The following is a 56579-nucleotide window of genomic DNA, read 5'->3' as shown; positions in this document are numbered from 1 at the left end:
GACCGGCTCGTCGGCGACGATGAATTCGGGTTCGAGCGTAAGCGCCCGGGCGATGCCGATGCGCTGGCGCTGCCCGCCCGAAAATTCGTGGGCGTAGCGATCATAGGCATCGGCCGGCAGCTCGACCGCAGCAAGCGCCTTCTCAGCCTTCGCCCGCCGCTCGCGCCTGCTGCCGATGCCCTGAATATCGAGGCCTTCGGTCAGGATCTGACCGATGGTCATGCGCGGCGACAGGCTGGCGAACGGATCCTGGAAAATATACTGCATCTTGCGGCGCTGGCGAGCCAGAGGCCCGGCGCTCAGCTTGGTGATATCGACGCCGTCAAACCTTATTTCGCCGGACGTCGGCTCGATGAGACGCAGCACCGAGCGGCCGATCGTGGTCTTGCCCGACCCGGATTCGCCGACGAGGCCGACCACTTGGCCGCGCGCGATGTCGAAGGAAATATCGTCCAGCGCCCTGACGACAGGACCGCGCGAGAACGCCGTCGGCGCAAAATGCTTGGTCAGGTTCCTGACTGAAAGGAAGGGAGCGCCCACTGTCAGAGATCCTCCCAGCGCAAACAGCGGCTTTGCTGGGTCGACGTCGCCGCGAACAATGGCGGTACAGCAGTGCGGCAGGCATCGACAGCCAGGGCGCAACGCGGCGCGAAAGAGCAGCCCTTGGGCAGCAAGGCAAGCGATGGAACATTGCCGGCGATGGTCGGCAGTGGCGTTCCTGCTGCTTTCAGCGTGGTGGCCTGGCCAAGCCGCGGCACCGAACGCATCAGCCCGGCGGTGTAGGGATGACGCGGATGGGTGAACACCTCGCTCACCGGACCCGATTCCACGATTCGACCGGCATACATCACCGCGACCCGGTCGGCGATCTCTGCAACGACGCCGAGATTGTGCGTGACGAACAGAATGCCCATGCCGCGTTGCGCCTGCAGCGCGGCCAGCAGATCGAGAATCTGGGCCTGGATGGTGACGTCGAGGGCGGTGGTCGGCTCGTCGGCGATCAACAAGGTCGGATCGCACGACAAGGCCATGGCGATGGTGGCGCGCTGGCGCATCCCTCCCGACAGCTCATGCGGGTATTGCCGCGCCCGCCGATCAGGGTCGGGAATTCCGACCTGAGCCAGCAGCCGCACGGCATCAGTGGCCGCATCGCGGTGCGATCTGCCGAGATGGATGCGGATCGGCTCGGCGATCTGTTCGCCGATGCTGTAGACCGGATTGAGGCTGGTCATCGGCTCCTGGAACACCATGCCGATGTCGTCGCCGCGCACCTTGCGCAGCGACTCGGGATCGAGGCCGGTCAGTTCGGTGACCGTGCCGTCCCTGCGCCGCAGCGCGATCGAGCCCTCGGCAATGCGTCCGACCTTCTTCGGCAGCAGGCCGATGATCGACAGGCTGGTGACCGACTTGCCCGATCCCGACTCGCCGACCAGCGCAACCGTCTCGCCCGAACCTATCACCAGGTCGACGTCCTGCACGGCGGCGATGTCGCGTCCGGCGATACGGAACACCGCCCGCAGACCGGAAATCGAGAGGATCGGAGCGTCCACGGTCAGCGCAGCAAGCCGACGTCGCGAAGGATGATGTCGACCTTTGCGGCTTCCTCGTCGTTCAGGCTGCGTTGCGGCCGCGCCATGGTGTTGGAGGCGATGATGCCGAGGCTCGTCATCGCGGTCTTGAAGGCACCGACGCCGGCCGAGCCGGCGCTCGTCCTGCCGAGCGAGATCCAGACGATCTCGAACAGCTTCAACAGCCGCTCCTGCTCCACGCGGGCCTCGGCGTGCTGACCCGCCTGCATCAGGTTCCACAGCCTGACGTAGCCGTGCGGGTCGACATTGGCGAGGCCCGGCACGACCCCATGCGCGCCCATGGCAAGCACGCTGTCGACCAGGATCTCGGACCCGGTCATGCCGAAAAAAATCGGGTCGTTGGCCATGTCCTTGAGCACATAACGCAGATTGCCGTCGTCACCGCTGGAATCCTTGATGCCGGCGATAACGCCCTCGCTGGCAAGGCCGACGGTGGTCTGGCGCTCCAGCTTGACATGGACGCAGACCGGGATGTCGTAGGCGATGATCGGGATGTCGACTGCGTCCTTGATGTAGCGGAAGTGATCGCCGATCTCAGGCTGGCTGGTGCGGGCATAGAACGGCGCGGTGACCACGACTGCGTCAGCGCCGGCCGATCTGGCTGTCAGGGCGTGGTTGATGACGCGATCGGTTGTCGGGTCGATGACCCCGGCGAAGATCGGAACGCGGCCATTGTTGACCTTGACCGCGTGCTCGATGATGGCCCGGCGGCCGGCCTCGTCATGGAAGACCACCTCGCTGGTCGAGCCGAGCACGAACAGGCCGTGAACGCCGCCGTCGAGCAGGTTTTCGATGGTCCGCGTGAACGACGCAAAATCGACACTGAGATCGGAATGGAGTGGGGTGACGACGGGTGGCACGACACCGGTAAACAGGGGCATTTTTTCAAAAACCTTCAGGTCAGCTGAGATCGGAACGAGGGTCGAATGCATCGCGCAGGCCATCGCCGATGAAGTTGATGGCCAGCACGGTGAGCACGAGTACGGCGCCGGGAAACATCCATTGCCAGGGGTATTGCTCGAGCACCACGGTGGAGCGGGCGAGATTGAGCATGTTGCCCCAACTGGCTTCGGGCGGTGCGATGCCGAGGCCGAGGAAGGAAAGGCCGGCTTCGAGCAGAATGGCATTGGCGATCTGCAGCGTGGCGTAGACGACAAGAATGTCGATGCAGTTCGGCAGGCCGTGGCGGAACAGGAGATGCGGCAGCCCCGCCCCCATGCCACGGGCGGCGACGACGAAGTCACGCTCGCGCAGCTCGAGCAGCCGGGCGCGCACCATGCGCGACAGCACCGGCCAGGAGAGCAGCGAGATCACCAGGATCGTCGGCGCGATGCCGGTGCCGGCGATCGAAGCGAGCACGAGCAGGAAGATCACCGGCGGCAGCGTCATTGCGAGGTCGACGAAGCGCATCACCGCGCCGTCGACAAGGCGCCCGCCGAAGCTGGCGACAGCGCCGACCAGGAAGCCGATGACGATCGAGATGGCGACCGAGCAGACGGCGACCAGCAGCGAGATCCGTCCGCCTTGCAGCAGCCGGGCCATGACGTCGCGGCCGACGCCGTCGCTGCCGAGCCAATGGATGGCGGACGGCCCCTTGTTGATCGCCCTGAGATCGATGGCGTTGGGGCTGAACGGCCACCACAGGGAATAGGTCGAGACCGCCAGCAGAATGGGGACGACGATAAGCAGACCGGCGCGCGCCGCACGATTTTCAAAGAACCGGCCGAGCGCGCGGCGAAGCGGTCCCTTGGTTTGCGGCCCGGCTGTCGGGTCGATTGTCGGAGCTGGTGCGGTGATCGTCATCACGACACCTGGATGCGCGGGTCGACGACGGCATAGACGATATCGGTCAGGAGATTGACCAGAATGACGCAGATGCCGATTACCAGAGTGGCGCCCATGATCACCGGGTAGTCCCTTGTGCCGACGGCGTTGACCAGCAGCAGGCCCATGCCCGGCCAGTTGAACACGCTTTCGAGGAAGATGGCGCCGCCGATCGCTATGCCGACCGTCGACCCGATCAGGGTGATGACCGGTAAAAGCGCATTGCGGGTTGCATGCTTGATGATCACCCAGAATTCGCGCACGCCCTTGGCACGTGCGGTCCGCACATAGTCCTGGTTGAGCACTTCCAGCAGCGACGCGCGCATGTAGCGCATGATCAGCGCGGCGTGTCCGATGGACAGCAGGCAGGCGGGCAGGACCAGGTGCGCGAGCACGTCCGCTATGGAAAAAGGCGCGCCGGCGGTCTGCATGCCGCCTGATGGCGCCCAGCGCAGCAGCACCGAGAAAAAGTACAGTCCCAGAAGTGCCGTCAGAAACGCCGGGCTGGAGATGCCGACGAAGGAAACCACCGACAGCGCGATGTCGGGCAGCGTGTTACGGCGGACGGCGCTGAAGATGCCGGCGGAAATGCCTAGCACGATGGCGATGGCCAGGCCGGTGCCCATCAACAGCGCGGTCGGGCCGATGCGCTCCATGACCAGCGGCAGCACGCCAACGCCGCTGCGCTGGATCGAATAGCCGAAGTCGCCGCCGAGCGCAGCGCGAAGCCAGGCGAGGTATTGCACGGGAAGCGGCTGGTCGAGCCCAAGCCGGTCGCGCAGGACTTCGAGGTCGGAAGCCGACATCGGGCTGGACGGATTGATATAGGCATCGATCGGATCGCCGGGCGCCAACCGCAGAAGGATGAAGATGAGGACGCTCAGGGCGACCAGCATCAACAGTCCTGTAGCGCTGCGGCGGGCAATGAAACTCAGCATTGGCTGTCCGTGGCGATGGTGAGCGGAGCCGGCATCGTGCCGGCCCGTATCATTGGCGGGCCGGAATGGCCCGCCAGCCGTTTTACTGGATGTCCCAGCGTTCCGGGTGAGCCGCATAAGGACCGCCGCCCGGCGCCGGCGTCCAGACAAAGTCACGCAGCTTGTTGGAGGCTACGCCATAGCGGTTGGCCACCCATAATGTCGCCCAGGGCAGATCCTTGTTCATCACCTTGCAGACTTGCTGCCAGGATTGATCGATCTTGGCCGGATCGGTCTGGGCGAGCGCAGCGTCCAACGCGGCGCTGAGATCATCGAACTCGATGCGCATGGTGTTGAAGCCTGCCGGCGGAATCTGAGACTTGTTGAGACCCGGGCTGATGCCGGCCGGATTGGGACCGTTCTGCAGGCCGGCATAGACCATCGCAAACGCGTTCCAGTCCGGCGTGCCTTCCTTGTAGACGATGCCGTTATAAGTCGGCGTATCGACGACGCGCGGCACCACATTGATCCCGACCTCGGCCAGCATCGACTGGATGGCAGCCATCACGTTGGCAGCTTGCGGCGAGCCGTAATAGGTCAGCAAGGTGATCGGCTTGTCGCCGTTGATCTTGTCCCAGCCCGCCTCGGCAAGCAGAGCCTTGGCCTTGGCCGGATCATAGGCATAGGGTTCGAGACCTTCGGGAAGCAGGTGCGGCGCGACGTAGCCGCAATTCGCCGGTTTGGCCGCACCGCCATAGAGGCTCTCGATGATGGCATTGCGATCGATCGCGTACATGATCGCCTGGCGCACGCGAACATCCTTAAAGAGCTCGACCTTCTGGTTCAGGCCGATGTAGTTGACCACATAGGAGGCGCCCTCGATCACCTTGAAATTGCTGTCGCTCTTGAAGGTTACCGCGTCGTCGGGCTCGACATAGGTGAACCGGATTTCGCCGGCGCGCAGCGCCGCAACGGCCGCCGCCGGGCTCTCGAAATACCTGTTGATGAGCACGTCGACCTTCGGCTTGCCGCCGCGATAGTCGTCATCCGCGGCCAGTTCGACATATTGATCGCTGACATAGCGCTTGAACTTGAAGGGGCCAGTGCCGACCGGCGTGGTGGACCACCAGGTGCTCGTGGCCAGCGTTTCCGGCGGCATCGCGGCTAAGGCATGCTCCGGCAGGATCATCACCTGCGAGAGAATCGACAGGAAGGAGCCGTTGGGCTTCGACAATTTGACGACCACGGTGCGATCGTCCGGCGCGTCGACCGACGCGATGTCGCCAAGGCGCGCGGCAAACAGGCTGCCGGACGCCTTGTTCCTGGCGAGCTCAAGCGTGAATTTGACGTCCTTGGACGTGAACGGCTTGCCGTCGTGCCAGCTCTCCTGGGCAAGGTTGAACGTGTAGGTCAGCTTGTCGTCGCTGACCTTGTAGTCCTTGGCCAGATCGCCTTCGAGCTCGGTCAGTTCGGCGTTGTAGATGACCAGCGGTTCAAAATAGGTGCTGAGCCAGGTAAAGCCGCCGGTCGCAGCCAGCGGATTGAAGTTCTTGGGAAAGCCGCCGGGGCCGACATCGAAGCCTCCGGTGATGGTCTTGGCGCCCTGTGCCTGGACGCTGGTGGCAAGGCTAATGCCGCCGAGCAGCAGCCCGGTGATGGCCAGATGATGAGCTATGGTCTTGATGCGCATGGTTTTCCTCCCTTGGCATTGTCAGGTAGTTCGGCGTTGGGTCAGGTAATCCGGTTTTTGGCGATCACTTGCTGAATACCCCTGTAGTGGTCGTCGAGGCGCTCGCGCGCCCGCTCGACGTCCTTGGCGGCGACCGCCTCGACGATCTCGTGATGGTCGCGCCAGGTCGCCAGCGGCGTCGGATTGTCGAGGCTGGTGAAATTCGAGGCCTTGTTGAACGCCACCCAGAAGATGTCGATCAGCGCGCTCAACATGTGATTGTTCTGGCAGCGGAACAGCAACTGATGGAATTGCTGGTCCTCTTCGGCAAAGCTCTCCTGGCGCTCGGCGCGCCGCCGCATGCTTTCGGTCAGCTGGCGCAGCGCGGCGATGTCTTCGGCGCTGATCATCTCGATGGTTTTTGCGATCAGGCCGGTTTCAAGGACACGGCGGATCTCGCGCAGTTCCTCGACGTCGCGCAGCGAATCCTGCAGGCCGTATGCCAGATTATCCAGCAACGGCTTGAACGAGAATTCCTTGACGAACACGCCAATGCCGCGACGCGTCTCCAGAATGCCGATCGACTCCAGTGCCTTGATCGCTTCGCGCACCGAGTTGCGGCCGACGCCGAGCCGCTGCGCCAGGAAGGTCTCCGGAGGCAAGGGGTCCCCCGCCTTGAGCTGGTTGCTCTGGATATATTTCCTCAGGCTCTCCTGCACGCTGACGTGAAGCAGCGGCGGTCGGGCCAGCGGTTCGATCGATTTTTGGTCCGGGTTCAACTTGGGTTCCGAGCTTAACTTGGGTTCCGGCATTTTTCTTCCAGCGCCGCTGCAATTGCGGCCGATGGCGCGTCGCAAAGCGGTCGAAGCTTGTAGCATAGCGACTTGTAGGATATCCTGCAAGCAAGAGGATTACACGCTGAATGAAGATCGTCCTGGCCGGCTCAAGCCATTGGCACGCCGAAATGCATCTCGACGCTGCACGTTTTTGCGGCGCCGAGATTGCCGGCATTTGGGATGAGGACGCGCAGCATGCGCGCGCCTTCGCGACGCGCCATCATTTGCCGTTCATCGCCGATTTTGCGAAAATCCTCTCCGGCCCGCCGGACGCGATCCTGCTGATGGGACACCCTTCGACGGTGCCGGCGCGGGCCCGTGCCGTGATCGAAGCCGGCATACCGCTGATCCTGGAAAAGCCGGCGGCCAGCAGCACCGCAGCGTTGGCCGCGCTCAGCGAGCTGGCGAGGCAGCACCAGGCCTTTGTCAGCGTTCCCCTGCCCAACCGCTTTGGGCCGGCCGCCACTGCCTTTGAACGGCTGCGCAGCCAAGGCCGTGCCGGTGCGGTTGCGCATTGCCAATTCCGGCTGGTTAATGGCCCGCCGCAGCGCTATGCGGCCGACGGCGTCGCCTGGGTGGTGGATCCGGCGATCGTTGGCGGCGGCGCGCTGAGGAACCTCGGCATACACGGCGTCAATGCCGCGCTCGGCCTGGCAACCGGCGCGCTCAGGCTAAAAACCGTTTCGATCGAGAACCGCATTCACCGCGCCCCGGTCGAGGACCATGCGCTGCTTGTGCTGCAAGACGCTGCCGGAGCGTTGTTCGTCGTCGAGGCCGGATACACTTTTGCTTCGATGCGCCCCGGCGGCGATTTCGAATGGCGTATCGTCAGTGAGAATGCGACCCTCATCGACTATGGCGAGCGAGCCTTCTGTGCGACGCTCGACGATGGCGCTATCATCGAATTGCCGATCGAATTGCCGGCGACGCGCTACCGCCTGTGCATGAGCGACACGCTCGACCGGCTGGCTCGAAAAGCGCCGCCGGCGACTTCGATCGATGACTATGTTGCGGCGATGTCGCTGATCGACGCCGCGTATGAAAAGGCAGGACGATGATTGGAATAGGTATTATCGGAGCGGGCGATTTCGGCGCCGCCCATGCAAGGGCAATCAAGCAGTTGCAGGGCCTGCATCTCGTCGCATCGTGCCGCGGGAACAACGATGCCCTGGCCGCCTTCACCAGCGAACATGGTGGTCGCGGCTACACCGACTGGCGCAAGCTGCTCGACGACAAGGAAGTCGAGGCAGTCCTCATCGCCAGTCCCCACCATCTTCATGCTGAAATGGCCATCGGCGCGGCAAACGCCGGCAAGCACGTCATGCTGGAAAAACCGATGGCGCCGACGGCGGCGGCCTGCGATGCGATCAACGCCGCCGTGGCCGCCGCTGGCGTCAAGCTGATGGTCGCCCATCTCATGCATTTCGCGCTGCCTTGCATGGCGGCCAGGCAAATGGTTGAGCAAGGAACGCTCGGCCGGCCGCTCGTCGGGTCGAGCTGGATCATCAAGCTGTGGATGGAGCACAATCGCAGCGACTGGCATCTGCGCAAGGTCACCGGCGGCGGCATGCTGTTGACGGCCGGCATCCATGCGCTCGACCGCCTGGTCTGGCTCATGGATGACGATGTCGTGTCGGTGAGCGCCATGCTTGGCGCCATGTCCCATGACCAGGAAGCCGACGACACCGCCCTGCTCGGACTGCGCTTCGCCGGCGGCGGGCTCGGCCAGGTGCAGAGCGTCGGCTATCGCAATGGGGCGGCCGGCTACGCCATGGACCTGGTCTGCGAGCAGGCAACGCTGCGCATCGACATGGACCGCGGCACGATGCTTGGCCGCGACACGGCCTGGACCGACCTGCCCGGCTCGTTCGAGCCGAACTGGATGCATGCCGCGCTGGTGCGCGAATGGAGCGCGATGCGCGATGCCATTGCCGACGACAAGCCGGTGCCGGTCGACGGCGCCTATGGCCGCAAGATCATCGGCATCATCGAGGCCGCCTTTGCGTCGAACGAAACGCGCCGCGAGCACGAGATCGCCGGTGCGCCCTGAGCTCGACGATCACCCGAGCCACTTGCCCGCAGACGCGCCGCGCGGCGTCTGGGGCGCGGTGATGCTGGCCATCGACGATCGCGGGGCAATCGACTGGGAAGCGACGGAGGAAACGATCGCCCGGCTCTGCGCATCAGGCGTCGACGGCATCTATTCCAACGGCACGGCCTGCGAATTCCACTGCCAGACCGAGCCCGAGTTCGACCGGCTTTGCGCCCTGGTGGCCGCGATTGCCGGCCGCGCGCGCCTGCCCTTCCAGATCGGCATCAGCCAGTCCAATCCGCGCGTCGCACGCGAGCGGCTGATGCGGGTGTCGGCGATTCGTCCGGCCGCGGTGCAATTCACCTTGCCCGACTGGTGGCCGCCCAGCGACGGCGAGGTCATGCGCTTCGTCGGCGGCCTGTGCGAGACCGCGCCCGACATGCCGCTGGTGCTCTACAATCCACCGCATGCCAAGCGCCGCCTGACGCTCGAAGGCATCGCCAGGCTGCGTGCAGCGGTGCCGTCGCTGGTCGGCGCCAAATTGCCGGGCGGCGACGCCGGTTGGTACGCCGACATGCGCCGCGAACTGCCGGGATTTTCGGTCTTCGTGCCCGGCCATACGCTGGCGACGGGATTTGCCCAGGGAGCGCATGGCAGCTACTCCAACGTCGCCTGTCTTAGCCCCAAGGGCGCGGTAATGTGGTGGCAGACGATCCGCACCGACGTGGCGGCCGCTGCCGAGGTCGAGACGCGCATCCAGGCCTTTCTCGCCACCCACGTACTGCCCTTTCGCGCTCGCTATGACGTCAGCGATGCGGCGCTCGACAAAGCGATGGCGGCGGCCGGCGGCTGGGCGCCGCTTGGCCCGCGACTGCTCTGGCCTTACAGCTCGGTCCCCGACGAGGCGATCGCGACGCTGGCCGAGGCCGCACGCATGACCTTTCCCGAATGGTGGCAGTGACCTCGGCTATCGCATGTGCCTGCCCCCTGATCCAAGGGGAACAACCATGGCCTGTTCCGGATTTGACGCCTGACAGACTCGTGGTCATGCTGGACCGATGACAAGAGGTGTACTGCTGGACCTCGCAGGCGTCATCTATGATGGCGAGACCGCCATACCAGGCGGGATCGACGCCGTCACGCGTTTGCGCCAGGCCGGCTTGGCCATACGCTTCATAAGCAATACCACGCGCTCGTCGAAACAGAGCGTTCTCGAACGTCTGCAGGCGATGGGACTCACCGTTACCAGGGCAGATGTTTTCACCCCGGCGCACGCTGCACGCGATTGGCTGCTTCGCAATGGCCGAGCGCCATATTTGCTGATTCACCCCGGCCTTGCGCCGGACTTTTGCGAACTGCCGGATCGCGACAAGCGCGCCGTCATCGTCGGCGATGCCGGAGACGCCTTCACCTATGCGGCGTTGAATGACGCGTTCCGCGAGCTGAGCGCCGGGGCCGAATTGCTGGCCCTTGCCACCAACCGGACGTTTCGGGATGCCGACGGCGAGCTCAGCCTCGATGCCGGGCCATTCGTCGCGGCATTGGAATTTGCCTCGCTGAAACGCGCAACCGTTCTCGGCAAGCCGTCGTCGGAATTCTTTCTGTCGGCGCTGGCAAGCATGGACTGTCCGCCAGACCAGGCGATCATGGTCGGCGACGACGCCGAGGCCGACATAGCTGGCGCGCTAAGCGCCGGACTGTCGGGCGCATTGCTGGTGAGGACCGGCAAATACCGGCACGGCGACGAGAAACGGTTTGATCCGCGCCCGACCGCAACCGTCGCCGATCTCGCGGCGGCGACCGACTGGATCCTTGCGCGCCGGGAGTGAACCGGCCGCACAGCGTGCGCTTCGCTCGAGATATCCGGGCTAGGTCGTCTGGCGCTCCATTTCCACCTCGGCCCCCAGACTTTCGATGTCGCGGAAGATCGAAGCGACAGCCAGCGTGCGCCCTTCGCGCTTGAAGCGGAGCAGGCAATCCCTGGCAACGATGTCGCCATCGATCGCGATCTCGTCCCATTGCACGGCATGGCCGACATAGTTGATGGGAACATGGTAGTGCTGGCTCCAGAAGAACGGCACGGCGACGAATTTCTGGCGATGGCCGAGCATGTTGAGGGCCGCGGTTTGCCCCTGCCGCTCGGCAACCACCCAATGCTCGACCCGAATGTTCTCGCCACTGTGAGGATCCGGCCACCGCGCAATGTCGCCGGCCGCGAAGATGCCTGGTGCGCTCGTCTCCAAAAAGGCGTTTACGACGACACCGCGGTCAAGGGTGAGCCCCGCCGTTTCGGCAAGCCCTGTCCGCGGTCGCACGCCGATGCCGGCGACGACGAGATCCGCCGCCAAAATATCGCCACCGCTGAGTTTCACCTCGCTGGCGTCGATGCTGCTCGCAGTGTCCTCGAGATGGAATACGACACCATTCTCCTCATGCAGGGCGCGGATGAAGTCGGCCATTTGCGGACCCATGATCCGTTCCATGGGCCGTTTTTCCGGCGCCACAACATGAACTTCGATCGAGCGCGACCGCAGCGCCGCGGCAACCTCCAGGCCAATGAAACTGGCGCCAAGCACGACGGCGCGGCGCGCAGTCGTGGCTCGCTCGATGATCGCCTTGCAGTCTGCGAACGAGCGCAGCGTGTGAACATGTGGCTGGTCGGCGCCTTGTATGGTCAGGCGAACCGGTTCAGCTCCGGTCGCCAGGAGTAGCCTGTCGTAGGCAGTCCGGGCCCCGTCCGCGAGCACAACCTCGCCAGAACGCGTATCGATGCTGGCGACATCCGCATTGAGGCGCAGGTCGATGCCGTTCTTCGAATAGAAGCTTTCTCGGCGCAGCGGAATCCAATCCTCCGGTGCTTTGCCGGCGAGGTAGTCCTTGGAAAGATTGGGCCGATCAACCGGCGGCGCTTCGTCGTTGCTGAGCATGACAATGCTGCCTTGATAATGTTCGCGCCGCAGTGTTTCTGCCGCCGCGAAACTTGCGGCGCCGCCACCGACAATGACAATTTTTTCGGGAGCCTGGCTGGAGCCGCCAGGGCGCGGCTTGGACACCGTCCGCTTGCGCTTCTCGCCCACGACTATCCGATCATCGCGTTGTTCCACCGACCAGCACACGAGTGGACTGAAAGCAGGGGCGCGCAAGGCCTCGCCTGTACGCAAATCAAAACACGCGTGATGCCAGGGACACCGGACGGTGTCTTCCGCCACAAGACCGTCGACGAGCGGCCCGCCATAATGTGTGCATGTCGCGCCGATGGCGAAGATCTCGGCCCCGCGGCGCACCAGCAGCACCGGCTCATGGCCGCAATGGCCGAGGAGCTTTCCGCCATCGGCAAGGTCGGATAACGCGATACCCTCGACCAGATCCGGCCCGGTTGGTTTGGCATGATCTTCAGCCATTTTCCTCTCCCTTGGCGCGATCCAGAAAATCGCCTGTACGGCCGAGAAGCGGGAAATCGTCAGGTCACCAGCCTCGGAATACCTTCTGCTTGGCCAGCGCGCGCCTTCAGGTTCTCGGACACCGCTTGTGCCCAAACGTCCGGCCGCGTCATTCGTTGCCAGTTGCGCAATACATGCCGTCGATTTCCTGGCGTTTGGATTCGTTGCCGAAGGAATGACGCCGTCGCGTAAACTTTTTCGCCGGACATGCGTTGTCCCTTCTCCAAGCCAAGGAGGCAGCCATGCATATGAAATCGGAAATCGCCGGCGAGGCCGCCAAGCAACGCCACATCCAGCGCGGCATCGACGCCAAGGACAAAGCGAAGGGCAACGGCAAGCAACAACGCGCCATGCAGGCCGGGGCACGCAAATATCCCGAGCCGCCCTTTCCCGAGCAGCACCAGCCGAAGCCGGGGCACGAATGGGCGATTGAGCCGGCGCCGCTTTACGACGCGCCATTCTATATCGGATCAAAAAAGCTGGACGGCAAAGTGGCCGTCATCACCGGCGGCGATTCCGGCATCGGCCGAGCCGTGGCCGTGCTCTATGCGCGCGAAGGCGCCGATGTGGCGATCGTCTATCTGTGCGAGGACAAGGATGCTGAAGAAACGAAGAGGGCCGTCGAAGCCGAGGGCCGGCGCTGCACGCTGGTCAAGGCCGACGTCAGCGAACGCGACCACTGCCACAAGGCTGTGACTAAGGTGGTGAAGGAATTTGGCCGGATCGACGTGCTGGTCAACAACGCCGCTTTCCAGGTCCATTCCAGCGACTTCAGTGAGCTGACCGAGGAGCATTTCGACACGACGCTGAAGACCAACCTCTACGGCTATTTCCACATGGCGCAGGAGGCCGTTCCGCATATGAAGCCTGGTTCGGCGATCATCAACAGCGGCTCCATAACCGGCATCGAGGGCTCGAAGCAGCTGGTCGACTATTCGATGACCAAGGGCGGCATTCATGCCTTCACGCGCGCACTGTCCGGCAACCTCATCGAAAAGGGAATTCGGGTGAACTGCGTGGCGCCAGGCCCGGTGTGGACGCCGCTCAACCCGTCGGACAAGCAAGCCGGCGCGACGTTTCGAGATTTGGCGCAGACACACCGATGAAACGGCCGGCGCAACCGGAGGAGATTGCGCCCGCCTATGTGTTCCTCGCCTCGCCGCATTGTTCAAGCTACATCACCGGCGAGATATTGCCGATCATCGGCGGCTACTGAGAACGTGTCGCCCGCCCTGCCTCGATCGTCGTGGACCTCTCGCCTGTGGCGGTGGTAGCGGCGGTCTCAGATATGAAATGGTCGATAGATGTATTTCATTGCCTTGGCGACGGACTATGACGGCACGCTGGCGCACGATGGGATCGTAGTCGAAAAGACGCTTGCAGCCCTCGAACGGTTCAAGAAAAGTGGCCGCAAGCTCATCCTCGTCACTGGCCGCGAACTGCCCGACCTCAAGCGGGTTTTTCCCGAACTCGGCGTGTTCGACAAGGTCGTCGCCGAAAATGGGGCGTTGATCTACACGCCTGCCAGCGAGGAAGAACGTGCGATCTCACCGGCGCCGGCGCCGAAATTTGTCGCCAGTTTGAAGAAACGCGGCGTCAAGCCGCTTTCAGTTGGACGGTCGATCGTCGCGACCTGGGAACCACACCAGGCAACAATTCTTGAGGTCATCAAGGAACTCGGGCTGGAGCTGGAAATCATCTTCAACAAGGGCGCGGTGATGGTGCTGCCCACCGGCATCAACAAGGCAGCCGGGCTGGCAGCCGCACTTGAGGACCTCAAGCTGTCGCCACACAATGTGGTCGGTATTGGCGATGCTGAAAACGATCATGCGTTCCTGCGGGCCTGCGGCTGCAGCGTCGCTGTCGAGAACGCTCTTGCGGCGGTCAAGGATACAGCGGATCTTGTAACGCGCGGCGCACGTGGAAAGGGCGTCGAGGAACTGATCGAAAAGCTGGTAAAGCGTGATCGGGAATTTGTCCGGAAAGGCCGTGACGGCATCCTTCTCGGTTCGGTCGGCGGCGACGAAGTCTATCTGACGCCGACCGACACGGTCCTGATCGCCGGAAGCTCCGGCATCGGCAAATCCACCTTGGCCACCGCGCTGACGGAACGCTTCGTCGAGAACGGATTTCAATTCTGCGTTTTCGATCCGGAAGGCGACTATGATGGCCTCGAAGGCGCCGTCCGGGTAGGCGATGCCTCAAGCGAACCGACAAAGGCACAAGTGCTCGACCTGATCGAAAAGCCCGACACCAATGTGGTCGTCAACGGGCTGGCGTTGCGGGTCAATGAGCGGCCAGGCTTCTTTGCCGAGCTGCTCCCCGGTCTTGGCAATTTCCGCTACCGCACGGCGAGGCCGCATTGGCTGGTCATCGACGAGGCGCATCATCTTCTGCCCAAGAGGCGCGACGACACGCGCGCCATCCTATCGTTGGAATTGCCGGGCACTGTCCTGATCACCGTTCATCCGGAAGCGATCTCGACCGACGCCCTGCGTCTGGTCACTGCCGTCATTGCGCTCGGTCCCAAGGCCAAGAATGTCATCAAGGCCTTTTGTCAGGAGACGGACACCAAGCCGCCAAAGGATATTCCCTCGCCAAAAGGCGAGCGCGTGCTGTTCTGGCGGCCGCAAGCCCGCAAGAAAATTGCCATGGTCAAAGCGATCGAGCCGCGCCAGTCGCTCAAGCGTCACAGCCGCAAATATGCAGAAGGTCAACTCGACGAGGCCGGCAGCTTCTATTTCAGAGGTCCCGACAACGCGATGAACCTCCGGGCCCACAACCTGATGATCTTCGCTCAGATTGCCGAGGGCATCGACGACAGAACCTGGGAGCATCACCTGCGCGCCGGCGACTATTCCGAATGGTTTCGCCGACAGATCAGGGACAAGGATCTGGCGCGCGAGACCGCCGAGGCGGAAAAGGACGAAATGCTCTCGGCGCAGGAAAGCCGCAAGCACGTTCTGGATGCGGTGCGTCGCCGTTATACGGCTCCTGCCACCGCCCCGGAGGAATAGAGAGGAATAGGGTGCGAAAGGATCGCCCACGCACATCATTCTCGGAGGCACCGGCCGTGTTGGTTCTCTGCAGCTATGTCGCTTTTACAGCAGGGCGAAGCAGTGGCCGGTTGACCGCGTCATCCACGCCGAGTTCCCTTTCATCCATGGCGTTTTGACTGGTCAGGGTTCACTATATCCAATGGCAAAGAGGCGCAGGTCATAGGCCTCGGGATCGCGACGAAAGATCAACGCGCCCTTCCGTTGGGAATTCTGTGGGACATAGTCGAGCGTAGCGCTGCTATCCTCGACGACCTCATCGCCGTTGCGGAGCTCACCTTTGATCTCGACAGCAGCAACTGATTTCCCCGCCCTGTTTGCAGCGGCGAACTCGACCACGTAGCCCCCCTCGGTGACCGCGACCGCGAGCGGCACCACAACGATCCGGGCGGTCCCATCGCGCGTGCTCACGCCATCGACGACAAGATAACCGAGCACGGCAAGCAGGACTACGGAGCTTATGCCCGCCACGACCCACTCCGTGACCGAAGTCCCGGGTTTGCGTGTCTTTGCTTTGTTATCGGACTGCTGTTGCTTGTCGCCTTTTGCGGGGTTCCTTGTCACAGAATGAGCCTCGCAACCGCCGCCCCGAGCGCGCCAGGAAACGATAGAACCACGACTGCACTGAGTGTCTCCGAAAAGCCGGCGCCATCGGTCCTGCCGAAGGTCCACAAGATGTAGAGGTTCACAAGCATCACCAGGACATAGCCGACGATCGCATAGCGAAAGAAGATGCTGACGAATCCAGCGCCTGGCTCGGGACTGTGCGAGCCGCGGAATTCGAACTCATAGACGAAGGCGTGCATGAGAGCGAGGGTGACCACCACCAGGGCGATTTCCTGCCAGGGCTCCATCTTGTAGGCGATGAGGACGACCTCTTCCGTTGGTGCGATGTTCACCGATAGAAACAGCGCTCCGACCACCATCAGGAACAGCTCTCCGGTGTAGCCGGGCTCGGGAATGTCCTCCTCCTCCAACAAACTCGGGCCGAGCTGAGCGCGTGCCAAGGATGCCCCGAGACTGCCTGGGACAACCTGCACCGCAATTTTGCCAATCACCTCCCGCAGCGGCATTTCGGCGGTCACGATGCCGAAAATAAACAACACCGCCGTAGCCGCCACAGCGGCCACAAGTATCGCCACAAAAGCATCGGCGATGCGGTCGCGCAGCGCCACCGTGTGGCGAAAGCCTCCGTACTTGTGCAGCAGCACCAGCATTGGCAAAGTGACAGCGAGGAACAGGGCGAGCCGCAGTGGGTGAAGGTGAAAGCCCAGCGCCCAGGCCTCCATGGTCATCAGCACCGGGGCGGCGAAGATCAACGCTCCGGCAAAGGCACGGCCAAGACCAATCCAGAACTCACGCGGCGTTAGCGCATGCCTGACGATGATCTCGGTTGGCGCCACGTCCGCTCCTCAGAGATAGCCTGCGGGGAACAATGTTTCCTGGACAATCTTGTTCCGCACCGCTGCATCTTCGCCACAGCCGACGGCGCTGCGATGTTCAAAGCCAAGCCGAACCTGTTGGGAACTCGCGAGCCAGCTTTCCGTTCAACCTCTCAATCGAATGACAACCCAAAGCCGACACAGCGTCTGGAGTGAAATCATGAAATCGCAGCTCGTCGCCGAAAGCGCCGGACAAAGGACGTTCGTTGTGGTGCTTGATCCCGGCGAGGAAGCGTTCGCGGCGCTCACATCTTTCGCTGTTGATAACGATATTGGCGGCGCCTCGCTGACCGCGCTCGGCGCCTTCGAAAAGGCGACTGTCGGCTGGTTCGACATCGAGGAAAAAACTTATCGGAAAATCCCGGTGCTGGAACAGTGCGAGGTGCTCAGCGCGATCGGCGACGTTGCGATCGGCGACGACGGCAAGCCCAGCCTTCACGTCCATGCGGTGCTCGGATTGCGCGACGGCAGCACGAAGGGCGGACATCTGCTCGATGGCATTGTTCGGCCTACACTCGAAGTCACTTTGGTGGAAACGCCTGGTCATCTGCGCCGCAGAAAACGTCCGGAACTCGGCATCGCCTTGATTGATCTGGATGCCTGAACACGGATCAGGCCAGGTCCGCTGAACTGCGTTCCGGTCCGATCATCCCTTTTGTTTGATTTGTTTAGCATCCGCGGGCGGCTCGGGTGCGGCCTCCCAGCCGAACACGCTGCGGCCGCCGAGCTGATGCGACCGATCGAACTCTCCGGCGACGATTTCCCTCAGGCTCGGGCCGGTGACATAGCGTTCGACCTGCCGCGACTGCTCGTCCAGCCGCTTCAAGGCGCCGAGTTCTTCGTCGCGACCGAGCCTGGCCTTGTGGACGGCCGACTTTAGCACGCCGATCGTTTCGTCATAGACTTTCAGCGGCACGGGGAACGGATGCCTGTCCTTGCCGCCATGTGCCAGCGAGAAGCGCCCGGGATCGGAAAAACGGCATGGCGCGCCATGCAAAACCTCGGCCACCAGCGCCAGCGCCCGCACCGTGCGCGCACCGACGCCGGGTACCAGGAGAAGTTCGGAGAAATCGGCGGGGCCACGCTCGGCAGCCGCAGCCATGTTGCCATGAAGACGACGCATGACGACATCGCTTTCGCGAACGTCGTGGTGCGCCGGCATGACCAGGTGCGGCAGCATTGGCTGATCGGGCTCCGGTGCGACAGCCACATCACGTTCGAGCGCGGCGAACTCCCTCAGAATGCGATCCGGTCCGAGATCCTGCAGGAGATTCAACTGGCCCTTGCGCGAGGCGTCGGCGCGGCGGTCGGTCAGGTTGACGATCTCGCCCTGGTTGGCGCCTTCGATGGCGGCATGCGGCTGCTCGACGAAACTCTTCAGGCCTTCGGACAGCCAGTGATAGCGGCGCGCGACCTTGCTGTCGCCGTTCATGCCCTGCTGCACCACGACCCAGTCGCCGTCATCGGTGACGATAAAGCCATGCAGATAAAGGTCGAAGCCGTCCTGGACCGCGGCGCTGTCAACCTTGGCGACGAGCCGGCTTGCCGTCGCCAGGCCTGTTCCGTCGAAGCCAACGCGCTCGCCGATGACGGCAAGCTCATGCGGGGTCTTGCGCGAATGCGCGCCGCGGCCGCCGCACACGTGAATACCGAGTTCGCCGGAGAGCGGAGCCAAACCACGTTTGAGGGCGCCGATGACGCTGGTTGTGATGCCGGAGGAATGCCAGTCCATTCCCATGACGGCGCCAAACGACTGGAACCAGAAGGGATGCGCCAGCCGGCGCAGCAGCTCTTCGCGACCGTAATGGTGAATGATCGCCTCGCACATGACGGCTCCAAGGCGCGTCATCCGGTCGCCGAGCCATTTCGGCACGCGTCCGCCATGAAGTGGAAGGTCTGCGCTTCCCGATCGTTGTGCCAAATTTTTCTGCCTGTTCCGACCTATGCCTTGCGCTCAACAGATAGTATAGAAAGCGGCGTGAAGAAGCGATGATGCCGTTTGGATTACAAACTGATCGCAATTCAATTCAGCTGGGCCATTCGGGTCCCATCGGCGGCGTTGCCGGTTACCGGTCGGCCGGATTTCCGACCGCCGGATCGCGCCGCCTTGAATATCTTCCCACACGCGGCAGATGGTCGCCAAATTCCACCCACGGCAGCTTCATGTCCCAATAGGCATGAGCCTGCGGCGCAAAGCGCTCGGGGTGGTCGAAGAAGCCGATCGTCAGATAAAGTTCCTCGGGAAGCCCCTGGTCGAAGTAGGCTATGGATGTCCCGCAATCGGCGCAGAAGGTGCGGAGCACGCCTCGGGTCCTTGAGAATTTTTTTGGCGCGCCGGTGAGCAATCTGAATTGGGCCGGCCGATAGCCGACCCAGAAAGTCAGCGGGCTGCCTATCGCCTTGCGACAATCGTCATCGTGATCGGAGCAAATCCAGAACGGGTCACCATGCATCTCAGCACTTATCGAACCGCAAAAACAGGAGCCGGTCTCGATTCTGGTCATCGAACTATCGCTTCTGATCGAGGCGACCGTTGCGGGTGCAGCGTCCGCAGGGTGATGGAGTAGCGGTGCGCGGCAACCGGCGGGATGCTGTGCTCCCATTCGGTGCGCGCCGGGCCCGTCATCAGGTAAGCCGATCTTGGCTCGAGGGTGACGGTCTCGCGAGCCCATCTCGTGCCGTTCTTCCGGCGGAGCCGAAAGCTGCATGGCGCAAGAAGAGAAACGCCGGCCACGGCATCGAACTGCGGCTTGTCGCGATGCCAGCCGATACCGTTTCTTACGGCCTTCCAATCCATTCCGCCGATCCTCTTTCTCTCGATCGATACCGATCGAAGCCCAGTCATGTTCAGGACAGGGGATCGGCGGCGCCTCGACCACCTTGCGTTGGTCAAAATCGTAGCGCAGGCCAAAACCGGCGACGCGCCGGTTTGCGAGATGGCCATGAAAGTCGAAAGGCTGGAAGGCGAGACTTTCGAGCTGCCGCACCAGTTCGGCCTCTTCCGCCGCCGTGATCAGCTCCGGCTGGTAGCGAAATCCCTCCGGCAGGTCGTCACGTGCGTGAAAGTCGGGCGCACGAAACAGGTCGCCTTGCCCGGCGAATTCCGGCTGCCTGGTTTTGAGCGATGGCATCAGCCCTAATTGGTGAAGCCGGCCGGCGGCGGCAAGGCCTTGGAGGCGACGAGCCGGCCGATCATCGCCCCCATCTCGGGCGAGACGGAACCTGGCTTGCCGGGGTGGGTTATTGTCCAGAAGCGGCGAGTATTGGGGCCGAGTGTTGGGAAATGCCCTCAGCTGCTATTCAACGTATGAATTACGATCCGGCGACGAGGATCCTCTCCGTATGGTTTGTCCCAAGCGGAATCGCTACGATTACCACAACGTGCCGCCGCAAACCTACGCCGCATTCCGCAACGCCTCGTCAAAAGGCCGGTTCTTCAACGCTTTCATTCGAGACCGGTATAGCTATCATCTGGTCGAGCAGAGCCAGTCGGGCTGAGATCTTTTGCCCTTGTCGCGCGTAATGCATCCGGGAGAATCCGGTCGGTCGGCCGATCCCTCATTGCGCGGGCGGCGTTCCGGGTTGATCGCCGCCCGTGGTCGTCTTCGGCGTCGGGTCCTTGTCGACTTCGGGATTTTGATCGACGGTGTTGGTGTTACTCTGGGTCGGCTCAGTGCTGCTGGTGCTGCCCTGCGTCGGCTCGGCCTCGTTGCTGCAACCTGCCAGAGCCAGAGCCGCCACCAGCGCCGACAAAAACGACAGGCTCGTCAGTGATAATCCAGTCATGGCCAACCGCTCCCTTGCTGCTCGACAACGGCGGGTGGTGAATTTGGTTGCAGCGGAATGGCTTGTCTGCTGGCCAGGCCCTTCTGATCATCGCCGCGCAGGCGCCAAAGGAACAAATCTCGGCGCCGCCACGTTGCATTTCCTGTGCAATGCTTGTGACAGTGAGGCTATCGTCTTGGCGCCGAGAGCAAATTGGAAGGGTTTTCTGAAAATCGGAGAACTCAGCTGTCCGGTGGCGCTCTATACGGCTGCCTCAACCTCCGAGCGGATCGCCTTCCACACGATAAACCGCGCCACCGCTCATAGGGTGCATCGCGCCTTCGTCGACAGCGATAGCGGCAAGCCGGTCGAGAAGGACGACCAGGTAAAAGGCTATGAGATCGGCTCGGGTGAGTACGTCATGCTCGAACCCGATGAGGTCGCAGCCGCTGTTCCCGAGAGCGACAAGACGCTGTCGGTCTCGGCCTTCATCGGCTGTTCCGATGTCGACGACGTGTATTTCGACAAGCCTTATTACCTGGCCCCGTCGGACAAACACGCGGAGGAAGCGTTTGGGCTGATCCGCGAAGGCATGCGCAGGAAGAAAGTCGCCGCCATCGCTCAGACCGTCCTGTTTCGGCGCGTCCGGACCCTGCTCGTCCGCGCCTATGACGAAGGCCTGGTCGCAACGACGCTGAATTTCGATTACGAGGTGCGCTCGGCGGAGGAGGCTTTCGACAACATCCCCGACTTGAAGATCGAGGGCGAGATGCTCGAACTGGCCGAACACATCATCAAGACCAAGAAAGGCAAATTCGATCCGACCAAATTCGACGACCGTTATGAGGCGGCGCTGGCCGAGCTTGTGAAGGCAAAGCTCGAGGGCAAGAAGATCGCCGTTCCGAAGCCGGCCAAGCGTGAGAGGGTCGTCGACCTTATCGATGCGCTGCGCCAGAGTGCCGGCGTTGGCGGGAAGCAGCCCTCGACAAGAAAGCCCGCGGCAAAGTCAAAGCCAGCGCGCCATGCCAAGGCGAAGCAGACAGCGCCGCGTCGGAAGGCCGGCTGACCGATGGCGCTCGAGACCTACCGCAAGAAGCGCAATTTTTCCGTTACCCCGGAGCCGCAGGGCCGCAGGGCGCCGAGGACCGGCAACAGCTTCGTCATACAGAAGCACGATGCCACCCGGCTCCATTATGATTTTCGTCTCGAAATGGACGGCGTCCTGAAGAGCTGGGCCGTCACAAAAGGGCCGAGCCTGATCCCCGGCGAGAAGCGTCTTGCCGTCCACGTCGAGGACCATCCTCTGGAATATGGCGACTTCGAAGGCACAATCCCGAAGGGCGAGTATGGCGGCGGCACCGTCCTCCTTTGGGACAGAGGCACTTGGACGCCGATCGGCGACGCGCATCGCGGCTATGCGAAAGGCCATCTCGACTTCGAACTTCACGGCGAGAAGCTTGGCGGCCGCTGGCATCTTGTGCGGATGGCCGGAAAGCCCCGGGAGAAGCGCGAGAACTGGCTGCTGATCAAAGGCGACGATGACGCCGCGCGCACCGAACGTGATCCCGACATTCTGGACGAGCGGCCGGAATCCGTCGCGACCGGCCGCAAGATCGAGGACGTCGCCGGCGAAGAGCCCGGCTGGTCGTCCAAGACAGGGCGCATTCGCAGGCGCCGCGGCGGCAGCACCAGGCCAGCTCCAGCGGAAGAGGCCCCCGCCACTGTCAGCGTTCCCGAACCGTCAAAGATCAAGGGCGCCAGGAAGGCGGCGCTTCCCGATTTCGTCGAACCGACGCTGGCGACCCTGGTCTCGTCAGCGCCGTCGGGCGAGCGCTGGCTGCACGAGATCAAATTCGACGGCTACCGGCTGCAGGCCAGGATCGAAGCCGGCCGCGTCAAACTGTTGACGCGGAGCGGTCTCGACTGGACGAAGAAATTCGGCAAGGCGGTCGTTTCGGCGCTGGCCGATATCCCTGTCGGGACGGCGCTGATCGACGGTGAACTCGTGGTCGAGACGTCAGCCGGCGCATCGGATTTTTCCGCGCTGCAAGCCGATCTCAGCGAGGGCCGCAGTGATCGCTTTCACTTCTACGTCTTCGACCTGCTTCATCTCGACGGCTACGATCTGCGCGACGGTGCGTTAATCAAGCGCAAGGAATTGCTGGAAAAAATCATCGGCAGTAACAGCGGCATCATCAGCTACAGCGGCCATTTTGAGGAGGATGGCGCCCTGGTGCTGCGACATGCCTGTCGGCTGAGCCTGGAAGGCATTGTCTCCAAGCTTCGCGATGCGCCCTACCGCGCCGGCCGCAGCAAGAACTGGGTGAAGTCGAAATGCTCGGCGCGGCAGGAATTTGTCGTGGCCGGCTATGTCCCCTCGACAACGTCGCGCAAGGCGATCGGTTCGCTTGTCCTGGGTGTCTATGACCACGGCAAGCTGCATCATGTCGGGCGCGTCGGCACCGGCTACACGGCAGCGGTCGCCGAGAGCCTGTTCAAGAAGCTCGAGCGGTTACGCATTCCGTCAAGCCCGTTCGAAAAACGGCTGAGCGCCGACGAGGCTCGGCAAGTCCGCTATGTCAGGCCGGACCTCGTCGCCGAAGTCGAGTTCCGGGCGTGGACCGCCGACGGCCATCTGCGCCACGCCTCGTTCCGCGGGTTGCGCGAAGACAAGCCGGCGAAAGAAATCACGCGCGAGACGCCGAAGACGAGCAAGGAGGTGGCCAGACCTCAGCGCCGGACCGTCAAGCTCACCCATCCCGACCGTCTTTACTGGCCGGACGAGGGCGTGACCAAGGAAGGCCTCGCCGACTATTATGCCGAGGTCTGGCGTTATGTGTCGCCCTACATCGTCGGCCGCGCGCTGGCGCTGGTGCGCTGTCCCAACGGGATTTCGGGCGAGCAATTCTTCCAGAAGCATGCCTGGAAGGGGCTCAACCCCAACATCGTACTGGTCCACGACCCCAAGGATCCGCCCGACGAGCGGCTGATCAGCATCAATGATCTCGACGGGCTGATCGGTCTCGTCCAGTCGGCGTCGCTGGAGATCCACCCCTGGGGCTCGACGGTGAGCGATTGGGAGCGTCCGGACACGATCATCATGGATCTCGACCCCGGCGAAGGCGTGAGCTGGGAGGCGGTGATCGAAGCCGCCGTCGAGACCCGCGACCGGCTGAAGGATGCGGGGCTTGTCCCCTTCATCAAGACCTCCGGCGGCAAGGGTCTGCACGTCGTGGCGCCATTGAAGCCGAAAGCCGAATGGCCAGCTGTAAAAGCCTTCACCAAGGCGATTGCCGACTCCATGGCCGCCGACAGTCCCAACCGCTACGTCTCGACCATCACAAAATCGAAACGGCGCGGGAAAATCCTGGTCGATTATCTGCGCAACCAGCGTGGTGCGACCGCGGTCGCACCCTATTCGACAAGAGCACGACCGGGTGCGGCGGTGTCGATGCCGCTTGCCTGGGACGAGCTCGGCCCCGGCATCGGACCGGCCTATTTTACCGTCGAGAACACACCGACCCGGCTTGCCTCGCTGTCGTCGGACCCCTGGCAGGATTTCCGCGCGGCCGCAGCGCCAATCGAAGACCGTGCAAACCGGCGCAAGAGAGCGGCTTGAGGACGGCACTGCGAGTGCATGCATCGGAATAATCAGGCGATCTGCTCGAGCGTGCATTGCTCGGGCGCCTTGTCTGGTCGCCAGCGCAGGAACTTGGTGCCGTGCCGGAAACGGTCGCCGGTGACGTGATCGAAGCGCACTTCGACCACCAGTTCGGGCCGCACCGGCTCCCATTCGCCGCTGCGCTCGGTGCTCCAGCGGCTCGGCCCGCCCGGCGCCTTTCCGGTAAAGCCCGGTGGCTCGCGCATGGCTTCGAGCTTGCGGGTAAGCTCGGCCCTGTCCTCCTTGGCAATGGTCGAGGTGAAACCGACGTGGTCGAGCTTGCCGGCCTCGTTGTACAGACCCAGCAGCAATGATCCGACCTGACGACTGCTGCTGAGATAGCGAAAGCCGCCGACCACACAATCGGCCGACCGCAGCCGCTTCACCTTCACCATCGCGCGCACCCCCGGTTGGTACGGACCGTCCAGCCGCTTGGCAACGACGCCGTCTGTCGCCCCATGTCCGGCATCCCCTAGCCAGGAGCGGGCTTCCTTCACATCGCGCGTGCAGTGCGAAAGCACGATGTTCCTGCGGTTTGCCGAAGCGACGAAAGCCTCAAGGATCGCTCGCCGTTTTTTCAGGGTCCGCGCCAACCAGACGGTTCCGTGCTGATCGCAGAGCATGTCGAACAGGACGATGCTAGCCGGGGTTTCGGCGGACAGCTTGCGGATCCTGCTCTCGGCGGGATGAAGCCGCATCTGGAGCGCGTCGAACGAAAACTTGCCGTCGACCGAGATGACGATTTCCCCGTCGACGACAAAACGGCGCGACGGCAGTCCCTTCAATGTCGCGAGGAGTTCGGGAAAATAGCGTCCTAGCGGCTTGCCTGACTTTGCGCGCAACTCCACCGCATCATCCTGGCGAAATGCCAGGCAGCGAAAACCATCCCATTTGCGTTCGTATTGCCATCCATCTCCTTCGGGAATCGCATCGGCCGCCTTTGCCTCCATTGGAGGCGTATCGAGCGGCAGGAGGAAATCGCTGGATCGGCGGGTGCTGTCGAAAGCAGGATCGCGGGGTATGACCTTCATTGTGCTGCCTTTGTCTCCCAGCCCAGCCTGCTCCCAGGCGCTTATTTCCGCTTTCCGGGCTCCGAGCCGATGCTCTTGCGCAGCGCATCCATGATGTTGATCACGTTGCTGGCCGGTTGCTCGGCCTTGGCCTTCGCCTTGGCCGGACCCTTCTTGCCCTTCTTCTTCGAGGCAATGATCTCCAGCAGCCGCGCCTGGACCGGATCTCCGGTCATGGCGGGATCCCACTGCCTGGTTCGCTCATCGATCAGGGTCGAGACCATATCCATCAGTTTCGGATCGGGTTTGACGTCGTCGATCTTGCCAAAATAATCCTCGGGATCGCGAACCTCATCGCCATAGCGCAGTGTCCACAGCACGATGCCCTTGCCTCGTGGTTCAAGCATGACGGCGCGCTCGCGGCGGTACATGACCAGTCGCGATATTCCGACCGTCCCCGTCGATTTCATTGCGCCGCGAATGACCGAGAATGCCTCCTCCCCTACCGGGTCGTCAGGGGTGAGATAGTGCGGCTTGTCGTACCAGATCCAGCCGATGCTGTCGGCATCGACAAACATGTCGATATCGATGGTACGCGTGCTCTCGAGCGCAACCGCTTCGATCTCGTCGTCCTCGAGCAGGACGTATTCGTCCTCGCCGCGCTGGTAGCCCTTCACCTCGTCGTCTTCAGCAACGGGCTTGCCGCTGACGGCATCGACATATTGGCTGACCACCCGATGCCCGCTCTTGCGATTGAGCGTATGGAACCGGACCTTCTCGCTCTCGGTGGTAGCGGGCGTCATCGCCACCGGACAGGTCACCAGCGAAAGCTTCAGATAGCCTTTCCAGAAAGGACGTGGCGCCATCGAGCACCCCCGGCAGGAGTAAAACAGTCGAACGCAGCAGGGCGATCGATTGTTCCAGCAGCGTTTTTTTCGCGCGCCAAGGCCACGGCATTAGCCCATTGCCTGAGACGCCCTCCGGGCCAGCAGCAGAACCGGGGCCAATCGCATGGTTCGGCAAATTTTTACCAAGGTGAGACGAAACAATTGCCTCCTATCGTCGTTTCGCCAGTAAGGAATTTTGGTCGAGGAGCGCGACCGGCCGGGGTGTTTTCGACAATCCGGGCCTGAGCAGCGCGATGCCAGGGTCAAAAGGGTGAAGACCATGCGCTTTGACGCCTTGGGATTCAAAGATCGAACGGATGCGGGGCGCCAGCTTGCCGCCGCTTTGGCCAGGTTCGCGGCAACCGATCCAATGGTGCTGGCGCTGCCGCGCGGCGGCGTGCCGGTTGGCTTCGAAGTGGCGAAGGCACTCCGTGCCCGGCTCGACGTGCTGCTTGTGCGCAAGATCGGCGCGCCGGGCCATTCCGAATATGGCATCGGCGCGGTCGTCGACGGGGAAAATCCGCAGCTCGTCCTCAACGAGGAGGCGATGGCTTTGGTCCGGCCGTCAGACGAATACGTCGAAGCAGAGAAGCGGCGGCAACTGCTCGAAATCGAACGTCGCAGAAACCTTTATCTCGGAAGCCGGCCTGCGGCTTCGGTCCTGGGCCGGACCGTCATCGTCGTCGATGACGGCATTGCGACCGGAGGCACGGTCAGAGTGGCGCTCAAGGCGCTAAGGAAGGATCGCGCCGCGCATGTCGTGTTGGCCGTCCCGGTCGCACCTCGGGACACGCTGGACCTGATCAAAGCCGATGCGGACGAAGTGGTCTGTCTCGCCACGCCTGAGCCGTTTGTTGCGGTGAGCCGGTATTATGAGGACTTCGAACAGACCACGGACGCGGAAGTGATCCGGCTGCTGCGTGAGGCAGAGCAGTTTGAGAGCAGGTCGTCGACGCGATCTGCCGAAGGAGCACGCCATGGCTAGCAAGGACCGACAACCGATGGCGATCGTCGAGCGCGGCGATATTTCTGCGCGAACTCAAAATGACCAAATCGCGCCATCCGATAGAACCGCTCTTCAGTGGCGAATAGGCCTGGCCTGAGCCAAACGGCCCCTCCCCTTGCGCTCGCAGCCGACCTGAAGCGCGGCCCCGGTCAGGGCCGCGCCACCGCGCGCCAGCGGCGGTTGAGCCGTCAATCGCGCAAACGATTGGCAGCGTGATCCTGGCGCTGCTCAGTCGCGATCTGCCTGGAATCCAGACCGCGTTGCTTCGTGTGCTGGGCCTTGTCGCGGTTGGACAGGACTTTGTTTTCCTCGAGCTTGTCCTTTGGGGTGGTGGTCATGGCGCCTGCACCGGAACCCTTTCCCCGCGCACCCGCTCCGATGTGCTTCTTGCTACCTTTTGCCATGGGCTTGCTCCAATTCTTAGTCGTCGGGACGGTTCTTGTGATGAACGCTCTGCTGATTTTCTCCGCGAAGGATGTTGCGATCGTCAGGGTCAACGAGGTCGGGTGTCTTGGACCTGATTTCCGACCCCTTGCGCAGCGCTTCACGTTCCGCTGCTGATCGCTTCAGGTCAGCCTCTGCGTCGAAATCCTTGCCGGCGCCCTTCGTGTTCTCCCGCTTTTCAATGATGCGCAATTGCTGCTCATGGGTTCTGCGTCCAGCCATTGGTTTCCTCCAAGGTGCCTTGCGTTCGATTTTTTGAGGCCCAGATAGCTGGCGGAACCGTCCACTTCCGGTGATTGCAGTTGGCCACGGTCCTTGCCGAACCGGACCAATCGTGCGCCACCACGATCTGAGCCTGTCCTTATGGCGATAATGGCAGGGCGGCGGGATCGTTCCGAGATGGCGGCCGAATAAACCGTCTATTCGCTCATCTGCTCCGGGCTGCTATCCGCATTTGCCATGATCCGTCAGTTTTTCTCCCCGCGGTGTTCCGATGGAACATCAGAGCATCTCCGTCGTTCGGCGACTGATCGCCTATGTCCACGTCTGACGCCCCGCCGCAGCGAGCGCGTAAAGCTGCAAGAGGATGGACCGCACGATCAAGGACGCCACGGTCAAACGCTTCTACTACGAGAGCCACGATCAGCTCAGGTAACACCTCGCCGACTTCGTTGCTGCCAACAACTTCGCTCGCAGGCTCAAGACCCTCAAGCGCGATCCAACGGACTCGCGAGCAGGTTACGCCGCCCTGCGCCGAACTGGAACTCGGTCGGGCTTGAGCAGCTCGTATCGATCAAGGGATCAAAAACCCGCACATCTGGCGAAGTCCTGGATGATTTCGGCACATTCTTTCGAGCGCACGATGCGATGATGGGCTGATCGGAACTTTGCTTCCGCATTCTTGGCAGCCGAGGTTGGTTGGAACATGTCGCCCCGAGTCGAACGCATTCACAGCGATGAGCGTCTCCCGGCCGAGGTCGACGTCGTCATCGTCGGCGGCGGCATCCTCGGCTCTACGGCCGCCTATTTCCTGGCGAAGCGTGGCCTCTCTGTGGCTCTGCTCGAGAAGGGCCACGTCGCCTGTGAACAATCGAGCCGAAACTGGGGTTGGTGCCGCCAGCAGAACCGCGATCGGCGCGAACTGCCGCTCTCGGTGATCTCCATGCGACTGTGGGACGAGCTGACGCGCGATATCAATCGGGACCTTGGATTTCGACGCTGCGGTCTCGTCTATGCCACTCACGACGAGGCTGTGCTCGCCGGCTGGGAAAGGTGGCGCGAGGTCGCCAGGGAGTACGAGGTCGACACCCGCATGCTGAGCCGGGCGGAGGTGGCCGAGCGCGTCCCCGAAGCGCGCGACAAATGGGTCGGCGGGACCTATTCGGACCGGGATGGTAAGGCCGAACCTGCGCTCGCCGCGCCGGCTATCGCCGATGGGGCCAGAGCTCTGGGCGCCACCATCCACCAGGAATGCGCCGCGCGGGCGCTCGACTTGGCCAATGGCAAGATTGCGGGCGTGCACACGGAGAAGGGCTACATCAGAACCAGCGCGGTGCTGTGCGCCGCTGGCGCCTGGTCCTCGCGCTTCCTTAGGCCGCTCGGGATCAGTTTCCCCCAAGCGAGCATCCGGCAGACCGCGCTGCGTTCCACCCCGACAATCAACATAGGCGAGGCGGTCTCCACACCCTACTGCACGATCACGCGCCGACTGGACGGCAGCTATACGCTTGCGATCAGCGGCAAGGCGAACCTCGAAATCACGCCCCAGGCTATCCGGTATAGCCGGGAATTCATGCCGCAATTCTTGCGTCGCCTGAAGAACGTCAGGCTCGGCATCGGCCAATCGTTCCTTTCGGGGCCGGATTCAATGCCGGCGCTGCTGACCAGCGACGATCGGATCTTCGAACAGAATCGGGTGCTGGATCCTCCACCCTTAAAATGGCTGGTAAGCCAAGTGGTGGAGAGTGTCCGGAAGACCTTCCCCCAACTCGGCGATATAGAGATCGATAGTGCCTGGGGCGGCTTCGTCGATTGCACGCCGGACGCAGTGCCTGTGGTGTCGCAGGTGGACGGGGTGAAAGGCCTCGTCCTCGCGGCGGGCTGCTCGGGCCACGGCTTCGGTTTGGGCCCGGGGCTTGGCTATCTGGCCGCAGAGCTTGTCGTAAACGACACGCCATGCGTCGATCCTACACCGTTCCGCCTGTCGCGTCTGGTCGACGGCTCGAAGCTGGACATCGCCGCTATCTGAAGATCAGCCGGAAGTCAGGCCTGACGCGCACCAAGCGAAGTCAAAGTGTCAGCAGACGGGTGAGCGGAATCCCCACGTTCCCTCGCAGTCAAGTCTCCGGGTGCATGAGCGCAACGTGGTAGGAGTTGCACCAGAATCCGCTCGGGAGAGCGCCGCGCTCATCGCGCTCGTCTTTGGCGCAGTTGGAACCGTCGCAGGAGTTCATTCTAGCGTTTTCTGCTTCTGCCGGTAAGGCGAATTGCTCGGCCCATACGCCGCGCCAGCGGCCGGGATGTTTGCCGCAACCTACACACGTGGCAGCGCAAACTCAACGCCGTGGCCCTGCACTACGGCATCATGCGGGAGACCGGTTTGTACGGCGCTGGGGTGTCGTCGACAACGTCTTAACCAACCTGTGGATGCTCGCCCCCTGCGCGGGGCACGCACGGCTTTATCTCACCCAGCTCTTCCACAGGCGGAGCGGCCCCGCACCTCGTCCACGCCGGAGGCGTCAATCTCAGCGCCGCTTCTTACAAGCGCCCTCGCCCTGCTTCTCCCGGTTGTCCTTGGCCTGGGGCGGTCATTGGCCCGGGACAACACACTGGAGGCAACCATGCCCAACACCGCCGAGATCCTTGTCGACACATTTCGACGGCCGTGCGTTACAGGATTTCCGCTCAAGCTTCTGGTGATCAAGAACAACATGCTCAACCAGATCGCCTGGGAGCAAATGATGTTCCTTGGCAACCCGCAATTTGCCTGCGAACTCCAGCCGATCGATTTCGCCCTGGCCGCGGAAGCCATGGGGGGCATCGGCTACAGCGTCACCCGGCCTGAGGACGTCAATGGGGTTCTTGATGCTGCATTTGCCGCGGAAGGTCCGGTGATCATAGAGGCGGTCGTCGACGCATATGAACCTATGCTGCCGCCGCGCATGCCGAACGAATATCGCAAGAACATGCGCACAGCCCTGCGGGAAACGCCGGGCCGCAAGGAGATCGAAGCAAACCTCGCTAGGGAGCCGCTGAAGACGATGATGGGCTGAGCTCCCTGGCCGGTCAGTCCTTGGTGTAGGCGCCTGGCTGGCGGCCGCTCTTCGGAGCCTTGGCGTCCTTGGAACGCTCGGCGATCGACGGACCGGCGCCGGATGTCTTTTCGGTCGCTGCGCTGGGCGTGGACCGCCTGGGCGGGTCCTGCCCTTCGGATTGATGGGTTTTGTCCTCCACCTCGTCCCTTGACCGGGTCAGGCCCATGCCGCCGGCAGGCTTCTTGTTGCCGGCTGCCTCCTGGGAAAATTGATCCGACGCGTCGGCATCTTTCTTGGCCGGGTACTTGGTCGCGCCATGTTCGTAACGGGTCTCGTTTTTGTTCATAGCATTTCTCCGGTTTCACGGATTGTGGCTAAACACTCCTGTTGCGGTACCGCCGCCAGCGCTCCCGACGGCGGCATATGCGATGCGTGCAGCGCCCGGCCGGCGCGGCTGCCGATATTCGGCACGCTCAGGCGTCCTCAGTCAGGCGTCCTGCCATGGCGCGTGCAGGATGTCGGCGCCCGGCTGCTCGTCGAACAGAACCGCGCAGCCGCGCGCCCACGCCACCGGCGACAGTGCGTTGGCCACGATTTCGTCCGGCGAGATGAAATCACCGGTCAGCACCCGCAACTCTTCGACGGCTTTGGCCATCGACACCAATCGCCCTGCGGCGCGGTCGGTGGTGCAGGCGTCGATGACGGAAACGAGATCGATCATTTGGAACTGGCCCATCATAGGCCTCCGCAAACAGCATCCCTTCGCAGCTATGAACGTCGCAACGATCTACAATGTTCCCGGCCGGCCGAACGCATCGGCACTAAGCCTGGTCTATCGCGTCCTTGAGCTTGCTCAGGAACGCCACCAGAGCATCCTCCGGCCGATCGGCCTCGTCGGTCAGCATGTCGATACCCCAGCGTCCGAGGACCGCTTCCTGGACGACGCTCGGTTGCGGCATGAAGACGAACGATTTCGGACGATTCCTTTCATAACCGGACCGGCGCCAGGTTTCCCAAAGCCGATACAGCAACAGACGGATGTTCATGTCTGACATGCTGTAGCCGATGAACAGGACGGTGCGCCCGAGTGCGTCGGCGCGAAACTTCACGTCCAACGGCGACTCGAACGACAGCCGCTCGAAATAGTCGGACTCCGCCAGGACCAGCGATGCGTCGTCGTCGAAATCGCCGTGATATTTGATGATCTGGGTAACCTCGCCGTTCACCTTGGCGATATCCTTGGCATTGGCCACTTTTACGAACGCGCGGTCGTGGACTTCGAACGCAACCTCAAGGTTTCGATCATAGTTGGTTGTGTAGATGATCGGGAAATCGAGTGACACGATCAGCTTGTGGATCGCCGATCCCTTGACTTTTTCCCGCGAGACGCTCCATTCGCGATCCATCCAACTGCGCAAGGGGCCGAGACTGCCATGCTTTAGCCGGTAATATTCGGCAAGAGCCTGGTAACTGGACTCTGGCCTGTCGACCACGTCTCGATCGAGGCCGAGTTCATCCACCATATGCTCGATGAGCGTCTCCCAGGATGGCAGGCCGACGCTCATCGACACACCCGCCCCAACGAACAAGATCGCTCGTCGCTCTTTCACGGATTGAGCCAGTTGCTCAAGTGCAGACGGCATGGCCAACTCACCAGGCAATGATCCAAACACAACTGCGAAAGCCGCCCTCTGTTCCGCAGAAGCCGGATCAGCGCCAAGTCTGTTCAGAAACCGGGTCTGTTCGGAAAATCGGGTGTGTTCAGCAAATGCGGCGCAGACTGGAACCGCTGAGCCAGATCGAAGTTTGGTGTCAGGGGAGAGACCATGATGGCCGTCCGACGAGATCAGACCAAAGCGAGAGGCGATATTCAGGCCGGGGCGACACAGGACAAGACCCCGGGGTTCGACCCTGCCGCGGCACCTGAAAAGACCGACGCCGAAGCGGCCGGTATGCCAAATCCTGTCGCCGAGGCTCGTCCACGGCGACAGCCTGAGTTCACGAATGAAGCAAGCTTCGGCGATGCGATGCGGCCGGCAGCAAGCGAGCCTGGTCTTCAGCCTGGCAAGAACTGGCCGGTGCTGGTGATTGCCGCAGTCGTTCTCGTAGCGGCCGCGGCCTTCGTGCTGGCAGCCATGCTGCGCTAGCGAGGTAGGTTTCGAGAGCTTATCGGCCCCCGGACATGAAACGGGCACAGATATACGTGAGCCATCCCCCGTAACTTCCGTAAGGATCTGGCCGCGCCGCCATGTCACGCCCAAAAGCATAGTTCAGTTCGGTGAGGCCGTGATGAACCTGGCCGATCTGCCGAAGATCGAGCCGATGATGCCGCATGACGACAGGTAGATGCCGGACAGCGCCGAGACCATCACGTCGATGGCACCAAAGTAAATCGACTCACCAATTCACAAGCCACTCATGATCATTTTCCCGACTGCCAAAAGGCTCGGGTAATAGCCGCTGTACTTGGGCAGGCTGCCGGGCATGTCCAGCACACGACGGTGATAGAATATATCCATCCGAACCGGCGGCAGCCGGGCCCCGGGCTCGAAATTGCTGGCCGGGATGAACATCGTCTTGAACGGCCCAAAGCCCGCAACCTCCACAACCGGCTTGCCGCAGGTCCGGCAGGCCCCGCGATTGAAGTTCGGCGGCGGACGGTATTTCTTGAATGAAATATTGCCGGCGTTTTTCAGCACGACACCCTTGGCGCGAACGGCAGCCACGTCCGCAAACGGTTTGCCGTTGAACGCCTGGCAAATCAGGCAGTGGCACCGGAATCTACCCTTCGGGGCAGTACGCACCTCGAACGAGCAAGCGCCGCATTCGCAGGAGCCGTGCAGTGGCAACAATGGGTCGGTCGTCATGTGCTGATGCTCCTGAACTCGATTTGATGACGGCATGCTGGTCACCGGAGCATCATGTTGAAGATGGTATCGATTGGCTGTCTGAAGGGCGCGCGCAGAAGGTTGGAGAGGTTCCAACGGCCCCGCTCATAAATCCCTTTGATTTTTGCGATTGCGTTCATGGTCCACTCCGATGTAGACAGAAGAAACTTACGCCCTGATGTAGCCCCTTAAGTAGCCAGTGTCAACAATGTATTCACAAGAAACTTAGAGGTACCATGCAGGACGCACCCAGCCGCCCCTATCACCACGGTGATCTCCGCCGTGCGGTTATCGAGACGGCGTTGGATATGCTTCGGGAGGAGAAGGGCTGGCAGTTCACCCTGCGGGAAGTCGCCCGCCGGGCTGGCGTAAGCCACGCGGCACCCTACAAGCACTTTTCCGATAAGGCCGCGCTGCTTGCGGAGATCGCTATGATTGGGTTCGACCGGCTGCGCGAGTCCCTATCGGCAGCGAAGTCTGAAGCGCCGAAAACTCTGCGCGACGAAATTACTCCGCTAGCTCGAGCCTACGTCGCGTTCGGAACGGACAATCCGGCTCTCTACCGCCTGATGTTTAGCGCGGAGGAGGGAAAAGCGGTGGGAATGCATCTCAATGAGCGGGCGCTGGCGGTATTCGACGTTCTCGTCGAAATCCTCCGGCGGGGCCAGGCCGCGGGGAGCATTCGCAAGCGGCCTATAGAAGGTCAGGCGGCAGCCGGCTGGGGGCTCATCCACGGCATGACCATGCTTGCGATCGATGGACTCCTGGTGCCCGAGAAGGTGGGATCGGCCCCCTTGGATGCGGCCTTGAGCACACTGTTGGAGGGGCTGGGAAACCCAGCACCACAACAATAGCTGGTGCCAACCCGCTCGCCCCGCCTACCGTATATCTGTGCCCTTTAATGTTCAGGGCCTTATTCGTAGCCGAGGGCCAGGTCATTGTGAACATCTGTCGCAGCGATCGCAGCCTGGCCGAAGGCGACTGCGATCTGGTTCAGAGCCTTGACCAGGTCGCCGATGGCATACACCCCCTCGACCGAAGTCCGCTGATGCTTGTCGACGATGACATAGCCCTCGTCGCAGCATTTGACGCCCATTGCCAGCGCAAGGTCGGAACGCACCTGGCATCCCATCGCCGGATAGATGACGTCGAAATGGCGCACCTCGCCGTCCTTGAGGATGGCCTGGTAGCCGCTGTCGGTGGGAACAAACTTTTTGAATGCGTCGCAAATAGCAATGTTCTCTTCCGTGGCCACGCGTCGTGTGCTGGCGGAAAAATCTGGAAGATAGCGTGCGATCATTGTGACGTGCTGCGTATACTGCTTGAGGAACAAGGCCTCTCGCAGCACCTGCGCCTCGTGACCGATGACCGCGACCTGACGATCTATGACTTCGTAGCCGTCACAAACCGGGCAAAGGCGTACGCTGCCTTTGGCGATGGCCTCGCGCAGACGCGGAATTGCAGGCACGACATCGACGATACCTGTCGCCAGGAATACCTTTCGGGCGACGATCCGCCCGCCGTTGGTTTCGGCGCCGAACCCGCCTACGGTCGGCTCGACCGATGACGCGTGATCCTGGATCAGTGTCGCTCCGAACTTGGCGGCCTGGGAACGAAGCCGCTGCAGAAGATCGGGGCCGCTGATCCCTTCCGGAAATCCCGGACAGTTGCGGCTTTCCGCAATCAGCCTCGCGCGCGGTTCACCCGCGTCGACCGCGACGACCCGATGACGGAACCTGGCGAGATAGATAGCCGCCGCCAGCCCCGCAGGTCCACCGCCAACGATGAGAACATCCGCTTCAGTCGCGGACGAGGCTGAATGTCGGCGTTTGCGCGCGGGTTGATCCATCCGCGCCGAACGCATTCATGGGAAAGATGTTCCAGCGCCGAAATCAAGCCACGGCATCCAAAGCGCGTCGCAATTTGAACGGATTCATGTGACGCGCTATAAGTTGTTGTTTATGCATGTCGTTGTCGCAAAACCGCTGCGCACCCTCGGTTCAAGCCCGAGGGCATGCTTTCCCGACATGCATTATCGCGGCAAGGCGTCACCACTCGATCGTTGGCCGCGCGATCATCAGCCAGAAAATCCCGAGGACGGCAGCAAAGGCGGGAAAGCCGAAGGCGAACCACAGCCGGAAGAGCCTGGTATACCGGGCCGGCAGCGGGGTCCCCGTTTTGGCGGCTGCAGACGCCAGATTGCGCATTTCCATCTGCATCCATACCACCGGCAGCCAGAACACACCGGTGACGATATAGAGCGCGATGGACAGCACGATCCAGCCTTCGGAGAGCGAGTAGCCCGCCAGCCAGGCGAGCGCGACGCCGGTTATCGGCTGCGCCACGACGGCAGTTGCCGTGAAGAGAAAGTCGGCGACCACTACGATGCGCGCCACTGCCGCAATTGTTGCCGCATTGCCGGTCCTGTGGGCGAGAAGCATGAAGAACGCGATGCCGACGCCGGTGCCAAGCAGCACGCTGGCACCGATGACATGCAGGAACTTCAGCACGAAATAAAGCATCAGCGCTCCTCCAGGATCGCCAAGGCAACAAAGTGAAGGACGATGATCGGCAAGACCTTCAGGAATGGCCCAAGTGGTTCGTTCCACAGGTCCGGGCGCAGGAAAGTGCCCACGACCAGATAGAACAGCGAGAGCGCGATGCCGGCGTAGAGGCCTTTTCGCGCCGATGGCCGCCAGGCTATCAGTGCGCCGACGACGATGTCGGCAACAGCGCCGGCGATCACGGCAGGCGCCGACAACATGCCAGCCCCCGTGCTTTGCATGAGGCCGATGCCGTTGCCGTAGCCCGTGGTCAGCGAAACAATCCCTGTCATGATCCAGAAGAACGGCAGCACGACGAAAATTGTAGGCTTTGTGAAATAAAGCCAGGCAAACCATTTCTCCTGCACCGTCGCAGGATTGAGCGCGAGGAACTGCGCCAGGCTTTGTGGCCGCATGCCGGTCAGGGAAATCCAGTCCGACGGATCTCCGAGCGCCCCCCGTGCGATCTCCCTGGCGGCATTGGTGCGCATTGGGGGCCGCCAGCCGAGCATCGCGGCAAAATCGCCGAGGCGATAGAGAAGCCGCGCACCCCAGCCCGGCAAGACCAGCCTGGCTGCAGGAGCCCAGCCGAGCCAGCGGCGGAAAGTACCGACAATCTCATCCATGGTCAGCTGTTCGGGACCGGCGAGTTCCAGCGCCAGACGAGACGGACTGCCGGGATTGAGAAAGAAGAGCACCGTCGAGACCACATCCTCGAGCTGCACGACCTGCAGCCGGCCGGTATCTGGCATTGACGGCAGGATCGGCAGCGAGGCCAGACCGCGAAACAATGCACTGGCTCCAAACACAGGCCGGCCGAGCACCACGGAAGGGCGAAGGATTATCCAGTCCAGGTCAAGCGCCATCAGCGCCTGATCCCCGGCATATTTCGTCGCCGAGAACGACGAAGGCTGTGCCCGATCCACTCCCATTGCCGAGAAGTGGATCACCTTGGCAACGCCGGCCCCCGCGCAGGCGAGAAAAAGAGCCGCCGCCGCATCGCGATGGACTTGCCCGGTCTTTTCGCGCGGGCTGTCCTGCAGAACGCCGGCGCAGTTCACCACGGCATCGACGCCAGTCAGATGCGGCAGCCAATCTTCAGGGCGTAGCGCGGCTGCCATATCCAGCACCAATGTCTGGTAATCACGGGCGGCATTTGCCCGCGGGCTACGCGCGATGCCGACCACCTCATGTCCTTCGGAAACGAGGCGGGCGCAGATCGAAGCGCCGATCAAGCCGGTGGCTCCAACAACGAGAATTCTCATCGGACCCCGATCTCCGGCAGCCACTAGATCGTCGCCGTTCTATTCGGCGCGTATCTCCTCCACATCGTCGATGTTTTTCCGGCGCTGCGAAAGCACACGTCTTTCGGCCAGCTGCTCAGGGTTGATGATGACCATAGGCATTCAAGTCGAAGGCGGCGACGTTTACTGCTGTTTATGGTGCGCGCTTGCAGCGTTGCTCCCACACGATTGTCCTCCCGGCGCCGCATGACCACGGTCTCTAACGCGATGGGGCGGAATCCTCATTCATGTACTCATGAATGAGACCAAGGATTTGCGAGCGGACCAACTCGCGAGCCTCGGGCTGAACGAACGGCATCAACAGTTCGACCCGTTCCTCGACGCTCTCGGGAAGATCCGCAGCAGGATCGACGAGGTCGTTGCCGTGCGCGTAGAGATTTTCCGTCAATTTCTTATCAGGGTCGGAAAAAATGCCCATTGATCTGCTCCAAACCAGCTTCTCTGCTTAATAGAAGATTGACGAAAATGTTCCCCGGATGATCGATCACAACAGCTGCTTCTCCGGCCGAAGCGCTGGGACTGGTCCAGCTCCACTTGTACGGGCGGCAAGGAATTCAGGCAGTATCTTAATGTGGGAGAATTAGAGAGACATTTGCGCGAGGTGCGAAAAAGCAACGCCAATACAGCTGATTAGTGACGACGTAGGTACTCTCGCAGATGTGGTATTGGCCGTCCGGCGATTCCTGCACACGGTCCCGTGGGATGTTGAAATTATGCGGCAAGTAGGTGTAACCACCGTCTATCCTGGACCGTACCGACGACCGAGGTATGGCGCGGCAATCAGAGCCACCGCAACACTTGAATTTCGTCATTGGGTCAATCCTGTCCTCGTACCAATCATGGGCGCTGGCGGCAGTTGCGGTGGCGATACACATCGTGAAGACGAGGCTTCGCATGGCGTTCCCCCAGGTATTTGGCAGGCGCTGCTCGTTCGAGCGTCCATTGTATATTAGCGTTCCATTAGAAACACCATTGGCCTCCGACCGACCAACGCAGTTCCAGCAAGCGACGCTCGCGCGATAGGCGATTGCTGCAGGTCCGTTTGCAGCCCCACATTGAAATCCCGTCACACTTGTAACTCTCACCTCTCCGGCTGCCCGAGATAGCGTCTTTTTATCGAAACCGTGGAAACGGCGAATTCTACCGCAGGACCGGAAATGACGATGTTTGCAGCAAAAGAGAAAGCCACTTCGTTGCTCGGGCAGGCGGTCGGTTTTGCCCGCTGGCTCGGGCTCGCCGCCGCACCGACCTTTGCACTGATGGCCTGGATTTCTACTGTCGGCTCGAGCATGACCATGTGCTCTGCCGCCTCGCCTTTCATGTCGATCAACGACATGGCCCTGATGTACCTGCTGATGAGCCTCTTTCACGTATCGCCGTGGCTGAAGCTCTTTTCCGCCCGTTCGCAGCACTGCAACACTTCCGTCGCCCAAACCCAAGGAGACTGACAATGCAACACGCTGTTGTTTCACGCGATAACTGGCTGACCGCCCGCCGGGACCTCCTGCGAGCGGAGAAGGAACTCACGCAGCTTCGCGACAAGGTCGCACGCGAGCGGCTCGCCTTGCCTTGGGTGCGTATCGACAAGGAATACGTGTTTGACACGCCGGATGGTCCGCGTGCGCTCGTCGATCTCTTCGACGGCCGCTCGCAACTTCTCGTGCAACATTTCATGTTCGCACCGGGATGGAAGGAAGGCTGCCCGAGTTGCTCGTTCATGGCTGATCACACCGACGGCATGAACAAGCATCTGGCGCATCACGATGTAACCATGATCGCCGTCTCGCGCGCGCCGCTGGCCGATATTGAGCGCTACCGCAGACGTATGGGCTGGCAGTTCCGATGGGTGTCCTCGAACGGCAGTCCGTTCAACTACGATTTCCGGGTCAGTTTCACGCCCGAAGAGGTCGCCACCGGGCACATCGACTACAACTACGGCGAATGGCGGGAAACCGGCGAGGAATGGCCTGGCCTGAGCGCCTTCTACAAGGATGAGGCTGGCACCGTCTTTCACACGTACTCCACCTTCGGCCGCGGTGTAGAGGTGATGATGGGCACCTACGCCATGCTCGACCTCATGCCAAGGGGGCGCAACGAAGCTGAGGGAATGGACTGGGTGCGCCGCCACGACCGCTACGCGTAGGCCTGCGAGGACGGTGGAATGATGCCGGACGGTAAAACGAGAAATATCCGTCGCACCTGCAAGCTGTTGCTTCCCTATTCGTAACAGTGTTGGGATTCGTCCTTGGCCTTGCCAATGGCTTCGAGCAATGGGGCCAGTGGTGGAGGTAATTCTGGATCAACCGCCAGCCCCAACAGCGTGTGTACGTGACGACGATTGTCTTCGGCGCCGATCAATTCGCGAACGGCGTCGGCAGGGGTCTTATGGCCCGTTCTCTCACGCGTCACCTACGGTCACCGGAATGAGTGCTGTGACTTCAGGGTGATGGAGGGTTCTCGTCAGCCAGTTCTTGCTCTCGCCGGTCAAGCTCCTTCTGAAGCTTCAGAGCTAATGCGAGAAGCCTCGGCGACAGGGTTGGATCGCCTTCCAGTCCCAATCGCTTGCGTAGGCTCCGACGATTGTCTGCCGAACGGACCAGTTCTCGGAAGCCACGATCGCTCTCTCTGGTTGCCATGACGGTCACCTTCAGCTTTGAACGCAACTCGTCGATTGCCAAAGGGTTCCATGAGGGGCCGGATTATCTCGCTAAAGCGCGTCTCGGCTGAATGGATTCATGTGACGCTAAGTTCTTGTTTTATGCATGTCGTTATCGCAAAACCGCTTACGCGACATGCATTAGATCTTTCGAGCGGCGATCGGATAACTAAGCGGGATTGAGCGGATACTGCTCGTGCTCATCGAAAGCCACCAACAGGCCCAAAGCAGCAGCGACTTCGAGGATGGCTTCGGTCAGATCGTCATTGGATGCGACCAAACCAGGTGCAGCCTGCCGAACCTGGTTTAATGCCGCTTTGACCGAAACGGTGTCGCCATAGCCGGCCCTGTTGAGGACTGCGGCAATCGCCTGATCTAGAACTGGACCGACCCTATGGACGATGCTCATCCACCTTCCCCCCCGGGAACGCGAGAGGGTATAGTAGCGTGTCTGGGGCCAGGATGCAACCGAGGCGCGAAACCACGCCAAATTGGCTCTGGTGCTCGGGCGCAAAATGCGGCGGATCAACCCTGAGCGGTGCTACGGCTCCGGTTAACCACAGATTGCTGCTCAGTTATTCGAAGGAATAGGTGAAACCTCCTTCGGAGGCTCCAACCGTCACCTTCGTCATCTTTTCGCCCTCGAGCGACCGGTTCAGCACGCCACGGCTCAATTCGGGCAGAAGCGTGTTTGTCAAAATGGCGTCGATCATTCGGCCGCCGGATTCGATCTCGGTGCAGCGGGCTTTGACCAGATCCATGACACCGTCACCGATCACCAACTCGGCATCGTTGCTCGAGCGCAGCCGGCGGGCGATCTTGGCGAACTGATGGCGGGTGATCGCTTCGATCATCATGTCCGAGAGTGGGTAGTAAGGGATGGTCACCACCCGGCCCAGGAAGGCCGCTGGAAAAACCTTCAGCAGCGGGGCGCGCAATGCTGTGTCGAGATCGTCGAGCCCCGCCCGCACCGTGCCGCTGCTGGTCCGGTCCATGATGACTTCGGAGCCAACGTTCGAGGTGAGCAGGATGAGCGTGTTCTTGAAATCGATCCGGCGGCCTTCACTGTCGTCCATCATTCCCTTGTCGAAGACCTGGAAGAAGATTTCGTGCACGTCCGGATGCGCCTTCTCGACCTCGTCAAGCAGGATCACCGAATAGGGCTTGCGCCGGACCGCCTCGGTGAGGATGCCGCCCTTGCCATAGCCGACATATCCGGGTGGCGCGCCCTTCAAGGTTGAGACGGTGTGCGCCTCCTGGAACTCGGACATGTTGATCGAAATGAGGTTCTGCTCGCCGCCATAGAGCGTCTCGGCCAGGGCCAGCGCGGTTTCGGTCTTGCCGACGCCCGAGGGACCGCAGAGCAGAAACACCCCCACCGGCTTTTCGGGCGCTCCGAGCCCGGCGCGGCTGGTCTGCACGCGCTTGGCAATCATTTCCATGGCGTGATCCTGACCGACCACGCGCTCGGACAGCGTGACGGCGAGCCGCAGCGCCTTCTCGGTCTGGCTCGACAGCATGCGGCCAGTCGGGATGCCGGTCCAGTCCTGCACCACGGCGGCCACGGCGTTGCGGTCGACCGACGGCAGGATCAGCGGCGTCTCGCCTTGCGCTTCTGCGAGTTCGGCCATCAGTTCGCGCAGCCGCGCGAGATCGGCAGCCGGATCGGGTGGAGAAGGATCGGCAGTGGCCGTTGCTTCCGTATCGGTTTCGGGCGCATCCGGTTCAGGCGCATCGGTTTCAGGCGCTTTGATCTCGGGGGCAACGGCGCCTGCGGTTTCGACGACCGCCCCCGGAGGCTCCACGGCGTCGAGCGGCACACCCTCGCCGCGCAGCCTGGCGCGCAGTTCGAGTATCTCGCCAACCAGCGCCTTTTCCCGATCCCAGCGTTGCTGCGCGGCAGCAAGCGTGAGTTCGGTCTCGGCAAGCCCGGTTTCGACCCGAGCCTGCCGGTCGGCCACGTCGATGCCGATCGCTGCCTCGCGGCCGATGATGGCGCGCTCGACCTCCAGCGCCTGGCGGCGGCGCATGATGTCCTCGACCTCGGCGGGGGTGGCATGCTGCGAAATGGCGACACGGGCGCAGGCGGTGTCGAGAAGGCTCACCGCCTTGTCGGGCAGTTGCCGTGCCGGGATGTAGCGGTGGGAGAGGCTGACCGCCGCCTCGATCGCCTCATCGAGTATCTGCACCTGGTGATGCTGCTCGAGGACACCGGCGACACCACGCAGCATGAGAACGGCGACCGCTTCCGACGGCTCCTCTATCTTGACGACCTGGAAGCGACGGGTAAGCGCCGGATCCTTCTCGATGTGCTGCTTGTATTCGGCCCAGGTCGTCGCCGCGATCGTGCGAAGCTCGCCGCGCGCCAGCGCCGGCTTCAGCAGATTGGCCGCATCGCCGGTTCCTGCCGCGCCGCCGGCGCCGATCAAGGTGTGCGCTTCATCGATGAAGAGGATGACCGGCGTTTCCGAGGATTGCACCTCGTCAATGACCGCCTTCAGCCGTTTTTCAAATTCGCCCTTTACGCTGGCGCCCGCTTGCATCAGGCCGACATCGAGCATGCGCACGCTGACGCCCTGCAGCGTCGGCGGCACGTCGCCCTCGGCAATGCGCAAGGCAAAGCCCTCGACGACCGCGGTTTTGCCGACCCCCGCCTCGCCGGTCAGGATCGGGTTGTTTTGCCGGCGCCGCATCAGGATATCGACGATCTGCCTGATCTCGGGATCGCGGCCGACGACCGGATCGATCTTGCCATCGCGGGCGCGCTGGGTCAGGTCGGTGGCATATTTGGCCAGCGCCGAATCCCCGCCCGGAGCCCGCCGCGGTGTTTCGGCGGCGGCAACCGCAGTCGCGGCGCCGGCTTCGAGCGAACCCTCCATGACGTCCGCGAACCGCGCAATAACGGCCTGCGCATCGATCTTGTCGAATTCGCCGCTGATCTTCGACAGCAGGCCCTCCAGCACCGGCGTCTTCAGGCAGGCGAGCAGAATATGCGCACTGCGCACTTCCTCGACGCTGAATTCCAGTCCCGCCAGGCCCCAGGCCTCCTGGATGGCGTGAAAGATATGATCGGAAAATTCCTCGATCGAAGTGGCGCCGTAAGGCAGCTTGTCGACGGCGCGGGTCATATCGGCCGTGAGCCGGCTCGCATCCACCCCGGCGTCTGCCAGTATCAGCTGCACATCCGAGCGCTCTGAAAGCACCAGCTGCTCGATGAAGTGAACGAGCTCGACATAAGGATTGCCGCGCAGCTTGGCGGTGTCGGCCGCAGCCTTGAAGGCGCGCAAACAGATGGGATTGAGCTTGCCGACCAGTTCCTTGCGTTTAAAGCTCTGCGACGACCGGCGCTGTTCCATCGAACTTGCCCCTCCAATCTGCCAGCCAACAAACTGCCACATAAGCAGCGACTTGACAAAGAGCGTTTATGAGCGGGCCGTCCGGGTGTTCGATTCAGTCGATTTCTCCGTCCCGGCAGGCGCCGGCGCTATCGGCTGCAACGCCATCGAACGCCCCGCCTGTTGGCGATGCATTCACCGACAGGGTTCGACAAATGCGCCAGCGCTTTCGAGCCCAGCGCGCCGGTTGCAGGCGCGTATTGAGATTGAGCATCAACTAAATTGTGGTAAAGTGTCGCAGTGTGGTAACGTTGGGTCAGGCACGGCCCAAGAGCCGCGCGCGGGGGATGGTGTGATCGATCTCGCACTCTGGCTGAATCCGCTGGACGGTGAAAATCCGTCAGGGGAGGATTTGCGCAACGATCCAGCCTTTCATGAGCTGGAGCGTCTCACCGAGCCGCAGGTCAAGGTCGTCCATGGCGGCCACAACCAGCCCTCGTCGCAAAGCACCATTCCGGTCGACTGGCCTGCCGTCCTCGACAAGGCGGAGGAATTGCGTGCGCATGGCCGGGATCTGCGCCTGCTCGTCATTGTCACGCGCGCGCTGGCCAATGAGCAGCGGCTCGCCGGGCTCGCGCATGGCCTGACCCTTGTTGCACGGAGCTTCGATCAGCATTGGGAGACCATGCACCCGGCCCTGCGGCCCAGTGCTTCACCACGCGACGCCGCCTTGCGTCGCATCAACGCCCTGCTCGACCTCCAGAACGGCCAGGACGGGCTGCTGGCGGACTTGCGGCGAATGATTTTCTTCGCGCCGCGCCCTATCGGACCGATCAGCGGACGCGATCTGGAACAAGCCGCACTCGACGAGCGGGTCATGCTTCTGGAAGCGGCTTCGGGATTGAATGCGGCGGAAAAGGCAACGCTGGCCAGCGCGCACGGTCAACTGCTGAACCGGGTTCATGGCGGGTGCAAGGCGCAGGCCGATCAAGCCAATGCGGAGATGATGTCGCTGATTGCCGATGCTCATGCGGCGATCACGGCTCTTGATGCGGTCGAGACGGCTCTCAACGTCCGTCTGCAGGGCGGTGGCGCCGCTGTTCCGGAATTGAAACGGTTCCTGCAGCGTTTGCTGTCGACCCTCGAACGGAATTCGGCAATCGAGACCGCGACGAACGGCGCAGCCGAGCCAGCCCACACGACTGCAGATCCGGAAATGCCTGCTCGAAACGGTCAAATGCCTGCAAAGGGTCATGGAGCCGATACCATGGCAAGTATGGCGAGTTACGCGGAACCGGGCACGGGGCTGCCGGAGCGGATTTCCTCGCGCGACGACGTCGTGAAATGCCTCGACCTCGTCGTCGCCTTTTATGACCGCACCGAACCGTCGAGCCCGATCCCGCACCTGGCCCGCCGGGTGCGCCGGATGGTGCATATGGATTTCGTTGAACTGATGGAAGATCTCGCCCCGTCGGGGCTGAAGGAATTCCGGCTGCTTGCCGGCGTTCCCGATGCCAAGAAGACGGCCCAGAAGGATGAAAGGTAACGAGCCATGGCAGCTGAAAGCAAAGCGAAAGTCATCGAACGGAACCGCGCTCCGCGCGTGCAGATCGCCTATGACGTGGAAACCTATGGCAGCCCGACGACGATCGAATTGCCGTTCGTCATGGGGGTGATGGCCGATCTTTCCGGTGCCTCACAGACCAAGGAAGCGATGAAGTCGGTGCTGGACCGCTCCTTTGTCGAGACCGATGCGAACCGCTTCCCGCGTTTCATGGAGGCGCTAGGGCCGCGCGTCAAAGCCCGCGTGAAGAACACGCTGCCCCAGGCGGAGGGCGCCGAGCGGGATGAAGAGCTGGCACTCGATCTTACCTTCACCAAGATGGGCGATTTCGCCCCGGACAAGATTGCCGAGCAAGTCCCGCAACTGGCCGAGATCCTCAAGATGCGTCGCCAGCTCGAGGAACTGCTCGGCTTCATGGATGGCCGCGTCGACGCCGAAAAGCGCATAGCGCAGCTTCTGAACAACGAGCCGCTTCTTGGCAAAATCGCCAGCCAGGCATTGTCGGACGAAGACAAGGTTGAGGTGTAGTCATGGCCGAACAGCAAAAGACCGCAGCCGCCGTCGCCGAGGCGGAGACCATCGATCTCGGAGAATTCAGCGGGCTCCTGGAAAAAGATTTCAAGGTCAAGAAGGACGACAGCGAGAAGCTGCAGCAACTCGTTCGCAATCTCGCGCTGGCGGCACAGTCGCGATCCGACACCACGACCATCTCGTCCAACGCGATCAAGTCGATCAAGTCGCTGATCGCGGGCATCGACAAGATGCTGTCGGAGCAGGTCAACGAGATCCTGCACGCGCCGGAAGTGCGCGAAATGGAAGGCACATGGCGCGGCCTTTGGTATCTCATCAACAACACCGAGACGGATCAGAAGCTGAAGATCCGGGTGATGAACATTTCCAAGGAGCAGCTCGCCGACACGCTTGAAGACTATGAAGGCCAGATGTGGGACCAGAGCCCGATCTTCAAGAAGGTCTATACGGACGAGTATTCGATGCTGGGCGGCGAGCCGATCGGCTGCCTGATCGGCGCCTACGAATTCTCCAACCATCCGCGTGACGTCGGCCTGTTGCGCAACATCTCGGGCGTCTGCGCCTCGGCGCACACGCCGTTCATCGCGGCGGCCTCGCCGCGCCTGTTCCGCATGGACAGCTGGCAGGAACTGCCGAACCCGCAGGATCTGCAGCAGATCGTCTCCAACGCCGCCTACGCCTCGTGGCAATCGCTGCGCGAGAGCGAGGATGCGCGCTATATCGGCCTCACGATGCCCCGTGTCCTGGCACGGCTTCCCTACGGCACGGATACCGTTCCGGTGAAGGGTTTCACCTTCGAGGAAGAGGTCCAGGGCGACCACAACAAATATGTCTGGATGAACGCCGCCTTCCCGATGGGCGTGAACATAAACCGCAGCCACAAGCTCTATGGCTGGGGCACGCAGATCCGCGGTGTCGAAAATGGCGGCACGGTCATCAACCTGCCGGTGCACTCCTTCCCCACCGACGACGGATCGGTGGCGATGAAATGCCCGACGGAAGTCGCCATCGACGACCGGCGCGAGGCGGAACTGGCCAAGCTCGGCCTGATGCCCATCCTGCACCGCAAGAACACGGATCTGGCGGCTTTCATCGGCGCGCATTCGCTGCAGGACGACGAGACCCGCGCCGGCCGGCTGGTCGATCCCGACGCGCAGTCGAACGAGCGGCTGAGCGCCAACCTGCCCTATCTCTTCCCGGTTTCGCGGTTTGCGCATTACCTCAAGGCCATCGCGCGCGACAAGATAGGGTCGTTCAAGGAGCGGTCGGACATGCAGATCTGGTTGACCGAGTGGATCAACCGATACGTGCTGGCCAACCCGGCCTTTGCCGACGACAAGGCGCGCGCCAAGCGCCCGCTTGCCGCCGCTGAAGTCCAGGTGGACAGCGTCGAGGGGCGGCCGGGCTACTACAACGCCCGCTTCTATCTGCGCCCGCATTACCAGTTGGAGGGCATCAACGCCTCGCTTCGTCTGGTGTCGGAACTTCCGTCCGTAAAGGCTTGATTTGCAGCAACATAATCCTGTTTTGTTTTGAAAACGCTGGAGGAAGACAATGCCCGTGAAAATTGATGGTTTTCTAAAAGTTCCGGATATCAAAGGGCCAAGCGTTCGAGACGGCCATGAGGACGAAATCGAAGTCCACGGGGTCGATTACAAGATAATCGCGCCATACGATCCGAATTCGCTCTCACGCCGCGGTCGCGTGTCGCTGGGGATGATCAAGTTCACCAAGCATTATGACAAGTCATCGCCCTATCTGAAAAAGGCGCTGTTCGACAACAAGGCGCTGGACGAAGTTGTGTTCTCCGCCCGCCGGACCATCGATGGCGAGACCAGCGACTATCTGGTCGTCACCCTGACCGACGCCTCGATCATGGAATACGACATGTCGCAGGCCGAGGACGAAGAAGACCTGATCGAGGAGGAGGTCAGCTTCGCCTACAAGAAGATCAAGTTCGTCTATGACAAGGATGACGAAATCGAAATGGATGTCTATGTCGGCAAGTGAGGCGCGGCGGCCCGGCGCCGACAAGCTGCAGGTTACCGGCAGTTCGCGGGCGAAACGCGAGGCGGTCCAGCCCTCTCTTTGGGACCGTCTCGTCAACGACCTGCCGGGCGTCACCTCCGAGATCGACGGGCTGCGCCAGACCTTGCAGGACGAGCTGGGCGTGGACCGGCTGGACACGCTGCTTGCCGGCAGCGCGCGGCTTATCGATGCCGACGCGGAGCTGACATCCGATCAGAAGCGGCGTCTGCACCGCCTGGGCTTTCAGACCCAACACCGCGCCGAGATCGAAAGCCGTGGCGTGGTCGTATCGGCACGCGTCCTCAGGGAGGCGGTGCGGCGCGACATCGAGGCCTTGTTCAACACCGAGCGCTTCGAAGCTGTTCCGCTTCTTTCCGATTTCGAAAACGAACAGGCTGCAGACAATCCGCCATCGCTGGCCGATTTTCCCGAAGTGCGCCGAAGCGTGGTCAACTACGGCGTGCCGTCGTTTTCCGGCCGTTCGTCGCGCGACTTTGATCGCGAGGCGCTGGCGCGCGAGATCCGCTCGGTCCTTGCCACGTTCGAGCCGCGTCTCAAGGAAAGCGCAACCAAGGTAGCGGTGACCCTTGGTGACAAAAGTGCGGGCCTGAAGATCGAGATAGACGCTGTGCTGATCATGACGCCGACGCCGGAACGCATGCGCCTGCGCACGACAGTCAACCTCGACAACGGTTTGGCGCGGACCGAATTCAGGGAAAGCTGAGATGGATCGGGTCTTCGTAGAATATTACGAGGAGGAACTGACCCATATCCGCGGCCTAGCGGCGGAATTTGCCGACATGCATCCGGCGGTGGCACGCAATCTTTCTCTCGATACCGTCCCGTGCCCGGATCCGTATGTCGAGCGGCTGCTCGACGGCGTCGCTTTCCTCGCTGCACGCACCCGGTTGAAAGTCGACGCCGAGCGTTCGCGGTTTTCACGCAGCGTGCTGGATGTGCTTTATCCCGATCTGGTTACCCCGGCGCCGGCAACGGCGATGGCAGTGCTGAAACCCGGCCAGCAGGTCCAGTCGATGATTGCCGGCCATGTCATCAAGCGGAACACGCGGCTGGTGTCCAGCCTGCAACCCGGCCTGTCGACGCGCTGCACGTTCACCACCGCGCAGGAAATCACGCTGTGGCCGATAGCCATCATTTCGGTCAGCTATTTCCAGGATCGCAGCGGGTTGGCGGCAGCCGGCATAACACCTATCGGCGGCGCAGGCGGCGAGGCGGCGCTGCGCATCACGCTGGGCCGGACCGGAAAAGGCAAGCTCGGCGAACTGGCGCTCGACCGGCTTGATTTCTATTTTGCCGGGCGCACCAAAGCGCCATTGCTGTTCGACGCGATTTTCGGCGCCTGCTCGGCGGTTGGCGCCCGCGCCGAGGGCAAGGCCAATCCGCTATCGCGGTTGCCGGAACCCGAAATGGTCGGCATCAGCGATGACGAGGCGTTGATGCCTCGTACCCGGCCGACATTCGAAGGCTACCGCCTGCTGCGTGAATATTTCATGATGCCCGAGCGCTTTCACTACGTGCGGGTTTCAGGACTGCAACCGGTCGTGCGCCGATGCGAGGCCGGGGTCGAGATCATCTTCATGTTCCGGCGTCCGGTGCCCGAGCTTGCCGATGTGACGCCGGCGGATTTCGAACTTTTTGCGACGCCGATCATCAACCTGTTCGAGCGTGACTGCAACGTCATCGAGCTTGATCCGCGCAGAACGCGGCAAGTTCTGCATGCCGACCGCACGCGGGCGCGCGACTTCGAAATCTATCGGGTGACCCATGTCGAGGACGCCGATGCCGAGGGTCCTGACGCCGAAATTCCAGAACTCTTCAGCCTGGGGCAAAACCGCAGCAATGGCTGGGTCTATTCCACCGAACGGCGCCCTCGCCGGGCCACCGAAGATGAACGGCGCGACGGACTGACCCGGACTTCTTACACCGGAGACGACGTTTTCCTTTCGGTTTCACGGCCGGCCGGAAGCCCGGCCAACCGGCCGCTGAAGCGTCTCGACATCATGGCGCTTTGCACCAACCGCGATCTGCCGATCCTCGACGACAACCCTACCCTGACGCTGGAGACGGGCGATCCGGTCGAAACGGTCCGGCTTACCGGTGCTTTGCGCCCGCCGCAGCCGGCTATCCCGGCGGCGCTGCCCGCCGGTGCCGAAGGCGAATCCCGAGCCGACAATCTCGCATGGCGGCTCGTGGCGCAGCTGGCCCTCAACTTCCTCAGCCTCGCCAAGGAAGGCCGCGGTGTCGATCCGCTGCATGCGCTGCTCGATCTTTACGCCGACCGGGGAGATCCGAGCCTGGCTCGCAACGTGCACTCGATCGTTCGCATCGACTCGCGCTCCGTCATCGAACGGCTGCAGATCGATGGGCCGATGTGCTTCGGACGGGGCACGGAAGTGACATTGCATGTGGACCAATCGGTCCTGGCCGGGCAAAGCACATTGCTGCTTTCGGCCTTGCTTGCACGGCTGTTTGCCCGTCACGCCGGAATAAACGGCTTTGTGCGGACCCGCACGCGGCTGCTGCAGAAGCAGGAGGATGTGCCATGGCCGATGACGCCCGGCAATCGCTACCTGATCTAGGCAAGCTCGACCCGGGCCGGGCCGAAGCGCTGGATGATACGTTCGACTTTTTCGAACTGTTGCGCCGGCTCGAACAACGCGGCGGGCTGTTCGGCTATTCCGGCCGCGCGGATCGCGAGCCGGCAAGGCTCGGACAGCATGTGCGTCTCAGCTTTTCCGCCAAGGACGTGGTTGAATTCCGCCAAGCGAAGGACAAGACGCCGGGGACGGACGGGACACCGGCCCGGGTCACCGTTGCCAATATCGGGCTGATGGGGCCGGAAGGCCCGATGCCGCTTCATTTGACACGCTGGGTGCTCGATCGTCTGTCGCAGCGCTGGTTCACCGGCGCTGACGCACGACAGACCGTCGACACGACGTTCGTCGATTTCGTCAATATTCTCCAACACCGGATGATCGCCCTGTACTATCGGGCCTGGGCGGACGCGCATCCGGCGGTACAGGTCGAACGTGCGGTCGGCGGCCGGGTCAGGGCCATGCTCGAAGCGATGGCGGGAACCGGACTTCCCGGCACCCAAAATCCCGATCTCGACGCCGTAAAACTTCGCCAGGCCGCGTCGCTCGCCAGCCAGGTCGACGGCCCAGAGCGGCTGACGCTGTTCCTGGCGGAAGCGTTCAAAGTGCCGGTCGCGATCAAGGAGTTCGTCGCCACCTGGATGACCATACCGGCGGCGCTGCAGACCCGGCTTACCCAGGCCTACGCAGTGCTGGGCCGCGGGGCGACGATCGGCCCGCGCGTTTTCAGCCGCCATAGCAGGATCGAGCTCCGCGTCGGCCCAGTCGGCTATGAGGAGTTCAAGACGTTCCTGCCGGGCGGCCAACGTCTGAAACTGTTCAAGCAGGCGGTTCGCGACATGGTCGGGGAATCGCTCGACGTCGATCTGCGGATCGTGCTGGCGCGTGAAGCTGTGCCGCCGCCGCGTATCGGAGCGGTACAGCTCGGCCGAACCACCTGGCTTGCGCGGCCCACCGAAAGGGGCGATGCTGACGATATGCGGCTGCGGACGATCGTCGGATGGCGGCCGGAAATGGCGGAGGTCGCGGCATGAGTCTGCTGCTGACGCTGGAGCACGGGCCACGCACCCAGGCGGTACGGCAGACCCGGCTGGACGAGGGTGAACTGGTGATCGGCCGTAGCGCGGACGCGGACTGGCAGATCGACGATCCCGACATGTTCGTTTCACGCGCCCATTGCAGGATCACCGGCGGGCGGGATGGCTATTTCGTCACCGACACATCAAGCAGCGGTTTGTTCATAAACGATTCCGACAGTCCGCTCGGCACCGGCACCTCGGTCCGTCTTCAGAACGGCATGCGGCTGAGGCTGGGCGACTACATCGTATGCGTCGATCTGCAGGCGCCGGTCGCTCAGGCACCAGCGGCCAGCCAAACGTTCGCAGAGCGGTCACCGCCGGCATCGCGAGCGCCGGTAAGCATCGGCCGCGATGACTTCTTTTCAGCTACGGTCGAAGAAGAGCCGCGCCGACCGCGTCCCGCCGATCTGCCGAACCCGTTCGAGCAACCCGTTCCAGGAGCGTTCGAGCGCGCCAACCAGCGCAGTTCGCCTGCCTTCGACGACCCGTTCAGCCTCGACCCGGTAGCGACGCCGGCGCCGAACGGCGCCGGCTATTCCGAACCTCGTGGTGCGCCGGACGCCGCAGACCCATTCAGCTTCGATCCGGCGCCTTCCGGTGCAAGCGAGCCCGTCCCAGCCCAGCCCGTTTCAAGAAAGTCATCCGAATTCGATGACGGTTTCGGTTTCGGGCCGGCCGCGTCGCCCGATTTGAGAAACGGCGCCGGCTCGACCGGTCAACGCAAACACATCGCCCCAGAGCCGCAGCCGGCCAATCCCTGGGATTTGCCTGGCCCCGCGGCAGCTATCCCTGCTCCGCCACGGGCTGGCGTTGCCCCCAGACCCACCCCCTCCCCGGCGCAACCGGCGAACATGGCCCTTCGCAGCGCGTTCTTGCGAGGCATGGGCATCGAGGAAGCCGATTTTCCCGGACGCGACAGCGTCGCGGAAATGGAAAAATTCGGTCGCGAGTATCGGCTGATGATGGAAGGCCTGATGCAGCTGCTGCGCAAGCGGGCCGAGGAAAAGGGAAACGCTCGCGTCGCCCAGACGGTGGTTGGGGCCTCTGAAGTCAATCCGCTAAAATTTCTGCCGACGGTCGACGACGCCATCGTGACCCTCATCGCCGAGCGCAGCCCCGGATTTCTGGCCGGTGAAGCGGCAATCGCCGACGCCGTCCGCGATCTCGCGCAACATCACGTGCGCGCCTGGCGAGGCGTGCAGTCCGCCTTGCGGCGAATGATTGACCGTTTTGACCCGGCAGCGATCGAGGAAGAACTCAAATCGAGTTCCGCGATCGGCACCGTTCTTTCGGGCGGGCGCCGCGCCAGGCTGTGGGAGCTTTACCAGAAACGCCATCGTGACATCGCTCAGAGTGCGGAATCGAGCTTTTTGGGCGAAATCGGCGCTGATTTTCGGGATGCATATGAGGAGGAGTGAAACATGATCGATCGCCGCGAACTTATCGTTGCCCTGGGCGCAACCGGGCTGCTTGCTGCTTGCCAGAGCGGTCCGCCGAAACCATCCGCGGTGACCGTCAACTTGACCGGCGCGGCCGGCATGAATCCGGGACCAGGCGGCGGCGACCGGCCGGTGACGGTCCTGGTGATGCGGCTGCGCAGCACCGGTAAATTCAATTCGGCCGATTATTTCGCGCTGCAGGGGGATGCCGGCTCCGCACTCGCAGGCGATCTCATCGGATCCGACCAGATCTCCGTCGGGCCTGGAAAGACCGCATCCAAAACCATCACGGTCGAGCCGGACGCGGCTGCGCTGGGCTTCGTTGCCCTCGTTCGCGAGCCCGGCGGCCGGACCTGGCGTACAACCAAGTCGGTGTCGTCGGGATCAACAGTTACCGTCAACGTCACGCTTGGCAGCGGCGGCATTTCCGCCTAGCGGCCAGGGCAAGGGGTGCTCGATGCAGGAAGTAGCGGCATGAGCGATGCAAACAGGGTGCTGTGGTCCGAAGGCCTGTTTCTCCGGACCCAGCATTTTCAGCAGCAGGATCGCTTTTTCGAGGCGACCGTGCGCGGCGCGTTGCAGGCCGGGCAGCTGCATACGTTCGGCTTTCAGCAGCTGACGCTGGACCAGGCGATGCTCGATGCCGGCCAGGTCTCGATCCTGTCGGCACGCGGCATCTTTCCGGATGGAACCCCGTTCTCCATCCCGGACCTGATGGACGCGCCGCGACCGCTGCCGGTCACCGCCGATACCGGCGCCGGACCGGTGCTGGTCGCCCTGCCGCTCGAGCCTGCCGGCGGTGTCGGCTTCGATCCGGCGCACGCCGCATCGACAGGAGCACGCTATCATGGGCGGATCGTTTCGGTGCGCGACGCCGTCCAGGGCGGTTCGGATCCTGAAGAAATCGAAATCGCCCGCCCGCAGGCGCTGCTGATTGCACCGGGAAAATCGGTTGGCGGCTACACCGCGCTGCCGATAGCCGACATCAAAGGGGTTCGAGCCGACGGCGGCGTCTCGCTGGACGAGGCGTTCCTGCCGCCGACACTGGTTACCGGGGCGGTGGCCTGGTACCGGCAGCTGCTTCTGGAAGTTGTCACCGGCCTCGACCAGATTGCCGAGGCGCATGGCAAGATGGTCATGGGCGGGCCAGGGCGCAGCGTCGAAGACCTTTTGATGCTCAATCTCGCCAATGCGGCGCGTCCGCGGCTGGCGCACATGCTGGCTCAGGATGTTTTCCATCCGGCCGAGCTCTACCTGGAGCTTGCCGGTCTTGCCGGTTCAATGGCGACCTACGGCTCGAGCGCGCGACGGCTGAGCGAATTGCCGGCCTACGATCACATGGCGCCCGGCCCCGCCTATTCGGCGCTGGCCGACGCCTTGCGCTCGCTCATCCTGAGCCTGCGCTACATCGAGCCTAAATCACGCGCACTGCCGGTCATGCGGCATTCGACCAACGTCTGGAAAATCCGCATCGACAACCCGAAGCTGCTGGTGGCCAGCCGGATCGTCATCCGGGTCGGCTCCGAGTTGTCGGAAGATGCGTTGCGCAAGATTTTCGTCAACCAGGCGACCGTCGGTTCGGCCGATCAGTTCGAGGGCCTGTGGAAATCCCGTCTACCCGGCATTCCACTGAAACCGCTTCATTCCCAGCCGCGCGAAATCCCCTACGATGGCGATCGGCTGTGCCTTGAGCTGGATCAGAAAAGCGAGCATTGGGCCTCGCTGCTCGATGCCCCCGGCTTCGTCATCGGCGTGTCGGGCGTGCTGCCGAGCGAGCCGCAGGTCGACTGCTATTCGGTAAACAGGTGAGATGATGAGCCGGGATGATCCTTTCGGACTGTCGGAGGATCGCGAACGCACGCGCATACGACTGACCGGCGCGCCGATGCCGCGACCGATGACGCCACTGTTGTCGGGTGTGCCAATCAAACGGTCGCGCACCCATCCGAACACGCTGGTCAACGCATTCGCGCCGCTGCTCGAGTTCGCGCCCGAGCTGGAAAGCGCGCTGGCGCCGGAAAACCCGGAAGCGTTGCGCACCCGGTTGCTAGATGAGTTGGTTCGGGCGCGTGACGCGGCAATGGCGGCGGGGTCGTCCCTGGAGCGCGCCGACCAGGCAGCCTGGGTGGTGGCGGCATTGCTCGATGACCTGGCCCTGAACACGCCATGGGGCGGCGCCAGCGCATGGCCGCGCCAGCCGCTTGTGGTGATGCTGCGAGGCGATGTTGATGCCGGCACGCAGTTCTTCACGCGTCTCGACGAACTGGAGCGGCATCCGAACCGGGATCGCGAATTGCTCGAACTGCAATATCATTGCCTGGCGCTCGGCTTCCGCGGCAAATATCGCGTTCCAGGCCGGTCGGGCGACCGCTCGCTCAATGCCGTTCGCGTTGCTGCGGCGCGCTTTCTGCGCGATGCCGATGCCGACGGCGCGCCGCTGTCGCCGAACTGGAAAGGCGTGATCGCATCCGACGAGCCTCAACGCTTCATCGTGCCGATCTGGGTGATGGGGCTCGGCGCGGCGGTTCTCGCCACTGCAATCTATCTCGGGCTGTCGATGGGACTGAGCAGTCAGGCGGTCGAGCTTTCGACGCTGGTTCGTGCTTTGCCGCCGCCGGCGCGCGGCGAGATCAGCCGGACATCGCCACAGGTCGACGCGCCGCCGCCGGAGGCGGTGGATTTCGCGCTGGTGCCGGAGTTTCAGGCCGGAGCGCCGGCCAATCTCAGGGCCGCGCTCAGCGGCACCGAGAGCGTTTCGCTGGCCAGGCTGATCATTCAGGCCTCCAACCCCGAACTGTTCCAGTCGTCGCGGCCGACACTGACGGAAGGCTTCGAACCGCTGATCGGTTCAATCGCCAAAGTGATCCTCGCCAATCAGGAACTGATCGGAAACATCACCGTGGTCGGCCATACCGACAGTATTCCCTTGCAACGGTCCAATCCGCTTTCCACTAACCAACGGCTGTCGGAAGCGCGCGCAGCAACCATTACCGAGATGCTGGTCCAGAACGGTGTGCCGCAGGACCGCATTCGTTTCGAAGGACGTGCAGCTACCGATCCAGTGGCCGACGACAGCACCCGCGCGGGACGGGCCTTGAACCGCCGCGTCGAGGTGCTGGTCGAAAAGAGGCTGTGAGATGTTCATCCTGCGCTTCCTCTGGGCGGTTCTGACATCGCGCTGGCTGTGGACCCTGATCGGCATCGCGCTGCTTTCCCTGGTTATCTGGGTGTTCGGCCCGATCGTCAGGGTCGGTGCTTACGAACCCTTCGCCTCGGAAAATGTCCGCATCGTCATCATTGCGCTGCTGGTCATCTTCTGGCTGATCTGGCTGATCGTCGCGCAGCGCCGGGCGATCCGGGCCAACCGCATGTTCGTCGCCGAAATCGCTGCGCCCGTGGTGGAAAAACCGCTGAGCCCCGGCGAAGAGAACGTCGCCGCCGTCGGCGCCAAGTTCGCCGAGGTTATGGTCGAATTGAAGCGCCGCAAACTGGGCGGACGCAAGTTCCTGCGCGAGATGCCCTGGTACGTGATCGTCGGGCCGCCGGCCACCGGCAAGACCACGGCCTTGCGCCAGTCCGGCCTGAACTTTCCGATCGACCTCACCGACGATCTGCAGGGGGTTGGCGGCACGCGCAACTGCGACTGGTTTTTCTCCGAAAACGCGGTTCTGATCGACACGGCGGGCCGCTACGTGCAGCAGGAGAGCCAGCCGGACGTCGATGCGGCGGAATGGCTGGGCTTCCTCGACCTCTTGAAAAAGCATC

At 62.5% G+C, this 56579-nt stretch carries 54 protein-coding genes and 3 pseudogenes (2 of these 57 running past the window's edge); 29 read left to right on the top strand and 28 right to left on the bottom strand.

The genetic code is table 11. The features are described from left to right. The 7 genes from BLT09_RS01995 to BLT09_RS01965 form a co-directional block, all read right to left on the bottom strand. On the bottom strand, positions 1–540 hold the 5' portion of the coding sequence (locus BLT09_RS01995) for an ABC transporter ATP-binding protein (protein ID WP_091590305.1). The gene continues 429 nt to the left of window position 1, outside the view; only the first 540 of its 969 coding nucleotides appear in the window; its start codon is at positions 538–540; its stop codon lies beyond the left edge, outside the window. Positions 541–542: 2 nt separating this feature from the next. Beyond that, positions 543–1550: an ABC transporter ATP-binding protein gene (locus tag BLT09_RS01990; RefSeq protein ID WP_091590304.1), complete on the bottom strand. Its 1008-nt coding sequence runs from the start codon at positions 1548–1550 to the stop codon at positions 543–545. Between the two features lie 2 nt (positions 1551–1552). After that, positions 1553–2470, bottom strand: coding sequence for a dihydrodipicolinate synthase family protein (locus tag BLT09_RS01985; RefSeq protein WP_091590829.1), 918 nt, complete (start codon positions 2468–2470; stop codon positions 1553–1555). 19 nt (positions 2471–2489) lie between these two features. Then, positions 2490–3392 (bottom strand): ABC transporter permease, encoded by a 903-nt coding sequence (locus BLT09_RS01980; RefSeq protein ID WP_091590827.1) that lies wholly within the window; start codon positions 3390–3392, stop codon positions 2490–2492. After that, positions 3392–4351 (bottom strand): ABC transporter permease, encoded by a 960-nt coding sequence (locus tag BLT09_RS01975; protein ID WP_091590302.1) that lies wholly within the window; start codon positions 4349–4351, stop codon positions 3392–3394. Before BLT09_RS01975 ends, BLT09_RS01980 begins: the two co-directional genes overlap by 1 nt. 82 nt (positions 4352–4433) lie before the next feature. Beyond that, positions 4434–6020, bottom strand: a complete 1587-nt coding sequence (locus tag BLT09_RS01970; protein ID WP_091590300.1) for an ABC transporter substrate-binding protein — start codon at positions 6018–6020, stop codon at positions 4434–4436. 41 nt (positions 6021–6061) lie between these two features. Next, positions 6062–6811 (bottom strand): FadR/GntR family transcriptional regulator, encoded by a 750-nt coding sequence (locus BLT09_RS01965; protein ID WP_091590299.1) that lies wholly within the window; start codon positions 6809–6811, stop codon positions 6062–6064. Positions 6812–6921: 110 nt separating this feature from the next. Here BLT09_RS01965 and BLT09_RS01960 point away from each other — a divergent pair, with 110 nt between their 5' ends. The 4 genes from BLT09_RS01960 (at position 6922) to BLT09_RS01945 (ending at position 10696) form a co-directional block, all read left to right on the top strand. Next, positions 6922–7893, top strand: coding sequence for a Gfo/Idh/MocA family protein (locus BLT09_RS01960; RefSeq protein ID WP_091590297.1), 972 nt, complete (start codon positions 6922–6924; stop codon positions 7891–7893). Further along, positions 7890–8885 (top strand): Gfo/Idh/MocA family protein, encoded by a 996-nt coding sequence (locus BLT09_RS01955; protein ID WP_091590296.1) that lies wholly within the window; start codon positions 7890–7892, stop codon positions 8883–8885. Before BLT09_RS01960 ends, BLT09_RS01955 begins: the two co-directional genes overlap by 4 nt. Then, positions 8875–9828: a dihydrodipicolinate synthase family protein gene (locus BLT09_RS01950; protein WP_280141125.1), complete on the top strand. Its 954-nt coding sequence runs from the start codon at positions 8875–8877 to the stop codon at positions 9826–9828. Before BLT09_RS01955 ends, BLT09_RS01950 begins: the two co-directional genes overlap by 11 nt. A 97-nt stretch (positions 9829–9925) precedes the next feature. Beyond that, positions 9926–10696, top strand: a complete 771-nt coding sequence (locus tag BLT09_RS01945) for a TIGR01458 family HAD-type hydrolase (RefSeq protein WP_091590293.1) — start codon at positions 9926–9928, stop codon at positions 10694–10696. Between the two features lie 39 nt (positions 10697–10735). On the opposite strand, the gene BLT09_RS01940 is transcribed toward BLT09_RS01945, so the two are convergent. After that, complete coding sequence (locus tag BLT09_RS01940; RefSeq protein ID WP_091590291.1) at positions 10736–12268, bottom strand: FAD-dependent oxidoreductase; 1533 nt, start codon at positions 12266–12268, stop codon at positions 10736–10738. A 287-nt stretch (positions 12269–12555) separates the two neighbouring features. On the opposite strand from BLT09_RS01940, the pseudogene BLT09_RS01935 reads away from it, so the two are divergent. Together BLT09_RS01935 and BLT09_RS01930 are read left to right on the top strand one after the other, a co-directional pair. Beyond that, positions 12556–13523, top strand: a pseudogene (locus BLT09_RS01935) (SDR family oxidoreductase). A gap of 88 nt (positions 13524–13611) precedes the next feature. Further along, on the top strand, positions 13612–15324 hold the full coding sequence (locus BLT09_RS01930; protein ID WP_091590290.1) for an HAD family hydrolase: 1713 nt from the start codon (positions 13612–13614) through the stop codon (positions 15322–15324). 162 nt (positions 15325–15486) lie between these two features. On the opposite strand, the gene BLT09_RS01925 is transcribed toward BLT09_RS01930, so the two are convergent. After that, the gene (locus BLT09_RS01925; protein WP_091590288.1) at positions 15487–15927 is read right to left on the bottom strand and encodes a TIGR02588 family protein; all 441 of its coding nucleotides are present in this window, start codon (positions 15925–15927) and stop codon (positions 15487–15489) included. Continuing rightward, complete coding sequence (locus BLT09_RS01920) at positions 15924–16712, bottom strand: TIGR02587 family membrane protein (RefSeq protein ID WP_425284455.1); 789 nt, start codon at positions 16710–16712, stop codon at positions 15924–15926. The genes BLT09_RS01925 and BLT09_RS01920 overlap by 4 nt, the downstream gene beginning before the upstream one ends. Before the next feature lie 253 nt (positions 16713–16965). Here BLT09_RS01920 and BLT09_RS01915 point away from each other — a divergent pair, with 253 nt between their 5' ends. Beyond that, positions 16966–17409 carry a PPC domain-containing DNA-binding protein gene (locus tag BLT09_RS01915; RefSeq protein WP_023801352.1) on the top strand — a complete coding sequence of 148 codons (444 nt, stop codon included), beginning with the start codon at positions 16966–16968 and terminating at the stop codon, positions 17407–17409. Positions 17410–17451: 42 nt separating this feature from the next. Here BLT09_RS01915 and BLT09_RS01910 read toward each other — a convergent pair whose 3' ends face one another. The 3 genes and pseudogenes from BLT09_RS01910 to BLT09_RS35785 form a co-directional block, all read right to left on the bottom strand. After that, positions 17452–18726 carry a DUF763 domain-containing protein gene (locus BLT09_RS01910; RefSeq protein ID WP_091590287.1) on the bottom strand — a complete coding sequence of 425 codons (1275 nt, stop codon included), beginning with the start codon at positions 18724–18726 and terminating at the stop codon, positions 17452–17454. A 145-nt stretch (positions 18727–18871) separates the two neighbouring features. Beyond that, a complete protein-coding gene (locus BLT09_RS01905) occupies positions 18872–19309 on the bottom strand; it encodes a GFA family protein (RefSeq protein ID WP_091590285.1) in 438 nt (145 codons plus the stop codon). Next, a pseudogene (locus BLT09_RS35785) lies at positions 19306–19936 on the bottom strand (alpha-ketoglutarate-dependent dioxygenase AlkB). Before BLT09_RS35785 ends, BLT09_RS01905 begins: the two are co-directional and overlap by 4 nt. Before the next feature lie 211 nt (positions 19937–20147). On the opposite strand from BLT09_RS35785, the gene BLT09_RS35780 reads away from it, so the two are divergent. After that, positions 20148–20303, top strand: a complete 156-nt coding sequence (locus BLT09_RS35780) for a KTSC domain-containing protein (RefSeq protein ID WP_413468398.1) — start codon at positions 20148–20150, stop codon at positions 20301–20303. A 60-nt stretch (positions 20304–20363) separates the two neighbouring features. Here BLT09_RS35780 and BLT09_RS01890 read toward each other — a convergent pair whose 3' ends face one another. Then, positions 20364–20591, bottom strand: a complete 228-nt coding sequence (locus tag BLT09_RS01890; protein WP_091590823.1) for a hypothetical protein — start codon at positions 20589–20591, stop codon at positions 20364–20366. A gap of 175 nt (positions 20592–20766) precedes the next feature. On the opposite strand from BLT09_RS01890, the gene ku (BLT09_RS01885) reads away from it, so the two are divergent. Both ku (BLT09_RS01885) and ligD read left to right on the top strand, forming a co-directional pair. Beyond that, positions 20767–21636, top strand: coding sequence for a non-homologous end joining protein Ku (gene ku, locus BLT09_RS01885; protein ID WP_091590284.1), 870 nt, complete (start codon positions 20767–20769; stop codon positions 21634–21636). 3 nt (positions 21637–21639) lie between these two features. Next, the gene (ligD, locus tag BLT09_RS01880) at positions 21640–24189 is read left to right on the top strand and encodes a DNA ligase D (protein WP_091590282.1); all 2550 of its coding nucleotides are present in this window, start codon (positions 21640–21642) and stop codon (positions 24187–24189) included. Between the two features lie 32 nt (positions 24190–24221). Here the strand turns inward: ligD and BLT09_RS01875 are convergent, their stop codons facing one another. Then, complete coding sequence (locus tag BLT09_RS01875; protein WP_091590281.1) at positions 24222–25262, bottom strand: ATP-dependent DNA ligase; 1041 nt, start codon at positions 25260–25262, stop codon at positions 24222–24224. Positions 25263–25303: 41 nt separating this feature from the next. Further along, a complete protein-coding gene (ku, locus tag BLT09_RS01870; protein ID WP_091590279.1) occupies positions 25304–26107 on the bottom strand; it encodes a non-homologous end joining protein Ku in 804 nt (267 codons plus the stop codon). 301 nt (positions 26108–26408) lie between these two features. Between ku (BLT09_RS01870) and BLT09_RS01865 the strand changes: the two genes are divergently transcribed. After that, the gene (locus BLT09_RS01865; protein ID WP_091590822.1) at positions 26409–27113 is read left to right on the top strand and encodes a phosphoribosyltransferase; all 705 of its coding nucleotides are present in this window, start codon (positions 26409–26411) and stop codon (positions 27111–27113) included. A 209-nt stretch (positions 27114–27322) separates the two neighbouring features. Here BLT09_RS01865 and BLT09_RS01860 read toward each other — a convergent pair whose 3' ends face one another. Then, positions 27323–27538, bottom strand: coding sequence for a hypothetical protein (locus BLT09_RS01860; protein WP_027154083.1), 216 nt, complete (start codon positions 27536–27538; stop codon positions 27323–27325). Positions 27539–27554: 16 nt separating this feature from the next. Then, complete coding sequence (locus BLT09_RS01855) at positions 27555–27800, bottom strand: hypothetical protein (protein WP_091590277.1); 246 nt, start codon at positions 27798–27800, stop codon at positions 27555–27557. A 703-nt stretch (positions 27801–28503) separates the two neighbouring features. Here BLT09_RS01855 and BLT09_RS01850 point away from each other — a divergent pair. Together BLT09_RS01850 and BLT09_RS34580 are read left to right on the top strand one after the other, a co-directional pair. Next, a complete protein-coding gene (locus BLT09_RS01850; protein ID WP_077382116.1) occupies positions 28504–29826 on the top strand; it encodes an NAD(P)/FAD-dependent oxidoreductase in 1323 nt (440 codons plus the stop codon). Positions 29827–30478: 652 nt separating this feature from the next. Beyond that, a pseudogene (locus BLT09_RS34580) lies at positions 30479–30850 on the top strand (thiamine pyrophosphate-dependent enzyme); the annotation flags it as partial. 13 nt (positions 30851–30863) lie between these two features. Here the strand turns inward: BLT09_RS34580 and BLT09_RS01840 are convergent. From BLT09_RS01840 to BLT09_RS01830, 3 genes are all read right to left on the bottom strand, one after another. Continuing rightward, positions 30864–31178 (bottom strand): hypothetical protein, encoded by a 315-nt coding sequence (locus BLT09_RS01840; protein ID WP_091590276.1) that lies wholly within the window; start codon positions 31176–31178, stop codon positions 30864–30866. Positions 31179–31319: 141 nt separating this feature from the next. Then, positions 31320–31568, bottom strand: a complete 249-nt coding sequence (locus tag BLT09_RS01835; RefSeq protein ID WP_023801331.1) for a hypothetical protein — start codon at positions 31566–31568, stop codon at positions 31320–31322. An 85-nt stretch (positions 31569–31653) separates the two neighbouring features. Next, on the bottom strand, positions 31654–32475 hold the full coding sequence (locus BLT09_RS01830) for an SIR2 family NAD-dependent protein deacylase (protein WP_091590274.1): 822 nt from the start codon (positions 32473–32475) through the stop codon (positions 31654–31656). Between the two features lie 183 nt (positions 32476–32658). Between BLT09_RS01830 and BLT09_RS01825 the strand changes: the two genes are divergently transcribed. Further along, positions 32659–32979 (top strand): hypothetical protein, encoded by a 321-nt coding sequence (locus tag BLT09_RS01825; protein ID WP_023801329.1) that lies wholly within the window; start codon positions 32659–32661, stop codon positions 32977–32979. A 258-nt stretch (positions 32980–33237) separates the two neighbouring features. Here the strand turns inward: BLT09_RS01825 and BLT09_RS01820 are convergent, their stop codons facing one another. Beyond that, the gene (locus BLT09_RS01820; protein ID WP_091590273.1) at positions 33238–33699 is read right to left on the bottom strand and encodes a GFA family protein; all 462 of its coding nucleotides are present in this window, start codon (positions 33697–33699) and stop codon (positions 33238–33240) included. 257 nt (positions 33700–33956) lie between these two features. Here BLT09_RS01820 and BLT09_RS01815 point away from each other — a divergent pair, with 257 nt between their 5' ends. Beyond that, the gene (locus BLT09_RS01815; protein WP_091590271.1) at positions 33957–34574 is read left to right on the top strand and encodes a TetR/AcrR family transcriptional regulator; all 618 of its coding nucleotides are present in this window, start codon (positions 33957–33959) and stop codon (positions 34572–34574) included. 59 nt (positions 34575–34633) lie between these two features. On the opposite strand, the gene BLT09_RS01810 is transcribed toward BLT09_RS01815, so the two are convergent. The 4 genes from BLT09_RS01810 to BLT09_RS01795 form a co-directional block, all read right to left on the bottom strand. Further along, on the bottom strand, positions 34634–35584 hold the full coding sequence (locus tag BLT09_RS01810; protein ID WP_236473148.1) for an NAD(P)/FAD-dependent oxidoreductase: 951 nt from the start codon (positions 35582–35584) through the stop codon (positions 34634–34636). Positions 35585–35768: 184 nt separating this feature from the next. Beyond that, complete coding sequence (locus BLT09_RS01805; RefSeq protein ID WP_091590269.1) at positions 35769–36242, bottom strand: DUF2269 family protein; 474 nt, start codon at positions 36240–36242, stop codon at positions 35769–35771. After that, on the bottom strand, positions 36242–37528 hold the full coding sequence (locus tag BLT09_RS01800) for an SDR family oxidoreductase (protein WP_091590268.1): 1287 nt from the start codon (positions 37526–37528) through the stop codon (positions 36242–36244). The genes BLT09_RS01805 and BLT09_RS01800 overlap by 1 nt, the downstream gene beginning before the upstream one ends. Positions 37529–37766: 238 nt before the next feature. Next, positions 37767–37985, bottom strand: coding sequence for a hypothetical protein (locus tag BLT09_RS01795; RefSeq protein WP_091590266.1), 219 nt, complete (start codon positions 37983–37985; stop codon positions 37767–37769). A 739-nt stretch (positions 37986–38724) separates the two neighbouring features. Between BLT09_RS01795 and BLT09_RS01790 the strand changes: the two genes are divergently transcribed. Both BLT09_RS01790 and BLT09_RS01785 read left to right on the top strand, forming a co-directional pair. Next, the gene (locus BLT09_RS01790) at positions 38725–39015 is read left to right on the top strand and encodes a hypothetical protein (RefSeq protein ID WP_091590265.1); all 291 of its coding nucleotides are present in this window, start codon (positions 38725–38727) and stop codon (positions 39013–39015) included. A 2-nt stretch (positions 39016–39017) separates the two neighbouring features. Further along, complete coding sequence (locus tag BLT09_RS01785) at positions 39018–39710, top strand: DUF899 domain-containing protein (protein WP_091590263.1); 693 nt, start codon at positions 39018–39020, stop codon at positions 39708–39710. Positions 39711–40392: 682 nt separating this feature from the next. Here BLT09_RS01785 and BLT09_RS01780 read toward each other — a convergent pair. Both BLT09_RS01780 and tssH read right to left on the bottom strand, forming a co-directional pair. Further along, positions 40393–40632, bottom strand: a complete 240-nt coding sequence (locus tag BLT09_RS01780; protein ID WP_023801316.1) for a hypothetical protein — start codon at positions 40630–40632, stop codon at positions 40393–40395. Between the two features lie 166 nt (positions 40633–40798). After that, a complete protein-coding gene (gene tssH, locus BLT09_RS01775) occupies positions 40799–43579 on the bottom strand; it encodes a type VI secretion system ATPase TssH (RefSeq protein WP_091590262.1) in 2781 nt (926 codons plus the stop codon). Positions 43580–43910: 331 nt separating this feature from the next. Here tssH and tssA point away from each other — a divergent pair, with 331 nt between their 5' ends. The 12 genes in view from tssA to tssM are tightly spaced (at most 49 nt apart) and all read left to right on the top strand, a layout consistent with a single transcriptional unit that may run on beyond the window. Further along, entirely contained in the window at positions 43911–45104 is a 1194-nt protein-coding gene (tssA, locus tag BLT09_RS01770) for a type VI secretion system protein TssA (protein WP_091590260.1), read from the top strand. A 6-nt stretch (positions 45105–45110) separates the two neighbouring features. After that, positions 45111–45650 carry a type VI secretion system contractile sheath small subunit gene (gene tssB / locus BLT09_RS01765; RefSeq protein ID WP_027154109.1) on the top strand — a complete coding sequence of 180 codons (540 nt, stop codon included), beginning with the start codon at positions 45111–45113 and terminating at the stop codon, positions 45648–45650. A 2-nt stretch (positions 45651–45652) separates the two neighbouring features. Next, positions 45653–47158 carry a type VI secretion system contractile sheath large subunit gene (gene tssC / locus BLT09_RS01760; RefSeq protein ID WP_091590258.1) on the top strand — a complete coding sequence of 502 codons (1506 nt, stop codon included), beginning with the start codon at positions 45653–45655 and terminating at the stop codon, positions 47156–47158. A gap of 49 nt (positions 47159–47207) precedes the next feature. After that, the gene (locus tag BLT09_RS01755) at positions 47208–47663 is read left to right on the top strand and encodes an Hcp family type VI secretion system effector (RefSeq protein WP_023801311.1); all 456 of its coding nucleotides are present in this window, start codon (positions 47208–47210) and stop codon (positions 47661–47663) included. Further along, positions 47650–48405, top strand: coding sequence for a type VI secretion system baseplate subunit TssE (gene tssE, locus BLT09_RS01750; RefSeq protein WP_091590257.1), 756 nt, complete (start codon positions 47650–47652; stop codon positions 48403–48405). The genes BLT09_RS01755 and tssE overlap by 14 nt, the downstream gene beginning before the upstream one ends. 1 nt (position 48406) lies before the next feature. Next, the gene (gene tssF, locus BLT09_RS01745; RefSeq protein WP_091590255.1) at positions 48407–50281 is read left to right on the top strand and encodes a type VI secretion system baseplate subunit TssF; all 1875 of its coding nucleotides are present in this window, start codon (positions 48407–48409) and stop codon (positions 50279–50281) included. Beyond that, positions 50245–51330 carry a type VI secretion system baseplate subunit TssG gene (gene tssG / locus BLT09_RS01740; RefSeq protein ID WP_091590253.1) on the top strand — a complete coding sequence of 362 codons (1086 nt, stop codon included), beginning with the start codon at positions 50245–50247 and terminating at the stop codon, positions 51328–51330. The genes tssF and tssG overlap by 37 nt, the downstream gene beginning before the upstream one ends. Continuing rightward, positions 51327–52793, top strand: coding sequence for a type VI secretion system-associated FHA domain protein TagH (tagH, locus tag BLT09_RS01735; protein ID WP_091590819.1), 1467 nt, complete (start codon positions 51327–51329; stop codon positions 52791–52793). The genes tssG and tagH overlap by 4 nt, the downstream gene beginning before the upstream one ends. 3 nt (positions 52794–52796) lie before the next feature. Continuing rightward, positions 52797–53249 carry a type VI secretion system lipoprotein TssJ gene (tssJ, locus tag BLT09_RS01730; RefSeq protein ID WP_091590252.1) on the top strand — a complete coding sequence of 151 codons (453 nt, stop codon included), beginning with the start codon at positions 52797–52799 and terminating at the stop codon, positions 53247–53249. A gap of 39 nt (positions 53250–53288) precedes the next feature. Further along, positions 53289–54623, top strand: a complete 1335-nt coding sequence (gene tssK / locus BLT09_RS01725) for a type VI secretion system baseplate subunit TssK (RefSeq protein WP_091590818.1) — start codon at positions 53289–53291, stop codon at positions 54621–54623. Positions 54624–54627: 4 nt separating this feature from the next. Beyond that, positions 54628–55950: a type IVB secretion system protein IcmH/DotU gene (gene icmH, locus BLT09_RS01720; RefSeq protein ID WP_091590816.1), complete on the top strand. Its 1323-nt coding sequence runs from the start codon at positions 54628–54630 to the stop codon at positions 55948–55950. A 1-nt stretch (position 55951) separates the two neighbouring features. Then, on the top strand, positions 55952–56579 hold the 5' portion of the coding sequence (gene tssM / locus BLT09_RS01715) for a type VI secretion system membrane subunit TssM (protein ID WP_091590250.1). The gene runs 2909 nt beyond the window's last position; 628 of the gene's 3537 nt are visible here — the first part of the coding sequence; it begins with the start codon at positions 55952–55954; its stop codon lies beyond the right edge, outside the window.

This window comes from Mesorhizobium muleiense, assembly GCF_900099905.1.
Taxonomy (GTDB): Bacteria; Pseudomonadota; Alphaproteobacteria; order Rhizobiales; family Rhizobiaceae; genus Mesorhizobium; species Mesorhizobium muleiense.
This window is presented reverse-complemented; position numbering and strand designations above follow the sequence as displayed.

Coding starts and splice junctions, on each gene's coding strand:
- BLT09_RS01785 (WP_091590263.1), top strand. CDS start 39,018: ATGCAACACGCTGTTGTTTCACGCGATAACTGGCTGACCGCCCGCCGG.
- BLT09_RS01840 (WP_091590276.1), bottom strand. CDS start 31,178: ATGAACAAAAACGAGACCCGTTACGAACATGGCGCGACCAAGTACCCG.
- tssE (WP_091590257.1), top strand. CDS start 47,650: ATGTCGGCAAGTGAGGCGCGGCGGCCCGGCGCCGACAAGCTGCAGGTT.
- BLT09_RS01915 (WP_023801352.1), top strand. CDS start 16,966: ATGAAATCGCAGCTCGTCGCCGAAAGCGCCGGACAAAGGACGTTCGTT.
- BLT09_RS01835 (WP_023801331.1), bottom strand. CDS start 31,568: ATGGGCCAGTTCCAAATGATCGATCTCGTTTCCGTCATCGACGCCTGC.
- BLT09_RS01800 (WP_091590268.1), bottom strand. CDS start 37,528: ATGAGAATTCTCGTTGTTGGAGCCACCGGCTTGATCGGCGCTTCGATC.
- BLT09_RS01875 (WP_091590281.1), bottom strand. CDS start 25,262: ATGAAGGTCATACCCCGCGATCCTGCTTTCGACAGCACCCGCCGATCC.
- BLT09_RS01810 (WP_236473148.1), bottom strand. CDS start 35,584: ATGCGTTCGGCGCGGATGGATCAACCCGCGCGCAAACGCCGACATTCA.
- BLT09_RS01975 (WP_091590302.1), bottom strand. CDS start 4,351: ATGCTGAGTTTCATTGCCCGCCGCAGCGCTACAGGACTGTTGATGCTG.
- BLT09_RS01850 (WP_077382116.1), top strand. CDS start 28,504: ATGTCGCCCCGAGTCGAACGCATTCACAGCGATGAGCGTCTCCCGGCC.
- BLT09_RS01960 (WP_091590297.1), top strand. CDS start 6,922: ATGAAGATCGTCCTGGCCGGCTCAAGCCATTGGCACGCCGAAATGCAT.
- BLT09_RS01795 (WP_091590266.1), bottom strand. CDS start 37,985: ATGGGCATTTTTTCCGACCCTGATAAGAAATTGACGGAAAATCTCTAC.
- BLT09_RS01985 (WP_091590829.1), bottom strand. CDS start 2,470: ATGCCCCTGTTTACCGGTGTCGTGCCACCCGTCGTCACCCCACTCCAT.
- BLT09_RS01980 (WP_091590827.1), bottom strand. CDS start 3,392: ATGACGATCACCGCACCAGCTCCGACAATCGACCCGACAGCCGGGCCG.
- BLT09_RS01890 (WP_091590823.1), bottom strand. CDS start 20,591: ATGACTGGATTATCACTGACGAGCCTGTCGTTTTTGTCGGCGCTGGTG.
- BLT09_RS01965 (WP_091590299.1), bottom strand. CDS start 6,811: ATGCCGGAACCCAAGTTAAGCTCGGAACCCAAGTTGAACCCGGACCAA.
- BLT09_RS01825 (WP_023801329.1), top strand. CDS start 32,659: ATGATGGCCGTCCGACGAGATCAGACCAAAGCGAGAGGCGATATTCAG.
- BLT09_RS01970 (WP_091590300.1), bottom strand. CDS start 6,020: ATGCGCATCAAGACCATAGCTCATCATCTGGCCATCACCGGGCTGCTG.
- tagH (WP_091590819.1), top strand. CDS start 51,327: ATGAGTCTGCTGCTGACGCTGGAGCACGGGCCACGCACCCAGGCGGTA.
- BLT09_RS01905 (WP_091590285.1), bottom strand. CDS start 19,309: ATGACCAGAATCGAGACCGGCTCCTGTTTTTGCGGTTCGATAAGTGCT.
- BLT09_RS01930 (WP_091590290.1), top strand. CDS start 13,612: ATGTATTTCATTGCCTTGGCGACGGACTATGACGGCACGCTGGCGCAC.
- tssK (WP_091590818.1), top strand. CDS start 53,289: ATGAGCGATGCAAACAGGGTGCTGTGGTCCGAAGGCCTGTTTCTCCGG.
- BLT09_RS01755 (WP_023801311.1), top strand. CDS start 47,208: ATGCCCGTGAAAATTGATGGTTTTCTAAAAGTTCCGGATATCAAAGGG.
- ku (WP_091590279.1), bottom strand. CDS start 26,107: ATGGCGCCACGTCCTTTCTGGAAAGGCTATCTGAAGCTTTCGCTGGTG.
- BLT09_RS01955 (WP_091590296.1), top strand. CDS start 7,890: ATGATTGGAATAGGTATTATCGGAGCGGGCGATTTCGGCGCCGCCCAT.
- BLT09_RS01945 (WP_091590293.1), top strand. CDS start 9,926: ATGACAAGAGGTGTACTGCTGGACCTCGCAGGCGTCATCTATGATGGC.
- ligD (WP_091590282.1), top strand. CDS start 21,640: ATGGCGCTCGAGACCTACCGCAAGAAGCGCAATTTTTCCGTTACCCCG.
- BLT09_RS01865 (WP_091590822.1), top strand. CDS start 26,409: ATGCGCTTTGACGCCTTGGGATTCAAAGATCGAACGGATGCGGGGCGC.
- BLT09_RS35780 (WP_413468398.1), top strand. CDS start 20,148: ATGGTTTGTCCCAAGCGGAATCGCTACGATTACCACAACGTGCCGCCG.
- BLT09_RS01830 (WP_091590274.1), bottom strand. CDS start 32,475: ATGCCGTCTGCACTTGAGCAACTGGCTCAATCCGTGAAAGAGCGACGA.
- icmH (WP_091590816.1), top strand. CDS start 54,628: ATGAGCCGGGATGATCCTTTCGGACTGTCGGAGGATCGCGAACGCACG.
- tssC (WP_091590258.1), top strand. CDS start 45,653: ATGGCCGAACAGCAAAAGACCGCAGCCGCCGTCGCCGAGGCGGAGACC.
- BLT09_RS01780 (WP_023801316.1), bottom strand. CDS start 40,632: ATGAGCATCGTCCATAGGGTCGGTCCAGTTCTAGATCAGGCGATTGCC.
- tssH (WP_091590262.1), bottom strand. CDS start 43,579: ATGGAACAGCGCCGGTCGTCGCAGAGCTTTAAACGCAAGGAACTGGTC.
- BLT09_RS01805 (WP_091590269.1), bottom strand. CDS start 36,242: ATGCTTTATTTCGTGCTGAAGTTCCTGCATGTCATCGGTGCCAGCGTG.
- BLT09_RS01790 (WP_091590265.1), top strand. CDS start 38,725: ATGACGATGTTTGCAGCAAAAGAGAAAGCCACTTCGTTGCTCGGGCAG.
- tssB (WP_027154109.1), top strand. CDS start 45,111: ATGGCAGCTGAAAGCAAAGCGAAAGTCATCGAACGGAACCGCGCTCCG.
- tssJ (WP_091590252.1), top strand. CDS start 52,797: ATGATCGATCGCCGCGAACTTATCGTTGCCCTGGGCGCAACCGGGCTG.
- tssG (WP_091590253.1), top strand. CDS start 50,245: ATGGCCGATGACGCCCGGCAATCGCTACCTGATCTAGGCAAGCTCGAC.
- BLT09_RS01855 (WP_091590277.1), bottom strand. CDS start 27,800: ATGGCTGGACGCAGAACCCATGAGCAGCAATTGCGCATCATTGAAAAG.
- tssF (WP_091590255.1), top strand. CDS start 48,407: ATGGATCGGGTCTTCGTAGAATATTACGAGGAGGAACTGACCCATATC.
- BLT09_RS01820 (WP_091590273.1), bottom strand. CDS start 33,699: ATGACGACCGACCCATTGTTGCCACTGCACGGCTCCTGCGAATGCGGC.
- BLT09_RS01860 (WP_027154083.1), bottom strand. CDS start 27,538: ATGGCAAAAGGTAGCAAGAAGCACATCGGAGCGGGTGCGCGGGGAAAG.
- BLT09_RS01815 (WP_091590271.1), top strand. CDS start 33,957: ATGCAGGACGCACCCAGCCGCCCCTATCACCACGGTGATCTCCGCCGT.
- BLT09_RS01940 (WP_091590291.1), bottom strand. CDS start 12,268: ATGGCTGAAGATCATGCCAAACCAACCGGGCCGGATCTGGTCGAGGGT.